At 70.9% G+C, this 55992-nt stretch carries 50 protein-coding genes and 5 pseudogenes (2 of these 55 running past the window's edge); 29 read left to right on the forward strand and 26 right to left on the reverse strand.

All coding sequences use genetic code 11. The features are described 5' to 3' along the window. Positions 1 to 57, forward strand: partial view of a hypothetical protein gene (locus OIB37_RS22735; RefSeq protein WP_330459442.1) — the 3' portion only. It extends 123 nt beyond the left edge of the window; 57 of the gene's 180 nt are visible here — the last part of the coding sequence; its start codon lies beyond the left edge, outside the window; it ends in the stop codon at positions 55 to 57. A 127-nt stretch (positions 58 to 184) separates the two neighbouring features. Further along, positions 185 to 1162: pseudogene (locus OIB37_RS22740) on the forward strand (IS1380 family transposase); the annotation flags it as partial. 121 nt (positions 1163 to 1283) lie between these two features. Here the strand turns inward: OIB37_RS22740 and OIB37_RS22745 are convergent. From OIB37_RS22745 to OIB37_RS22765, 5 genes and pseudogenes are all read right to left on the reverse strand, one after another. Then, positions 1284 to 2231 (reverse strand): annotated as a pseudogene (locus OIB37_RS22745) (recombinase family protein); the annotation flags it as partial. Positions 2232 to 2279: 48 nt separating this feature from the next. Continuing rightward, positions 2280 to 2501, reverse strand: a pseudogene (locus tag OIB37_RS22750) (pentachlorophenol monooxygenase); the annotation flags it as partial. Between the two features lie 24 nt (positions 2502 to 2525). After that, the gene (locus OIB37_RS22755) at positions 2526 to 3722 is read right to left on the reverse strand and encodes an acyltransferase family protein (protein WP_330459443.1); all 1197 of its coding nucleotides are present in this window, start codon (positions 3720 to 3722) and stop codon (positions 2526 to 2528) included. Positions 3723 to 4014: 292 nt separating this feature from the next. Then, positions 4015 to 5328 carry an alpha-2,8-polysialyltransferase family protein gene (locus OIB37_RS22760; RefSeq protein ID WP_330459444.1) on the reverse strand — a complete coding sequence of 438 codons (1314 nt, stop codon included), beginning with the start codon at positions 5326 to 5328 and terminating at the stop codon, positions 4015 to 4017. Next, positions 5325 to 6302 carry a glycosyltransferase family 2 protein gene (locus tag OIB37_RS22765; RefSeq protein ID WP_330459445.1) on the reverse strand — a complete coding sequence of 326 codons (978 nt, stop codon included), beginning with the start codon at positions 6300 to 6302 and terminating at the stop codon, positions 5325 to 5327. Before OIB37_RS22765 ends, OIB37_RS22760 begins: the two co-directional genes overlap by 4 nt. A 198-nt stretch (positions 6303 to 6500) precedes the next feature. On the opposite strand from OIB37_RS22765, the gene OIB37_RS22770 reads away from it, so the two are divergent. The 4 genes from OIB37_RS22770 to OIB37_RS22785 are packed head-to-tail and all read left to right on the forward strand — an operon-like array spanning position 6501 to position 11291. Continuing rightward, entirely contained in the window at positions 6501 to 7835 is a 1335-nt protein-coding gene (locus OIB37_RS22770) for a DUF6716 putative glycosyltransferase (protein WP_330459446.1), read from the forward strand. A 59-nt stretch (positions 7836 to 7894) separates the two neighbouring features. Beyond that, positions 7895 to 9139, forward strand: coding sequence for an N-acylneuraminate cytidylyltransferase (locus OIB37_RS22775; protein ID WP_330459447.1), 1245 nt, complete (start codon positions 7895 to 7897; stop codon positions 9137 to 9139). Positions 9140 to 9153: 14 nt separating this feature from the next. Further along, on the forward strand, positions 9154 to 10092 hold the full coding sequence (locus tag OIB37_RS22780; protein WP_330459448.1) for an N-acetylneuraminate synthase family protein: 939 nt from the start codon (positions 9154 to 9156) through the stop codon (positions 10090 to 10092). A gap of 47 nt (positions 10093 to 10139) precedes the next feature. After that, entirely contained in the window at positions 10140 to 11291 is a 1152-nt protein-coding gene (locus tag OIB37_RS22785; RefSeq protein ID WP_330459449.1) for a hypothetical protein, read from the forward strand. On the opposite strand, the gene OIB37_RS22790 is transcribed toward OIB37_RS22785, so the two are convergent. Together OIB37_RS22790 and OIB37_RS22795 are read right to left on the reverse strand one after the other, a co-directional pair. Further along, positions 11288 to 11479: a DUF397 domain-containing protein gene (locus OIB37_RS22790; protein ID WP_330459450.1), complete on the reverse strand. Its 192-nt coding sequence runs from the start codon at positions 11477 to 11479 to the stop codon at positions 11288 to 11290. The genes OIB37_RS22785 and OIB37_RS22790 overlap by 4 nt on opposite strands. Positions 11480 to 11487: 8 nt before the next feature. Further along, positions 11488 to 12330, reverse strand: coding sequence for a helix-turn-helix domain-containing protein (locus OIB37_RS22795; protein ID WP_330459451.1), 843 nt, complete (start codon positions 12328 to 12330; stop codon positions 11488 to 11490). A 201-nt stretch (positions 12331 to 12531) separates the two neighbouring features. On the opposite strand from OIB37_RS22795, the gene OIB37_RS22800 reads away from it, so the two are divergent. The 4 genes and pseudogenes from OIB37_RS22800 to OIB37_RS22815 all read left to right on the forward strand — a co-directional run bounded on the left by OIB37_RS22800 (position 12532) and on the right by OIB37_RS22815 (position 15745). Then, entirely contained in the window at positions 12532 to 12945 is a 414-nt protein-coding gene (locus OIB37_RS22800) for an ATP-binding protein (protein WP_330459452.1), read from the forward strand. After that, positions 12945 to 13730, forward strand: a pseudogene (locus OIB37_RS22805) (hypothetical protein); the annotation flags it as partial. The gene OIB37_RS22800 and the pseudogene OIB37_RS22805, both read left to right, overlap by 1 nt. 663 nt (positions 13731 to 14393) lie before the next feature. Continuing rightward, complete coding sequence (locus OIB37_RS22810) at positions 14394 to 15182, forward strand: alpha/beta hydrolase (protein WP_330461935.1); 789 nt, start codon at positions 14394 to 14396, stop codon at positions 15180 to 15182. A gap of 26 nt (positions 15183 to 15208) precedes the next feature. Beyond that, positions 15209 to 15745, forward strand: coding sequence for a hypothetical protein (locus tag OIB37_RS22815; protein ID WP_330459453.1), 537 nt, complete (start codon positions 15209 to 15211; stop codon positions 15743 to 15745). 66 nt (positions 15746 to 15811) lie between these two features. Here OIB37_RS22815 and OIB37_RS22820 read toward each other — a convergent pair whose 3' ends face one another. Then, positions 15812 to 16468 carry a class I SAM-dependent methyltransferase gene (locus OIB37_RS22820; protein WP_330459454.1) on the reverse strand — a complete coding sequence of 219 codons (657 nt, stop codon included), beginning with the start codon at positions 16466 to 16468 and terminating at the stop codon, positions 15812 to 15814. A 281-nt stretch (positions 16469 to 16749) separates the two neighbouring features. Between OIB37_RS22820 and OIB37_RS22825 the strand changes: the two genes are divergently transcribed. The 9 genes from OIB37_RS22825 (at position 16750) to OIB37_RS22865 (ending at position 27550) form a co-directional block, all read left to right on the forward strand. After that, entirely contained in the window at positions 16750 to 17976 is a 1227-nt protein-coding gene (locus tag OIB37_RS22825) for an amidohydrolase (RefSeq protein WP_330459455.1), read from the forward strand. 459 nt (positions 17977 to 18435) lie between these two features. Then, positions 18436 to 19506: a BMP family lipoprotein gene (locus OIB37_RS22830; protein WP_330461936.1), complete on the forward strand. Its 1071-nt coding sequence runs from the start codon at positions 18436 to 18438 to the stop codon at positions 19504 to 19506. 320 nt (positions 19507 to 19826) lie between these two features. Further along, positions 19827 to 20870 (forward strand): BMP family lipoprotein, encoded by a 1044-nt coding sequence (locus tag OIB37_RS22835; RefSeq protein WP_330459456.1) that lies wholly within the window; start codon positions 19827 to 19829, stop codon positions 20868 to 20870. Positions 20871 to 21154: 284 nt separating this feature from the next. Continuing rightward, complete coding sequence (locus tag OIB37_RS22840; RefSeq protein ID WP_330459457.1) at positions 21155 to 22726, forward strand: ABC transporter ATP-binding protein; 1572 nt, start codon at positions 21155 to 21157, stop codon at positions 22724 to 22726. Further along, positions 22723 to 23850: an ABC transporter permease gene (locus OIB37_RS22845; protein ID WP_330459458.1), complete on the forward strand. Its 1128-nt coding sequence runs from the start codon at positions 22723 to 22725 to the stop codon at positions 23848 to 23850. The genes OIB37_RS22840 and OIB37_RS22845 overlap by 4 nt, the downstream gene beginning before the upstream one ends. Then, positions 23847 to 25109: an ABC transporter permease gene (locus OIB37_RS22850; RefSeq protein ID WP_330459459.1), complete on the forward strand. Its 1263-nt coding sequence runs from the start codon at positions 23847 to 23849 to the stop codon at positions 25107 to 25109. The genes OIB37_RS22845 and OIB37_RS22850 overlap by 4 nt, the downstream gene beginning before the upstream one ends. Then, the gene (locus tag OIB37_RS22855; protein ID WP_330459460.1) at positions 25106 to 25519 is read left to right on the forward strand and encodes a cytidine deaminase; all 414 of its coding nucleotides are present in this window, start codon (positions 25106 to 25108) and stop codon (positions 25517 to 25519) included. The genes OIB37_RS22850 and OIB37_RS22855 overlap by 4 nt, the downstream gene beginning before the upstream one ends. 68 nt (positions 25520 to 25587) lie before the next feature. After that, complete coding sequence (locus OIB37_RS22860) at positions 25588 to 26871, forward strand: thymidine phosphorylase (protein ID WP_330459461.1); 1284 nt, start codon at positions 25588 to 25590, stop codon at positions 26869 to 26871. A gap of 94 nt (positions 26872 to 26965) precedes the next feature. Then, complete coding sequence (locus OIB37_RS22865; protein WP_330459462.1) at positions 26966 to 27550, forward strand: Uma2 family endonuclease; 585 nt, start codon at positions 26966 to 26968, stop codon at positions 27548 to 27550. 7 nt (positions 27551 to 27557) lie between these two features. Here OIB37_RS22865 and OIB37_RS22870 read toward each other — a convergent pair whose 3' ends face one another. After that, positions 27558 to 28478, reverse strand: a complete 921-nt coding sequence (locus OIB37_RS22870) for an AEC family transporter (protein ID WP_330459463.1) — start codon at positions 28476 to 28478, stop codon at positions 27558 to 27560. A 68-nt stretch (positions 28479 to 28546) separates the two neighbouring features. On the opposite strand from OIB37_RS22870, the gene OIB37_RS22875 reads away from it, so the two are divergent. After that, on the forward strand, positions 28547 to 28933 hold the full coding sequence (locus OIB37_RS22875) for an STAS domain-containing protein (protein WP_330459464.1): 387 nt from the start codon (positions 28547 to 28549) through the stop codon (positions 28931 to 28933). On the opposite strand, the gene OIB37_RS22880 is transcribed toward OIB37_RS22875, so the two are convergent. The 3 genes from OIB37_RS22880 to OIB37_RS22890 form a co-directional block, all read right to left on the reverse strand. Next, positions 28844 to 29830 carry a sigma-70 family RNA polymerase sigma factor gene (locus tag OIB37_RS22880; protein ID WP_330459465.1) on the reverse strand — a complete coding sequence of 329 codons (987 nt, stop codon included), beginning with the start codon at positions 29828 to 29830 and terminating at the stop codon, positions 28844 to 28846. The genes OIB37_RS22875 and OIB37_RS22880 overlap by 90 nt on opposite strands. A 108-nt stretch (positions 29831 to 29938) precedes the next feature. Then, positions 29939 to 31087: a DNA polymerase III subunit beta gene (gene dnaN, locus OIB37_RS22885; RefSeq protein WP_330459466.1), complete on the reverse strand. Its 1149-nt coding sequence runs from the start codon at positions 31085 to 31087 to the stop codon at positions 29939 to 29941. A 116-nt stretch (positions 31088 to 31203) separates the two neighbouring features. Then, positions 31204 to 32415, reverse strand: a complete 1212-nt coding sequence (locus tag OIB37_RS22890; protein ID WP_330461937.1) for an MFS transporter — start codon at positions 32413 to 32415, stop codon at positions 31204 to 31206. A gap of 327 nt (positions 32416 to 32742) precedes the next feature. Between OIB37_RS22890 and OIB37_RS22895 the strand changes: the two genes are divergently transcribed. Further along, complete coding sequence (locus tag OIB37_RS22895) at positions 32743 to 33693, forward strand: LysR family transcriptional regulator (protein WP_330459467.1); 951 nt, start codon at positions 32743 to 32745, stop codon at positions 33691 to 33693. Between the two features lie 37 nt (positions 33694 to 33730). Here the strand turns inward: OIB37_RS22895 and OIB37_RS22900 are convergent, their stop codons facing one another. Next, positions 33731 to 34495, reverse strand: coding sequence for an alpha/beta hydrolase (locus OIB37_RS22900; RefSeq protein WP_330459468.1), 765 nt, complete (start codon positions 34493 to 34495; stop codon positions 33731 to 33733). 132 nt (positions 34496 to 34627) lie between these two features. Between OIB37_RS22900 and OIB37_RS22905 the strand changes: the two genes are divergently transcribed. Beyond that, the gene (locus tag OIB37_RS22905) at positions 34628 to 35815 is read left to right on the forward strand and encodes an adenosine deaminase (protein ID WP_330459469.1); all 1188 of its coding nucleotides are present in this window, start codon (positions 34628 to 34630) and stop codon (positions 35813 to 35815) included. A gap of 149 nt (positions 35816 to 35964) precedes the next feature. Next, positions 35965 to 36291 (forward strand): ATP-binding protein, encoded by a 327-nt coding sequence (locus tag OIB37_RS22910; RefSeq protein ID WP_330459470.1) that lies wholly within the window; start codon positions 35965 to 35967, stop codon positions 36289 to 36291. A 154-nt stretch (positions 36292 to 36445) separates the two neighbouring features. Here the strand turns inward: OIB37_RS22910 and OIB37_RS22915 are convergent, their stop codons facing one another. The 5 genes from OIB37_RS22915 to afsQ1 form a co-directional block, all read right to left on the reverse strand. Further along, positions 36446 to 36649 (reverse strand): PspC domain-containing protein, encoded by a 204-nt coding sequence (locus OIB37_RS22915; RefSeq protein ID WP_330459471.1) that lies wholly within the window; start codon positions 36647 to 36649, stop codon positions 36446 to 36448. A gap of 95 nt (positions 36650 to 36744) precedes the next feature. Further along, positions 36745 to 37308: a VanZ family protein gene (locus OIB37_RS22920; protein WP_330459472.1), complete on the reverse strand. Its 564-nt coding sequence runs from the start codon at positions 37306 to 37308 to the stop codon at positions 36745 to 36747. Between the two features lie 92 nt (positions 37309 to 37400). Beyond that, positions 37401 to 38012, reverse strand: a complete 612-nt coding sequence (locus OIB37_RS22925; protein WP_330459473.1) for a hypothetical protein — start codon at positions 38010 to 38012, stop codon at positions 37401 to 37403. Next, positions 38009 to 39607, reverse strand: a complete 1599-nt coding sequence (locus OIB37_RS22930) for a HAMP domain-containing sensor histidine kinase (RefSeq protein ID WP_330459474.1) — start codon at positions 39605 to 39607, stop codon at positions 38009 to 38011. Before OIB37_RS22930 ends, OIB37_RS22925 begins: the two co-directional genes overlap by 4 nt. Then, the gene (gene afsQ1 / locus OIB37_RS22935; RefSeq protein WP_031024517.1) at positions 39604 to 40281 is read right to left on the reverse strand and encodes a two-component system response regulator AfsQ1; all 678 of its coding nucleotides are present in this window, start codon (positions 40279 to 40281) and stop codon (positions 39604 to 39606) included. Before afsQ1 ends, OIB37_RS22930 begins: the two co-directional genes overlap by 4 nt. Positions 40282 to 40531: 250 nt before the next feature. On the opposite strand from afsQ1, the gene OIB37_RS22940 reads away from it, so the two are divergent. Beyond that, positions 40532 to 41284, forward strand: a complete 753-nt coding sequence (locus OIB37_RS22940; protein ID WP_330459475.1) for a SigE family RNA polymerase sigma factor — start codon at positions 40532 to 40534, stop codon at positions 41282 to 41284. 306 nt (positions 41285 to 41590) lie between these two features. Here OIB37_RS22940 and OIB37_RS22945 read toward each other — a convergent pair whose 3' ends face one another. Then, complete coding sequence (locus tag OIB37_RS22945; RefSeq protein WP_330461938.1) at positions 41591 to 42193, reverse strand: uridine kinase family protein; 603 nt, start codon at positions 42191 to 42193, stop codon at positions 41591 to 41593. Between the two features lie 160 nt (positions 42194 to 42353). Here OIB37_RS22945 and OIB37_RS22950 point away from each other — a divergent pair, with 160 nt between their 5' ends. Next, a complete protein-coding gene (locus tag OIB37_RS22950) occupies positions 42354 to 42773 on the forward strand; it encodes a hypothetical protein (RefSeq protein WP_330459476.1) in 420 nt (139 codons plus the stop codon). 183 nt (positions 42774 to 42956) lie between these two features. On the opposite strand, the gene OIB37_RS22955 is transcribed toward OIB37_RS22950, so the two are convergent. The 3 genes from OIB37_RS22955 to deoC are packed head-to-tail and all read right to left on the reverse strand — an operon-like array spanning position 42957 to position 46271. Continuing rightward, positions 42957 to 43862: an aldehyde dehydrogenase family protein gene (locus OIB37_RS22955; protein ID WP_330459477.1), complete on the reverse strand. Its 906-nt coding sequence runs from the start codon at positions 43860 to 43862 to the stop codon at positions 42957 to 42959. Then, positions 43855 to 45300, reverse strand: a complete 1446-nt coding sequence (locus tag OIB37_RS22960; protein WP_330461939.1) for an aldehyde dehydrogenase family protein — start codon at positions 45298 to 45300, stop codon at positions 43855 to 43857. Before OIB37_RS22960 ends, OIB37_RS22955 begins: the two co-directional genes overlap by 8 nt. Before the next feature lie 11 nt (positions 45301 to 45311). Then, entirely contained in the window at positions 45312 to 46271 is a 960-nt protein-coding gene (gene deoC / locus OIB37_RS22965; protein WP_330461940.1) for a deoxyribose-phosphate aldolase, read from the reverse strand. A 193-nt stretch (positions 46272 to 46464) separates the two neighbouring features. On the opposite strand from deoC, the gene OIB37_RS22970 reads away from it, so the two are divergent. After that, positions 46465 to 47160 (forward strand): PH domain-containing protein, encoded by a 696-nt coding sequence (locus OIB37_RS22970; protein WP_330459478.1) that lies wholly within the window; start codon positions 46465 to 46467, stop codon positions 47158 to 47160. Between the two features lie 94 nt (positions 47161 to 47254). Here OIB37_RS22970 and OIB37_RS22975 read toward each other — a convergent pair whose 3' ends face one another. The 3 genes from OIB37_RS22975 to OIB37_RS22985 form a co-directional block, all read right to left on the reverse strand. Next, positions 47255 to 48901 carry a phospho-sugar mutase gene (locus OIB37_RS22975; RefSeq protein ID WP_330459479.1) on the reverse strand — a complete coding sequence of 549 codons (1647 nt, stop codon included), beginning with the start codon at positions 48899 to 48901 and terminating at the stop codon, positions 47255 to 47257. Between the two features lie 266 nt (positions 48902 to 49167). Further along, positions 49168 to 49992 (reverse strand): purine-nucleoside phosphorylase, encoded by an 825-nt coding sequence (locus OIB37_RS22980; RefSeq protein ID WP_330459480.1) that lies wholly within the window; start codon positions 49990 to 49992, stop codon positions 49168 to 49170. 107 nt (positions 49993 to 50099) lie between these two features. Beyond that, positions 50100 to 50537, reverse strand: a complete 438-nt coding sequence (locus OIB37_RS22985; protein ID WP_330459481.1) for a gamma-glutamylcyclotransferase — start codon at positions 50535 to 50537, stop codon at positions 50100 to 50102. Between the two features lie 106 nt (positions 50538 to 50643). Between OIB37_RS22985 and OIB37_RS22990 the strand changes: the two genes are divergently transcribed. Together OIB37_RS22990 and OIB37_RS22995 are read left to right on the forward strand one after the other, a co-directional pair. Beyond that, positions 50644 to 52092: an NAD(P)H-quinone dehydrogenase gene (locus OIB37_RS22990; RefSeq protein ID WP_330459482.1), complete on the forward strand. Its 1449-nt coding sequence runs from the start codon at positions 50644 to 50646 to the stop codon at positions 52090 to 52092. A 176-nt stretch (positions 52093 to 52268) separates the two neighbouring features. Further along, positions 52269 to 53216, forward strand: coding sequence for a DeoR/GlpR family DNA-binding transcription regulator (locus tag OIB37_RS22995; RefSeq protein ID WP_330459483.1), 948 nt, complete (start codon positions 52269 to 52271; stop codon positions 53214 to 53216). 244 nt (positions 53217 to 53460) lie between these two features. Here the strand turns inward: OIB37_RS22995 and OIB37_RS23000 are convergent, their stop codons facing one another. Next, positions 53461 to 55236 (reverse strand): acetyl/propionyl/methylcrotonyl-CoA carboxylase subunit alpha, encoded by a 1776-nt coding sequence (locus OIB37_RS23000; RefSeq protein ID WP_330459484.1) that lies wholly within the window; start codon positions 55234 to 55236, stop codon positions 53461 to 53463. Between the two features lie 407 nt (positions 55237 to 55643). Between OIB37_RS23000 and OIB37_RS23005 the strand changes: the two are divergent. Then, positions 55644 to 55992 (forward strand): annotated as a pseudogene (locus tag OIB37_RS23005) (hypothetical protein) (its annotated part continues 122 nt past the right edge of the window); the annotation flags it as partial.

Genomic DNA, 55992 nt, shown 5'->3' on the forward strand with positions numbered 1-55992 from the left:
GAGACCTATCACGACTTCCTGGAGGGCGCGCCCCTGCCGGGCCGGGAAAACGGCTAACCTCGCGCCCCTGCGAGCGGGCTTGTCCGGGTCTTGATCAGATAAACGGATAATGCCTCTGACCTGCAACGATGGGACTCGGTGAGGGTCCTGTCAGCTGCAAGGAAAGAAGCACTCTCCCCAGGCCGATGCCCCCGACGCGAACGGCCAAGTCATCGTGGACATCGACGGCGTGCTGGTCCTGGCGCACTCCGAGAAGCAGGACGCCACCGCGACCTGGAAGCGAACCTTCGGGCACCATCCGCTGGTCGCGTTCGTCGACCACGGGTCGGCCGGGTCCGGGGAGCCGGTGGCCGCCCTGTTGTGGCCGGGCAACGCAGGCAGCAACACCGCGGCCGACCACATCACCACCACCCGGCTGGCCCTGGCCCAGTTGCCCAAGCAGTACCGGCGCGGCCGCCGCACCCTGATCCGCACCGACTCCGCCGGCGGCACCCACGAGTTCCTGGACTGGCTCACTGCGCGCGGCCGGTGGCTGTCCTACTCGGTCGGTATGACGATCACCGACGCCGTCCACCACGCTGTGCTGCGGGTCCCGGACTCGGCCTGGACGGCAGCGGTCGAACCTGACTGTCAGCTCCGCGACGGCGCCTGGGTGGCCGAACTGGCCGGGGACCTCCTCAAGGGCTGGCCGTCCGGGATGCGGTTGATTGTGCGCAAGGAACGTCCCCATCCCGGAGCGCAGTTGAGGTTCACCGACGCCGACGGCATGCGTCTGACCTGTTTCGCCACCAACACCACCGGCACCCCGATCGCGGCCTTGGAACTGCGGCACCGCCAGCGCGCCCGCGCCGAGGACCGCATCCGCGCGGCCCGCGACACCGGCCTGCGCAACCTGCCCCTGCACCACACTGCCCAGAACCAGGTCTGGCTGGAGATCGTCCAGCTCGCCCTGGACCTGCTGGCATGGATGCCGATGCTCGCCCTGACCGGCACGGCCCGCCGCTGGGAACCCAAACGCCTACGGCTGCGACTGTTCACCGCCGCAGCCCGCCTGGTCACCACCAGCCGCCGACGCATCCTCCGCCTGGCCCGCCACTGGCCCTGGACCGACACGATCACCAGCGCCTTCGCCCGGCTCCAAGCCCTGCCGAACCCCAACTGAACAGCAACAACGACCCATCCCGACCAGCAGCCGAATGTCCTCGGAGCCGTGGAACCCGACGCCCACCCGACGCGACAGCCGGGCCATCGGAATTTCGGTTTCACGGACCGCGCCGGTATAGCTAACTCCAGTTGTTGTCCATCCTGATCAGTCGCTTCTTAACATCGCGCGGAATGATCAACTGCCCCAACAGCTCCCCATCGTCCTGCTTTCCAAGTTCGAAAGTTATTCCGGCGCTCAGTAGATCCTTTTCCATGGCCTCTACGCCACCAGCCTTCCAATGCTGACTGTAGGTCATGCCGGTGCTTTCGTAGACCCACCTATCCTTTGTGGAATCCGGGTCGATCTTCATCAAGTCGTTCATGAGGACGTCTAGCGTGGCCTCTGCCTTCTCTCGAATGAACCCGGCTTTATCGAACCTTCCCCCGGACTCCAGCCCAGACATGTAGTAGGCGATGGACTCTTCCAGTCGCTTCCGCTCACGCCTGTTTTCGTCGCCTCGGGCGTACTCACGGCGGATCACCTCGAAATCCCCCAAGGCCTCAAAGACGGCCTGTGCAAGAGCCGAGTACACATGCTCAGGGTCCGGTGTCACGAATCCTGGCTTCCGGCAATCGGGGCACCGCAAGCATCGGTACTCTTTCACTTCGCCGGTAGAAAGTGTCTTGTAGTTGTTCGTTTCGTTAACGTTTCTACCGCATTGGTGTTTCATGACGCCAAGGAACCTAGTGGGGCGACGGTTCTTCTCATGATGACGCTTGTTCTTCGCGCGGGTGGCAAGTGCTGCTTGTACGCTCTCGAATTCTGTATCAGTCAGGATCGGTTCATCCGTGACCCTGATTTCCTGGCCCTGCTTGTCTAGCACCGGCGTAGATTTGTAGGTAGTCGACTTCGTCCCTCCTTCGGTGCGAAGCCCCTTAACGGCAGGGTTCCTGAGAATCCTGAGAACCTGCTGTTTGTTCCATTTCCGGTTGCTGTAGGTCGGAACCTTGGCCCTGTCTAGAACCTTGGCAATTCGGTTTGCCGGAACCCCCCGCATTGCAGCCTGGTGCATGTAGCGCACCGCTCGCGCTTGCTTGGGGTCTCAGCGGCAGCCGACCCGGGCCAGATAGCCGTCCAGTCCGTCCGCCGTGCCGTGCGGCGCCCGGTCGCCCGCGCGCACCTCGGCCGGGGCGGTGCGCCGCTCCTCGCTGAGGGACGACTTCGGGTACGCCGGGTCGAGCTGGACCGTCGCCCTGCCCCGCCGTATCTCCCCGCGGTGGACGCCCGTCGACAGACCCAGCATGGCCGCGGCGTTGGCGCGCCGCTCCTCCTCGTAGGTGTCGAGGCGCGTTACCGGGTGCGCTGAGGCGGTGTGCGGCCCCTACCGCGGTGAGGTCCCCGGTGTGCGGGGCCTCTTCAGCGCCTTCCGCAGGCGTGGTCCGAAAGGTTTCTCCACGAAGCGGTGCAGCAGCCACGCCAGCACCAGCATGCCCAGGACCGTCACGCCGAGCGTCGGCCACGCGGGCAGGCCGAGCCCCCGGTGCAGCAGCCGGATGGCGAACCAGCCCAGGTGCTCGTGGACCAGGTAGAACGGGTACGTCAGCGCGCCCGCCGTGACCAGCCACGAGCCGTGCGCGCGGCTGGTCCAGCCCAGCGCCACGGCCGCCACGGCGGCGAACGCGAGGGTGACGATCAGCATGACGACGTACGGGTCGCGGACGAGTTCCCCGTGCGCGTGCCACAGTCCGCGCGTGGCGTTGCTCTGCCCGAGCAGCCAGGAGAAGGCCACGATGCCCCACAGCAGCAGGTCGCCGCCGAAGCGGTGGACGAGATAGAGGGCGAGACCGCCGATGAAGAACGGGGCGTAGTCGGGCATGACCAGCTGGTCTGTCAGCGCGTTGCCGGACGTGCGGCAGAGGACCACCGCCAGCGTCCACACACCGCAGAACATCACCACGCGGCGGTAGGTGACCCCGCGGGCGACGACGAGCAGGGCGAACAGCGCGTAGAAGCGGACCTCCGCCCAGAGCGTCCAGCACACACCCAGCACGCGCGGTACGCCCATGGGCTGCTGCAGCATCGTCAGGTTGACCAGGAACTCGTCCGGCCGGACCGCGTGGACGACGACCGGCAGCGCGAGGGACGCGCCGGTGACCAGGACCAGGGCGGCCCAGTAGGCGGGGTAGAGGCGGGCGACGCGGGAGCGGAAGAAGTCGCCGAGCGTGCGGCCCCAGCTGCTCATGCAGATGACGAAACCGCTGATGACGAAGAAGAACTGCACGCCCAGGTTGCCGTAGACCGTCACCTGGGACAGGGCCGGGAAGAGGTGGGACGGGGCCTGGTGCCAGGACGCGGAGACCGGGCCGCCGCGTCCGGTGTAGTGGTAGAGGCAGACCATCAGCGCGGCCAGCAGACGCAGCCCGTCGAGCGCGTGCAGCCGGCTCCGGCGTCCGTCGGCGGTGGAGGGACCGGGGCCGGAGGGGCCGGTGGTGGAGCGGCCGGGGGCGGGGCGGGCGGTGGCTCTTTCCGGCGCGGAGGCGGCGGGAGCGGAGGCGGGGGCATGGGAGGAAGCAGACATGGTGTTCGACTGTTTACCCGACCCGCGCCAATAGCGAGAAACTTTCTGTGAAAATTCCCGACGCACAGGATTCATGTCACCGACGCCCGCCGAAAATCACGGGAATCGAGTGGGCAGTGCGCGGATGATTTCCCTGCCTGCCCTTTCCCGTTCACCTTCGCGTCCTTTTCTCTTTCCGTTGTTCCTCTCGAACGGGCCGGACGGACGGACGGACGGATCGGACCGGATCAGAACCGGACCGGATCGCGCGCCGATCGCCTTTCCCGGAGTGGCCGCTCTCCACCCGCTGCCGCTATCCGCGCGCCGTCCGCTTCATGGTGCGCACCCGCCGCGCCACCCGCCGCACCGTGGCGTTGCGCGGAATGAAGGCGAGCCGGGCCGGCAGGCCGCCGGGCAGGCCGAGCGCGGTGAGCCGGCGGCGCTTGAAGAAGTGGTCGATGCCGGCCGGGCGGTGGGTGAGGTACTCGGTCGCAGCCTGGCGCAGCCCGGGGTAGATCTGCGGCTGCATCATGAAGCCGACGGTCTCCACCAGGCCCTTCACGTCGCCGGCCGTCGCCGTCCGGCCGCTCTCCAGGTCGGGCAGCAGCGCGTCGGCCAGTGTCACCGGGATGCGGTTGCTGTTCTGGTACGGGGTCAGCCGCTCCAGCAGCAGCTCCGTGCCGACCCGCGCGGCGGGCAGCCCGTAGAAGGTCCTGGCGGTGAACAGCGCGGTGGAGAAGCAGCCGACGACGAGCGCGGGACGGACCCGCTCGTAGAGCACCTCGGCCGGCACGGGCACGTCGAGGACGGTCAGCTCGACGCCGAGGCGCTCAGCCTCCTCCTCCAGGGCCCGGCCGTAGCGGGCCGGCGCGGTGGGGTGCGGCTTGAAGACCACCCGGCGGTGCCCCTGGGCGAGGGCTCCCCGCAGCATCCGTATGTGCAGCTCCTCTTCCTCCTCGGGCGTGAGGATGGACAGCGCCGACAGGTACTGGCCGAGCAGCAGCGCCGCGTCGGCGGGCAGTTCGGGCAGCGTGGGCGCCGTGGCGTCGAGCGTGCCGAGCACCTTCATGAAGGCGTCCGTCGGCACGGTCTGCGGCGCGACCCCGAACTCGGTGAGCAGCAGGGGCTTCAGGCCCGGCACCAGGTCCAGGTGGAGCAGGCGGCGCACGCGGGTGCCGACCAGTGGGTCGATCTTGAAGCGGGTGGGGCCGTAGCTCATCAGCCCGTCCGCGTACACGTTGATGGGCGCGACGGAGAAGATCTGGCTGACGGCGAGGGCCGGGTTGACCTGGATGGACTCCACGGCCAGCTCGACGTCGTCGTCGCCGAGGTCCCACAGCAGCCGCAGATGCCGCTCGAACAGCGGGGTGTCGTCGGGCCGCGGGGACCAGCCGCCGGGGTGGAAGGGCGCGATGGCCTCGTTCCACGACAGCACCTCGTCGAAGCGCTCACGCAGCGGTGCGAAGCCCGGCATCTCGTCGAGGGCGGTGGTGACCTCGGGGTTGCCCGCGTTGTTGGAGACCAGCAGGATGCGCCGGCCGGCGGGGCGGAAGCAGTCGGCGTCGATGGCCGCGGCGAGCGTGGCGGCTCCGTAGAGCGTGGAGGCGCAGAAGATCTGGGTGGTCATGCGGCAGCGTTCTCCGTCACCGGGCGGCGGCGCAGCCGGCGCAGTCGCGAGGCGCGCTCCCAGTCCATCGAGTCGAGTACGTCGTCGAGAAGGTCCTGCGGCAGCCGCTTGAGGGCCGCCGCGCTCATGGTGCGCAGTCTGCGGGCGACCGCCGGCTCGAACTTCTCGATCGTGTTGAGGTGGTGGGCGATGATCGCGCAGTACGTGCGTACGGCCTTGGGGAGATAGAGGTCGCCGTCCCGGTCCTGGAGGGTCTCCGCGATCACCTGGTCGAACGCCGGAATGAAGTCGAGCTGGCGTACGTCGCCGATCTGCGTCAGGGAAGAGGTGACGCCGCGCCGGTAGAAGATCCCGAGCAGCCGCCCGGCCACGGCGAAGGACTCCGCCTCGCGGTGCAGGCGCCAGATCCAGGGCCGGTCCTCGGCGGTGTGCAGCTGCTCGGGGAAGTGCAGCAGGCCACGGTCGACGAGCCTGCGGTGGTAGATGCCCGCCCAGGAGTACGGGTAGTCGACGGGCGTCGAGCGGTTGTCCGGCAGGATCACGTCACGCGGCGACACGACGGTGTCCCGCAGCCCGTAGGGCACCCGGTGGATGACTCGCTCGGTGCCCGTGCACCGCACGTGGTCGGTCCGCAGGAAGTCGCAGTCCAGCGTCTCGAAGGCGGCCACCAGCTGCTCGAAGTACCCGGGGGCGACCCAGTCGTCGCCGTCCAGGAACGTCAGGTACTCACCACGGGCGGCGTCGATCCCCGTGTTGCGCGCGGCGGACACCCCGCTCTCCGTGCGCCGCACGAGTACCGCGCCCGGCAGGTCGGAGGCCGCGCGCTCCAGGATCTCGCGCGTTCCGTCGGTCGAATTGTCGTCGACGAGTATGAATTCGAAGTCCTCCCGCGTGTTGGCGCGCAGGCTCTTCAGGGTTTCTGGGGCATATCGCTGCACATTGAAAAATGGCAGGATCACGGAGAGCTTGACCACCCGGTCGACGGTAGGCGCCGGCCCGGCATTCGTCTTGACGGCCGGTGGGATTGCGGGTGAACGACGCGTGGCGGAATGGTGAACCAGGCGGGTTTCCCGGCCGATCGTGACCCGATTCGCCAATCGGCGGTGTGCTGTTAACCGTTTGTTGCATTCGGGTTGGGCGGTTCCTCGGAATGGCTTCCTAGCGTCCTCGGCGTGCCAGCAAGTGCAACGAAGTCCCTGCGAGTCGCCGTCCTCGCGGATTCCGACACCCGGTGGAAGTGGGGCGCGCTCACCGCGCAGCGCCTCGCCCCGGCCGGTGCCGCGATCCGGCTCGACGGCTACCTTCTGCGGGGACGAGCGACCCCCACCGCCCGCCAGCTGACGGAAGTCGGCGTCCCCGCCGACTCCCTCCGCGAGGTGACCGGCGTCGAGTTCCTGCGCGCCATGACCGGCGAGCCGTACGACGTCCTCGTCCTCGCGCTCGTCGGCGGCGGTGTGCAGGCGATGCTGCACGGGCTGCGCCACGCCTGGGGCACCGGGAGGCGTCCCGTGGTCGTCACCGGCTATGTCGGCGTCGTCTACGAGAAGCTCGCCGACGGACTGCTGCTGCGGCACGGCGCGGACCTCGTCCTCGCCAACTCCGCCCACGACGCGGACCGGTTCCGGGCCGTGTACGAGGGTGTGGGCGCCGACGCCTCCGCGGTGACCGAGGTCGCGCTGCCGTTCCTCGGCGGGGAGCCCTACGCCGGCGAACACGAGCCGTCCGCGAAGCAAGGGCACAGGCCCTACACCGTGGTGTTCGCGGCCCAGCCGTCGGTGCCGGACAGCCGCAAGGACCGCGCCTACCTGCTCGACCGGCTGATCGGGCACGCCCGCAGGCACCCCGAGCGCGAGGTGCTGCTCAAGCTGCGCTCCAAGCCGGGCGAACACACCACGCACATCGAGGAGTTGCCGTACCAGAAGCTGGTGCAGGGCAGGGAACTCCCCGCCAACTTCCGGCTCGTGTACGGCCACATGGGCGAGGTTCTCGACCGTACCGACCTGCTGGTCACGGTCAGCTCCACCGCCGCGCTGGAGGCCCTGCACCGGCGTGTCCCCACGGTCGTACTCACCGACCTCGGGGTGCGCGAGGTGCTCGGCAACCACCACTTCACCGGCTCCGGATGCCTCGCCTCCTGGGACCAGCTCGACGCAGGCCACCGCCCGGCGCCGGACCCGGAGTGGGTGGCCCGGCAGGGCGTCGCCGCCGAGGGCTCCTACGCGAACGCGTTCGACGCGGCCCGCGAGCGCATCACCGGGCTGCTGGACCGCCCCGGGGCCCTGCCGCCCCTGAGCCCCTACTACACCCCCGAGACCGCGCCCGGCTATCTGCCCGGCATCCTCGCCCGCCACCACCTCGGCCCCGACGGCGCACCGCTGCCCGGCGCGCCCGCCGCCGACAAGGAGCCCGGAGCCGTCCGGCAGATCGTGCGCCGCGCCGCGCGCGGCGCCTACCGGCACGGCGTGCAGCGGGTCGCCCCGGTGATCCGGCGGATGGGAGAGCTGTGAGCGACCGCAGCCCACGTCGAGGAAGTCGAGCGCGTCACGTACGCCAAGGAGAGGACCCCATGCCCAACCCGGATGCGGCACAAGGCGTTTCGGTACGCCGGGTGCTCGCGGTGATCCCCGCGCGCGGCGGCTCCAAGGGTGTCTCCGCGAAGAACCTCGCCCCCGTCGGCGGCGTCCCGCTGGTGGCCCGCGCGGTGCGCGAGTGCCGTGCCGCCCGGCTGGTGACCGACGTGGTCGTCTCCACCGACGACCAGGCCATCGCCGCCGCGGCCCGCCAGGCCGGCGCCGAGGTGGTGCTGCGCCCCGCCGCCATCGCCGGCGACACCGCCACCTCCGAGGCCGCCGTCCTGCACGCCATGGACGCCCACGAGGCCCTGCACGGCGCGCCCGTCGACGCGGTGCTCCTGGTGCAGTGCACCAGCCCGTTCGTCGTCCGCGAGGACATCGACGCGGTGGCCGCCGCGGTCGTCGCGAACGGCGCGGACACCGCGGTGACCGTCGCCCCCTTCCACGGCTTCGTCTGGCGCGACGGCACGGACGGGATCAACACCGGTGAATCCACCGGCGGTCACGGCGTCAACCACGACAAGTCCTTCCGCCCCCGCCGCCAGGACCGCCCCCAGGACCTGCTGGAGACCGGCGCCGCCTACGCGATGGACGCGGCCGGTTTCCGCGAGCACCGCCACCGCTTCTTCGGCCACACCGAGCTGGTTCGCACCGACCCGGCCCGCGTGCTGGAGATCGACGACCCGCACGACCTGGCCCGCGCCCGCGCCCTCGCCCCGCTGTTCGACGCGGCCCGGCCCGGCGCCCTCCCCACCCACGACGACATCGACGCCGTGGTCCTCGACTTCGACGGCACCCAGACCGACGACCGGGTGCTGATCGACTCCGACGGACGGGAGTTCGTCTCCGTGCACCGCGGAGACGGGCTCGGCATCGCAGCCCTGCGCAGGAGCGGGCTGAAGATGCTGATCCTGTCCACGGAACAGAACCCTGTGGTCGCCGCCCGCGCCCGGAAGCTCAAGCTCCCGGTACTGCACGGCATCGACCGCAAGGACCTCGCCCTCAAGCAGTGGTGCGAGGAACAGGGCATCGCGCCCGAGCGCGTGCTCTACGTCGGCAACGACGTCAACGACCTCCCGTGCTTCGCCCTCGTCGGCTGGCCCGTGGCGGTCGGAAACGCCCACGACGTCGTACGCGGCGCCGCACGCGCGGTCACCACCCTCCCCGGTGGCGACGGCGCGATCCGAGAGGTCGCCGGGTGGATCCTCGGCCCCTCTCTCGACTCCCTCACCAAGTAAGGAACTTCTCTGCCATGAACACCAACTCCCGCCTGCGTACGTTCGGTTCCCGCCAGGTCGGCCCGGGCAAGCCCGTCTACATCTGCGGCGAGATCGGCATCAACCACAACGGTGAGCTGGAGAACGCGTTCAAGCTGATCGACGTGGCCGCCGAGGCCGGCTGCGACGCCGTCAAGTTCCAGAAGCGCACTCCCGAGATCTGCACGCCGCGCGACCAGTGGGACATCGAGCGCGACACCCCCTGGGGCCGGATGACCTACATCGACTACCGCCACCGCGTGGAGTTCGGTGAGGACGAGTACCGGCAGATCGACGAGTACTGCAAGGAGAAGGGCATCGACTGGTTCGCCTCCCCGTGGGACACCGAGGCCGTCGCCTTCCTGGAGAAGTTCGACGTACCCGCCCACAAGGTGGCCTCCGCCTCCCTCACCGACGACGAGCTGCTGCGCGCCCTGCGCGACACCGGCCGCAGCGTCATCCTCTCCACCGGCATGTCGACCCCGAAGCAGATCCGCCACGCGGTCGAGGTCCTCGGCAGCGACAACATCCTCATGTGCCACGCCACCTCCACCTACCCGGCCAAGGCCGAGGAGCTGAACCTCCGCGCGATCAACACGCTGGAGAAGGAGTTCCCGAACGTCCCGATCGGCTACTCCGGCCACGAGACCGGCCTGCAGACCACGCTGGCCGCCGTCGCCCTCGGTGCCGCCTTCGTCGAGCGCCACATCACCCTCGACCGCGCCATGTGGGGCTCGGACCAGGCCGCTTCCGTCGAGCCGCAGGGCCTCGTGCGCCTCGTCCGCGACATCCGCACCATCGAGGCCTCCCTCGGTGACGGCGTCAAGAAGGTCTACGACTCCGAGCTGGGCCCGATGAAGAAGCTGCGCCGCGTCGCCGGCGTCGTCGCCGAGGCGGAGATCGCGGCGGCGGCGGGCGAGCCGGTCGCCGTCTGACCCCGCCCGGCCTTGTCAGCCCCTGACGACGGGACGGTCGTACGCCGATGAGCCCCCGCGCCGGTCACACCGGCAACCCTGCCCCCACGCTCGCCTTCGTGGAGAGCCCGGTGCAGCTGCTGAACGTACTGGAGTGGGCGCACCTGCACGGCCTGCGCGGCGCCCCCGCCGAGCCGGGCCGGCCGCTGCCGGCCGCCCAGGCGCCGCGGTCGCCGGCCGGTGAGCCGCGGCCGGCCGGCGCGGAGCTCACCGTCGTCGTCCTGTCCCCGACCGACCCCATGACCCGGGGCCAGCTGCGCCGCATGGCCGACCTGGCCCGGGACGAGGGGTACCGGGTGCGCTGGGAGGAGGCGCGGGGCGGTACGACCGCGCCCTTCCACACCATCGGCGGGCTCGCCGGACCGCTGCGGCGGGCGGACCGGATCGTCATGGGCGACCCGTTCTCCCGCTACGTGCAGCTCCTCCTCACCATCACCCGCGCCCGCGACCTCGTGGTCGTGGACGACGGCACGGCGACCATGGAGTTCGTCGCCCAGCTGGCGCGGGGCGAGCGGCTGGTCCGCTGGCACCGCAAGGGCGGCCGCCCCGGGCCCCGCGACCTGCTCTTCGCCCCCGTCTCCTCCTCGGCCCGCCGCCGCCTCACCCCGAGCGCGGACCGGCGGGTGGAGGTCTTCTCCTCCATGCCGGTCACGGAGACCCCCGAGGGCGTCACCGTCACCGCCAACGACTTCGCCTGGACCCGGGCCCGCTTCGGCCCGCCGCGCATCACCAAGGGCGCCGACATGGTCGGCACCTCGCTGGTCGAGACCGGTGTGGTGGACGCCGACCGCTATGTGGAGGCCGTCCGCTCGCTGGCCGGGGCCCACGGCGCCACCCGCTACTTCGCCCACCGCCGCGAGCACACCGACAAGCTGCACCGCCTGGCCGGCGAGACCGGCCTGGAGATCGTCCGCCCCGACCTCCCGCTGGAGCTGATCGCCCGCCGCGGCCCCATCGGCCGCACGGTCCTCAGCTTCCCCTCGACGGTCGTCCACACCCTCCCGCTGGCGCTGGCCGGCACGGGCGTCCGCGTGGCGGTCTGCGACATCGACCCCGCCTGGCTGACGGAGAACGCCTCGCCCCGGGCCCAGGGCTTCCTGTCGGGCGTCACGGGAACGGCCCGCGACGTCCACCGGCTGACGGCGGTGAGCCCTGCCTAGCCGGCGGCTTCCTTCAGGGTCTCGATGAAGGGGGCGAAGGCCTCGGCCGGGAAGGTGAGGGTGCCTGCGGCGGGGTCTTTGGAGTCGCGGACGGCTATGCGGGTGGGGTGGGAGGCGATCTCTACGCAGGCGTCTCCGTCGCCGGGCCCGGAGTAGGACGACTTCCGCCAGGTACCGGGGGTGTCCATGGAGTGCTTCACAGTTCCTTCGCCAGGGTGTGGATGAAGGTGCGCGAGTGCGCGGGGTCGAGTGATACGGCCTTCACATTATGGAAGAGCGTTCGAAAAGCGCTCAGTTGAGCCTCCGAGTCGATGAACGCCGCTCCATGGGGACTGTCGCGCACGACCGTGTCCAGCTTCGGCACGGGACCTCCCGCATACGCCATGGCACTCGCGGCCCCGGCGAATCCCTCCAGGTGGAACGGGATGACGCGCACGGTGACGTGCTCGGCTTCGGAACGTTCCAGAATGTGGGTGAGTTGCGCCCGTGAGGCGGCGCGATCGCCGACCATGATGCGCAGCGCGGCCTCGTGGATGACGACCTCGTACGGGATGTCCGTGACGGCTGTCTGGCGCTGCATCCGATGGCGTACGCGCAACTCGATGTCCTCTGGCGGGAGTACGGGTACCCGGTAGGCGAAGACCGCGCGTGCGTAGTCCTCGGTCTGCAGAGAACCGGGGACGAAGAGGAACTGCACCTCCCGCAGGAAGGCGGCGTGGTGCTCCAGTTCGGCGAGGTCGAGGAACGGCTTCGGCAGCTGCCATTGGTACTCCGCCCACCAGCCGTGTGTCCGCTGAGTGGCCATGGCCGCCAGGGCTGAGATCAACTCCTCGTCGGTGCACATGTAGTGAGTGGCGAGGCGGCGCAGCCGCGCCTCGCTCACTCCGGTGAGTCCGGATTCGATCTGGTTGATCTGGACGGAACTCACTCCGAGCAGCTCTGCCGCCTCACGGCCCTTCAGGCCGGCGGCCTCGCGAAGTCTGCGCAGCTCGACGCCCAGACGCAGTTGGCGTGCCGTCGGTTCGCGCCTCAAACCCATCAACTGCTCCTCGGTCCAACACGCCTGCGAGCGCGACTCGTTCAGGGGAAGATTACGCGATCCACTTGCTCCGCCTTTAAATACAGGCCTACCGTAAGTGACGTAGCGACCGCACTGCGGAAGCGCACCGCGCCGTCCTGCCATGACGGCCGCGGCATTGCCACCGCCTGCGAATCCCCCCAACCCCACGGGAGCTGACGCATGCCCGAAACCTGCGAAACCTGGGACTACACCCTCTACATCCCCAACGACCTCAGAGCGGTCACGGTCTGCCGCCGCACTCTGCGCCTGATCCTGACGATGCACGGTCTGATCGGCCTGACGGACACCGCCGAACTCCTCGCGACGGAGCTGGTCTCCAACGCCGTACGGCACACGAAGGGGCCGGCCGCGCTGAGGGTGCGGCGGACGGCGGAGGGGGTGATCTGGATCGGCGCGTGGGACACGGACCCGGGCCCGCCGGAGCCGCCGCGTCCGCTGGAGCAGGTCACGGACCTGGAGGACGGCCGAGGCCTCGCACTGGTCCGGGCCTGCGCGGACGTGTGGGGCTGGCAGCCCTCGGCCCGCTTCGGCAACCGGGGCAAGTTCGTGTGGTGCGAACTGGAGGCCGCGTGATGGTCGGCTCCTCGCACGAGGCCCTGCACCGGATCTTCCAGAAGGACCCGGCCCTGCTGACCCGAGCCTTACAGCGGGTGCTGCGGGTGCCGTTCCCGGAGCCGCGGGAGATCGCGGCCATGAACGTGGACCTCACCGAGATCGAACCGGTCGAGCGGCGCGTGGACACGCTGCTGCGAGCGGAAACGGACGAGGGGACCTACCTCCTCGTGGTCGAGTCACAGGGCAAGGTGGACGACCGCAAGCGGGGCAGCTGGCCGTACTACCTCTCCTACCTGTACGAGAAGTACCGCTGCGAACCGGTCCTCATCGTCATCACCCAGAACAGCGCCACGGCCCGCTGGGCCTCGCGCCCCATCCGTCTCGGCTTCCGCGAGTGGCACTCGATGACGGTGCGGCCCCTGGTCCTGGGCCCGGAGAACGTCCCGGTGATCGCGGACGAGACGGAGGCCGAGCGCGACGTCCCCCTGGCGGTGCTCTCGGCGATGACACACGGCCGTGGCCCGCGGGCCACGGCCATACTGAAGCCACTGGCTTCCGCCCTGCGGACCATCGACCCCGACAGCGCCGCCGTCCTCGTCCAATTCGTCGACTCCTGCCTGACCGACCCCCAGGCACAGCAGATGTGGAGGGAACTGATGACAGCGATCCAGTACTTCTGGCGCCACCCCCTCGCCGAACAGGTACGCGAAGAAGGCCGGGAACAGGGCCTGGAGCAGGGCCTGGAGCGAGGCCGCGAAGAGGGCCGTATCGAGGGTCAGCGCGAGATGGTCCTCCGCGTCCTCGGCGGTGGCGCGGAAGTCGACGGCAAAATCCCGGAGGGCGGAACCATGCCGCCTGGGGCGAGCCCGACGGACCCGACGTCGGCGGCGCTTGAGCGATCCGCGGCCAACATCCATCCGAATCCGAACTTCGGCAAGGCGCAAGATCTGGCCAACCGTATCGGTGACGCGTTGCACGAAGCCACGGAGGTGGACGCCAAATGGGCGCCGAAACTGCGCGCGCTGAAGGCCGACGATGACTTGGTGGTCTCCAACCGGGACTGGGTCGATGCCCGGTCCGACATGGATGGCGTCCGCGATGCCGGAAAGAAGTATCTCGATTCCCTGCCGCACCCTCCCAAGGGTGGCAGCCCCAAGGGGAACGCGACCTGGTGGCAGGGGCTGACCCGGGAACAGCAGGCTGCATGGCTCTCGCTCCAGCCTGACTCCGTTGGCAAACTCGACGGTTTGCCCTCCACCGTTCGAGATGAGGCCAATCGCGTCGTGTTCGACGAGACACGGGCCCGACAGCGGTTGGAGTTGGACTCGATACCGAAGCCGCCGGCCAACGAATGGACATGGATCACCGCAGGCGAGTATCCGGTCAGGGTGCACACGGATGAATGGATGGAGTGGAACAAGAAGTATGGTGATCGGCGCGAATACCTCACCAAATCGCTCCAGGGTATGAGTGCGATCCAGAAGCGCTTCGACTCGACGGGCATCAAGGGCCTGCCAGAAGCGTACCTGCTGGGATTTAATACCGAAGGGGACGGTCGTGCGATCGTCGCCAACGGAAATCCGGACACTGCGGATCATCAGGCAGTCTATGTTCCGGGTACGGAGTCGGACCTGAGCAGTATGGGCGGCAGTATCGACCGAATGACCAAGGTTTGGCGCGCGGCCCACGACCAAGCCGACGGGAAGTCCGTTTCCACGATCAGTTGGCTCGGATATGACGCACCCGACGACGTCTACAAGGATGCACCTTTTGAGCATTACGCATACGATGGTGCGCCGCAGTTCAACAGGTTCCTGGACGGACTCGAAGCGTCACATTCCGGAGATTCGGAACCGCACCGTACGGTGATCGGACATTCGTACGGGACAACTCTTGTTGGTGCCGCGGCTCAGACGGGGACTCTCAACGCCGACGATGTGGTCTTCGCGGGAAGTCCTGGCGTCAAGGTGTCCGGCGCCGACGAGATGGATGTTCCCAAGGGGCATGTCTGGAACGAGGAGGCTGATGGGGACGTGGTCCCTGACATCGGCCGCTGGGGCCATGGGGGTGACGGCTTCGTCATCCCCAGCGACCCCGAATTCGGAGCCAACGAGATGACCACGGACACCGAAGGACACAGTGGTTACTGGGATGACGGTTCCACGAGCCTGAAGAATCAGGCCATGGTGGTGGTGGGCAAGGGCGATGACGTGGCGTTGAAACCGCCGCCCGACGCCTGGGCACATGCGAGGTAGGTCCGACATGAATAGGGCGCGATGACATGAAAACCAAATCGGGCGCCTCCGCCCTCGCGATTTTGCTCACCCTCGCTACGCTCACTGGATGCGGCATGACTGACTCTGAGAAGTCTTCCGAAAAGAAACCGCTCGCCGGCACGAGTACCTCGCGTGATGTTTCCGATGCGGTCGAGAAGGTGTCCAGTGGCATCTACGACCTGATCGGGGTTCAGGGGAAAGCGTCCGACAGTCGCCCGGGAGTTGATCAATGTTCGGGCAGGAGTCGGGAAAAGTACTTTCGGATCTTTCATCCGTGGAGCTTCTATCCCGCCTCGGCGGGAGATCTCGACGAAGCGATGAAGCGACTCAAGGAGGAGTTGCCGAAGAACGGATGGAAGATCGTTGAGTACGGTCCGGACACCAGCAGGAACAAGAACATCAACCTGACTGCCGACAACGACGAGAAGAAGGTGGGCGTGAACATCGTTCAAATGTCGAAGAACGACCCGCCGAAGCTGAGCCTGATGGTCGTGTCGGGGTGTTACGAAGTCCCGGACGGCCAAGAGGTCGAGCACTTCTAGGCCGGGCCGTGGCCGACGGGCCGCGCCCACCAGCACGGGGCCCGATCGCAGCGAATTCGTTCGCTGTCACTCCGGCTTCCTGGCCAGTACGAACGCCCGTGGCCGGGACTCCTCGCCCTCCGGTTCGCGGTACACCCTGGCCACCGGCCGCAGGCCCGCCTTCGTGAGGAGGGCGGTCATCTGGTCCGGGGTGCGCATGTAGTAGTCGAGGTCGATCTCGTGGCCGAAGCGTTCGGCGAGGTGGAGGTGGGCCGTGTCGGGGCCGGACTGGAAGGCGAGGAGGACGGGGGCGCCGGGGACCAGGGTGCGGTGGAACTCGGCGAAGGCCTCGGGCAGCCGGTCGTCGGGGACGTGGATCGTGGAGTAGAGGGCGAGGATGCCGCCCAGGGTGGCGTCCGCCAGGTCCAGGGACGTCATCGAGCCCACGTGGAAGCGCAGCCCGGGGTGCGCCTCGCGGGCCAGGGTCACCATGGCGGGGGAGAGGTCGACCCCGAAGGCCGGGACGCCGAGCTCGCGCAGGCGGGCGGTGACGTAGCCGGGCCCGCTGCCGAGGTCGGCCACGGGGGCGGTGCTGTTCGCCGTGACCAGCTCGGCGAAGGCGTTGATCAGCGTGCGGTCCAGGGGATGGACGAGGCCGCTCGGGTGGCTTGCCGTGTACTCCTTGGCGATCGCGTCGTAGGAGGAGCGGGTGGTCTGCAGGAATGCCGCGTTCGTGTCGCTCACGCCGCCGCACCCTACCGGCGGGGAGCGGCCCGCAGGGGCCCTGCGCGGACGGCCGACGGGACCCGGTCCGTGGGCGGCCGGCGGCATCCGGTCCGTGGACACGCCGAGCGGGAGGCGGGGAGGCGTGGTATCCGTGGAGGGAGAAAGAAGGGTTTTACCCATCAGAGTCCACCGCCATGCGTCCGACGGTCAGATTTTCTTCCCCTAACGGGCTGAACTTTTGTTGATCGAGGGTCAGTTGACCGGTCGGGCGTCCTACCCTTCAGAGGGTGAACCAAGTGATGTCCCGAGAGACCGAGGCCGACCTCCCCGGGGACGTGCTCCCCGGCGTGCTCAGCGAGTCCCTGCACGCCGAACTCGTCGCGTTCCGCCGCGATCTGCACATGCACCCCGAGCTGGGCAACCAGGAGTTCCGTACGACCGCCGCGATCAAGGAGCGGCTGGAGCGGGCCGGGCTGCGCCCCCGTGTCCTGGCCACCGGAACCGGGCTCGTCTGCGACATCGGGCTCGCCGAGGGCGAGCGGCCGTCCGTACCGCTGCTGGCCCTGCGGGCCGACATCGACGGCCTGCCCATCCCGGACACCAAGAGCGACTGCCCCTACCGGTCGACCGTGCCCGACCGCGCCCACGCCTGCGGCCACGACGTGCACACCAGCGTGGTGCTCGGTGCCGGTCTGGTCCTCGCGGCCCTGCACGAGAAGGGGCTGCTGCCCCGGCCGGTGCGGCTGCTCTTCCAGCCCGCCGAGGAGGTGCTGCCCGGCGGTGCCCTGGTCGCCATCGGGGACGGCGTGCTCGACGGGGTCGGCCGTATCCTCGCCGTGCACTGCGACCCCAGGGTCGACGCCGGCCGGATCGGGCTGCGGCACGGCCCCATCACCAGCGCCTGCGACCTCCTGGAGGTCGCCCTCGCCGGGCCCGGCGGCCACACCGCCCGCCCCCACCTCACCACCGACCTGGTCACCGCCGCGGCCCGCGTGGCCACCGACGTGCCCGCGCTGATCGCCCGGCGCGTGGACACCCGGGGCGGGCTCGCCCTGACCTGGGGCCGGATCGAGTCGGGCCACGCCCCGAACGTCGTCCCGCAGCACGCCGAACTGTCCGGCACCGTCCGCTGCCTGGACCTGGACGCCTGGCGCGAGGCGCCCGACGTCGTGCACGCGGCCGTCGACGAGGTCGCCACGCTGCACCGGGCCAAGTCGGAGATCACCTACGTGCGGGGCGTGCCGCCCGTCGTCAACGACCGAGAGTCCACCGATCTGCTGCGCAGGGCGATGACCGCCCGCCGGGGCGCGGACTCCGTCGAGGGCACCGAGCAGAGCCTGGGCGGCGAGGACTTCTCCTGGTACCTGGAACACGTGTCCGGGGCCATGGCCCGCCTCGGGGTGCGCAGGCCCGGTGAGCGCACGGTGCGCGACCTGCACCAGGGCGACTTCGACGCCGACGAGCACGCCATCACGGTCGGCGTGGAACTGTTCACGGCGGCGGCACTGCTGGACGACCTCGGCTAGACCCCCCGGGCCTCCCCCTCCGGTCCTCCCCCTCCGGGCCTCCCCCTCCGGCCCCCGGGCCGGGCCTGCTCCGACCGGCGCATCCGCGAGTCCGGCGGCGACAGGCGGAAGCGGTCGCCGGGGGCCGCCGTCGATTTCCAGCCGCCCCGGCCCTCCGGCCGGCGCGCCGCCGAGCGGTGTCGAGAGGCGCCGAGAGGCATGCGGGCAGCGGGAGTCGGCGACCGACGCCCCGTAACCTGCCACGTTCCGTGTGCCTTTGCCGCACTTGTCACCCCCGTCCGCCGCGGCCAGCGCGTGAACGGGGTCCGGCGGCGGCACGGTTCGATAACGGCCAGCCGAAACCCCGTTCCCCTGCCCTTCTACGCGCGTTACTGTGCGCCGGAATCGCTGCGGTAACGGCGAGTTGGGGATGCGGACCGGTGACGGTGCCGTGGGGATGGAGGGTTTGCTGTGCGTCTGATCTCTTCGAGGACGAGTTTGTCCCGGGTCGCGGTGGCCGCGACCGTCGTCGCGCTCGCCGCGACCGGTTGCGGAGGCTCCAGCAAGGACGCCGCGAAGGACTCCGGCAAGTCCGCCAAGTCCGGGACGTACTCCGGCAAGGGCATCGGCCTCGCGTACGACATCGGCGGCAAGGGCGACCAGTCCTTCAACGACGCCGCGTACGCCGGTCTCCAGAAGGCCGAGACGGAGTTCAAGATCGGCGCCCGCGACATCGAGCCGCAGGACGGCGAGTCCAGCGCCGACAAGGTGCAGCGCCTGGAGCAGCTCGCGCAGGCGGGCTACAACCCGGTCATCGGCGTCGGCTTCGTCTACGCGGACGCGGTCAAGGACGTCGCCGCGAAGTTCCCGAAGACCACCTTCGGCATCATCGACGACGAGCAGAACAAGGCGCCGAACGTCGCCGACATGGTCTTCCACGAGGAGCAGGCCTCCTACCTGGCGGGCGTCGCCGCGGCCAAGGCCACCAAGAAGCACCACATCGGCTTCATCGGCGGCGTGAACATCCCGCTGATCCACAAGTTCGAGGCGGGCTTCGTCCAGGGCGCGCAGTCGATCGACCCGAAGATCAAGATCGAGAAGCAGTACCTGACCCAGACGCCCCAGGAGGGCGGCTTCGCCAGCCCGGACAAGGGCAAGGACGCGGCCAGCGGCCAGATCGACGCGGGCGCCGACGTCCTGTACCACGCGGCCGGCCTGTCCGGTCAGGGCGTGATCTCCGAGGCCGCGTCCAAGAAGGTGTGGGTCATCGGTGTCGACTCCGACCAGTACGCGCAGTCCTCGCTCTCCGCGTACAAGGACTACATCCTGGGCTCGGCGCTGAAGAACGTCGGCGGCGCGGTCTACGACCTGGTGAAGTCGGTGTACGAGGGCAAGCCCAAGACCGGTGTGGTGCGCGGCGGCCTGGACAACGACGGCGTCGGCTTCGCGGACAGCAACCCGAAGTACAAGGCGATGAAGGACGTCGTCGACGCGGTCGACAAGGCCAAGCAGGACATCGTCTCCGGCAAGGTGACCGTCAACATCAAGTGATCTTCTGAGTTCGGCCACACAGAGCCGCGGGGGTGAAGTGCGACTTCACCCCCGCGGCTCTGTGCGGCCGCGAGGAGGGCCGGGAGCGCCTCCCGGCTCCCCAGCCGCCCCCCGGGGTGTGCGGGCGCCAGGAGCGCAAATTACTGTTGCCATCCGCGGGGCCTCCCTCCTGGTGACAAGTCCGCGGCCACCTGGTGACAAGTCCGCGGCCACAGGTCGATAACGGACCGGACAGATGGGGTTTTCCGGAACGTCTACGCGCGTTACGCTGCCGCGGAACCAGCGCCTGGTTGGGCGCGTGCACAAAGGAGTCCAGTTCCATGCGTCGGGTGTACCGAATAGCGGTTGCGGGCGTTGCGACCGCTACCCTTGCCGTTGCCGTGACCGCCTGTGGCGGTTCGTCCACCAGCGCCTCCGGCGGTAGCGCGTCCCAGGGCATCGGCCTGGCCTACGACGTCGGCGGCAAGGGCGACCAGTCCTTCAACGACGCCGCGTACGCGGGTCTCCAGAAGGCCGACAGCACGTTCAAGTACAAGAGCCGTGACGTCGAGCCGCAGGACGGCGAGTCGGACGCCGACAAGGTGCAGCGTCTGGAGCAGCTCGCCAAGTCCGGCTACAACCCGGTGATCGGTGTCGGCTTCGTCTACGCGAGTGCCGTCAAGGAGGTCGCGGCGAAGTACCCGAAGATCACCTTCGGCATCATCGACGACGAGCAGGACAAGGCCGCGAACGTGGCCGACATGGTCTTCCACGAGGAGCAGGCCTCCTACCTGGCGGGCGTCGCCGCGGCCAAGGCCACGAAGAAGAACCACATCGGCTTCATCGGCGGCGTGGACAACCCCCTCATCCACAAGTTCGAGGCCGGTTACGTCCAGGGCGCGCAGTCGATCAACCCGAAGATCAAGATCGAGAAGCAGTTCCTGACGCAGACCGCGCAGGAGGGTGGCTTCTCCAGCCCGGACAAGGGCAAGGACGCCGCCGAGGGCCAGATCGACTCGGGCGCCGACGTGGTCTACGCCGCCGCCGGCCTGTCGGGCCAGGGCGTCATCCAGGCCGCCGCCGCGCACAAGGTGTGGGCCATCGGCGTCGACTCCGACCAGTACAAGCAGGCCGCGCTGGCCCAGTACAAGGACTCGATCCTGACCTCGGCCACCAAGGACGTCGCCGGCGCGGTCTTCAACCTCGCCAAGTCGGTGCACGACAAGAAGCCGGCCACCGGTGTCGTCCGCGCCAGCCTCGCCACCGGCGGTGTCGGCCTCGCCGACTCCAACCCGGCCTTCAAGAACAACGCCGGCATCCAGGCCGCGCTGAAGAAGGCCGAGGCGGCCATCAAGGACGGCTCGGTCGTCGTCAAGACCTCCTGACCGAGGTCGGGATTCCGGCCAAGGTCAAGGTGTCATAACCAGACGTCGAAACCATGGCCAACGGCAGCGCTGCAATGGCAGCGTGAGAGGCCACGGAACGGGGTGCGGGGAAGATCGACCCCCGCGCCCCGTTCGCGCGACACAACGCTCGGCGCAGATCGATCTTGATCCGGCCGGGCATTATTTGAAGCAGGGGCGCTACGCGCATAGATAGGCCCCTTTTCCAAGGAGAGTGCGCCATCGACGCGTCCAGTAGCCCTCCGCTCACCGCACACCCGACCGCGGTGGAGCTCGCGGGTATCACCAAGCGGTTCCCCGGTGTCGTCGCCAACCACGACATCCACCTCACCGTCCGCACCGGCACCGTGCACGCCCTCGTCGGCGAGAACGGCGCCGGCAAGTCCACGCTGATGAAGATCCTCTACGGCATGCAGAAGCCGGACGAGGGCACGATCACCGTCGCCGGCGAGCAGGTCACCTTCTCGACGCCCGGCGACGCCATCGCGCGCGGCATCGGCATGGTCCACCAGCACTTCATGCTCGCCGACAACCTCACGGTCCTGGAGAACGTGGTGCTGGGCAGCGAGAAGCTGCACGGCATCGGTGGCGCGGCCCGCAAGAAGATCCGCGAGATATCCGACCGGTACGGGCTGAACGTACGCCCCGACGACCTGGTCGAGAACCTCGGTGTGGCCGAGCGCCAGCGCGTCGAGATCCTCAAGGTCCTCTTCCGCGGCGCCCGCACCCTCATCCTCGACGAGCCGACCGCCGTGCTCGTGCCGCAGGAGGTCGACGCGCTCTTCGACAACCTGCGCGAGCTGAAGGCCGAGGGCCTGTCGGTCATCTTCATCTCCCACAAGCTGGGCGAGGTCCTCTCGGTCGCCGACGACATCACCGTCATCCGCCGCGGTACGACGGTCGGTACGGCCGTACCCGCCGAGACCACCCCGCGCCAGCTCGCCGAGATGATGGTCGGCAGCGAGCTGCCCACCCCGGAGACCGCCGAGTCCACCGTGACGGACCGGGCCGTGATCGAGGTCAGGGACCTGACCGTGTACGCCGGAGGCGCCACGGCCCAGACGGGCGGCGAGGCCAAGCGCGTCCTGGACGACGTCACCTTCACCATCCACGCCGGCGAGGTCATGGGCATCGCGGGCGTCGAGGGCAACGGCCAGACCGAGCTGATCGATGCGCTGATCGGCCTCAAGCACGCCGACTCCGGCGCCATCCACTTCCTGGGCGAGGACATCACCCCCTGGCCCACCCGCAAGCGCCGCGAGCAGGGCGTCGGCTACATCCCCGAGGACCGCCACCGCCAGGGCCTGCTCCTGGAGGCCCCCCTCTGGGAGAACCGCATCCTCGGCCACGTCACCGAGCAGCCCAACGCCAAGGGCTTCTGGCTGAACCCGAAGGGCGCCCAGGAGGACACCCGCCGGATCGTCGCCGAGTACGACGTCCGCACCCCCGGCATCGACGTCACCGCCGCCTCCCTGTCCGGCGGCAACCAGCAGAAGCTGATCTTCGGCCGGGAGATGAGCCACCACCCGAAGTTCCTGATCGCCGCCCACCCCACCCGCGGTGTGGACGTCGGCGCGCAGGCGCAGATCTGGGACCGCATCCGCGAGGCCCGCCGCGAGGGCCTGGCCGTGCTGCTGATCTCGGCCGACCTGGACGAGCTGATCGGCCTGTCGGACACCCTGCGCGTGATCTACGACGGCAGGCTGGTCGCCGACGCCGATCCCGCCACCATCACCCCGGAGGAGCTCGGGTCGGCCATGACCGGTGCCGCGTCCGGTCACCTGGAGCACGTAGAAGAGAGCGCGGCGCTGGCCGCCCAGGAGGACGAGGCCCGATGAAGAAGTTCGACAAGGAGCGCGTGCTCCTCGCGGTGGCCGGCCCGGTCATCGCGCTCGTCGCGGCGATCGCACTGACCTCGGTCGTGCTGCTCGCCTCGGGCAAGAACCCGTTCGAGCCCTACCAGCTGATGCTGCAGCAGGCCGCGTTCTCGGACGTCCAGGTGCTGATCGTCAACCAGGCGTCGATGTACTACCTGGCTGCGATCGCCGTCGCCATCGGCTTCCGGATGAACCTGTTCAACATCGGCGTCGACGGCCAGTACCGCCTCGGCGCGACGATGGTCGCCGTGGTCGGCGCGCACCTGGCGCTCCCCGCCGTGCTGCAGATCCCCGTACTGCTGCTCGTCGGCGCGCTCACCGGTGCCCTCTGGTCCGGTGTCGCGGGCGTCCTGAAGGTCACCCGCGGCGTCAGCGAGGTCGTCGCGACGATCATGCTGAACGCGATCGCCGCCAGCCTCATCGGCTACCTGACCGCCTCCAACGTCTGGGGCGTGCAGGTCGGCAACAACAGCACCACCGGCATCATGAAGAAGTCCGGCTGGGTCCCCGGCATCGACCTGGGCCCGGAGATCGGCGAGATCTACGGCCTCGTCTTCCTCGCCGTCCTCATGGGCGTCGGCTACTGGATCGTCCTCAACCGCACCCGCTTCGGCTTCGACCTGCGCGCCACCGGCGAGTCGGAGTCCGCCGCCGCGGCCTCCGGCGTCGACGCCAAGCGCATGGTGCTCACCGCCATGCTGATCTCCGGAGCCATCGCGGGCGTCTCCGGCCTGCCGCTCCTGCTGGGCGACGCGCACACCTACAGCCTGAGCTTCCCGGCGGGCCTCGGCTACACCGCCATCGGCATCGCCCTGCTCGGCCGCAACAACCCCGGCGGCATCGCCGTCGCCGCGCTGCTGTGGGCCTTCCTCGACAAGGCGTCTCCGGCCCTCGACTACGCGACCCCGGTGGCGTACGACAAGGAGATCGCCACGATCATGCAGGGCCTGATCGTCTTCGCGGTCGTCATCTCGTACGCGGCCGTACGCCAGTGGGGCCTGCGCCGCCAGCAGAAGCGGGTCGGTGCGGAACTCGCCGCCGAGGCCGCCAACAACGCCACGAAGAAGGAGGTGGCGGCCGCATGACCACCGCGACCGTCGCGAAGCCGCAGACGCAGGCGCCCGCCAAGGGCGGCCGCCGTCTCACCCTCCCGGTACTCCTGCTGATCGTCGCGGGCGTGCTGATCCTCACCTCGGCCGTCCGCCTGATCAGCGGTGCCGACGGCATCACCTCGACCGGCCAGATGTCCACCGCCCTGCGCCTCGCCGTGCCGATCGGCCTCGCGGGCCTCGGCGGCCTGTGGGCCGAGCGGGCCGGCGTCGTCAACATCGGCCTCGAAGGCATGATGATCCTGGGCACCTGGTTCGGCGCCTGGGCGGGCTACCAGTGGGGCCCGTGGGCCGGTATCGCCTTCGGTATCCTCGGCGGCGTCCTCGGCGCCGTGCTGCACGCCATCGCCACCGTGACCTTCAACGTCAACCACATCGTCTCCGGTGTGGCCCTCAACATCCTGGCGCTGGGCACCACCCGCTACCTGTCGAAGTTCACCTTCGCCGACGCCCCGGGGGGCTCCACCAAGCAGTCCCCGCCGATCGACTCGCTGGGCACCTTCGACATCCCGGGCCTGTCGCACTGGCTGGACACGCTCAACGAGAAGCACTGGTTCCTGGTCTCGGACATCGCCGGCCTGCTCGGCGGCCTGGTCACCGACCTGTCCCCGCTGACCGTGATCGCCGTGGCCCTCGTCCCCGCCAGCTGGTGGGTGCTGTGGCGCACGGCCTTCGGCCTGCGGCTGCGCTCCTGCGGCGAGAACCCGGTGGCCGCCGAGTCCCTCGGCGTCAACGTGTACAAGTACAAGTACCTCGCCGTGATCATCTCGGGCGGCTTCGCCGGTCTGGGCGGCGCGTTCCTGTCGATCGTCGCCTCCAACGTGTACCTCGACGGCCAGACGGCCGGCCGCGGCTACATCGGTCTCGCCGCGATGATCTTCGGCAACTGGATGCCGGGCGGCCTCGCCCTCGGCGCGGGCCTGTTCGGCTACACCGACAGCCTCAACCTGCGCGGCGGCGGCACCAACGTCCACGCGCTGATCCTGCTCCTCGCGGTCCTGCTGGTGTTCGGCGTGGTCTACCTCGCGTGGAAGAAGCGCGTGGTCTCCGCGGCGGTCACCGCCGCGGTCGCGGCCCTGATGTTCGTCTGGTACCTGACCACCGACGAGGTCCCGCAGCAGCTCGTGAGCGCCACGCCGTACATCGTGACGCTGCTCGTCCTGTCGTTCTCCGCGCAGCGGCTGCGGATGCCGAAGGCGGACGGCCTGCCCTACCGGAAGGGACAGGGCAAGTGACCGCCTCCGACGCGGGCTGCGCGGCCTTCGACTGGGACGGCCTGCGGGAGATCGCGCGGGACGCCATGTCCCACGCGTACGCCCCCTACTCCGGCTACCCGGTGGGCGCCGCGGCCCTCGTCGACGACGGCCGGACGGTCTCCGGCTGCAACGTCGAGAACGCCTCCTACGGTCTCGGCCTGTGCGCCGAGTGCGGTCTGGTCTCCCAGCTGCAGACCACCGGGGGCGGCCGGCTGACGCACTTCACCTGCGTCGACGGCCGGGGTGAGATCCTGGTCCCGTGCGGCCGCTGCCGCCAGCTGCTGTACGAGTTCGGCGGGCCCGCCCTGCTGCTGGAAACTCCCGAGGGCGTCCTGGCGCTCTCCGAGATGCTGCCCCAGGCCTTCGGGCCCGAGCATCTCACCAAGTAACTCACCGTACGGCCCCCCTGACCCGATCAGGGGGGCCGTACGGCTTCGCACAACCCGGAAGGAAAGCCATGGCCATGGACGCCATCTCCGTCATCCGTACCAAGCGGGACCGCGGTGAGCTGACCGACGAGCAGATCGACTGGGTCATCGACGCGTACACCCGCGGCGAGGTCGCCGACTACCAGATGGCCGCCCTCAACATGGCGATCCTGCTCAACGGCATGGACCGCCGCGAGATCGCCCGCTGGACGGCGGCCATGATCGCCTCCGGCGAGCGCATGGACTTCTCGTCGCTGTCCCGCCCGACCGCCGACAAGCACTCCACCGGCGGTGTCGGCGACAAGATCACCCTCCCGCTCGCCCCGCTCGTCGCGGCCTGCGGCGCGGCCGTGCCGCAGCTCTCCGGCCGGGGCCTCGGCCACACCGGCGGCACCCTGGACAAGCTGGAGTCGATCCCCGGCTGGCGCGCGCTGCTCTCCAACGAGGAGATGCTGTCCGTGCTGGACGGCGTCGGCGCCGTGATCTGCGCGGCCGGCGACGGCCTGGCCCCCGCCGACAAGAAGCTGTACGCCCTGCGCGACGTGACCGGCACGGTCGAGGCGATCCCGCTGATCGCGTCCTCGATCATGTCGAAGAAGATCGCCGAGGGCACCGGCTCCCTGGTCCTGGACGTGAAGGTCGGCTCCGGCGCCTTCATGAAGACGATCGAGGACGCCCGCGAGCTGGCCTCCACGATGGTCGGACTCGGCACCGACCACGGCGTGAAGACCGTCGCGCTCCTCACCGACATGTCCACCCCGCTCGGCCTCACGGCGGGCAACGCCCTGGAGGTCCGCGAGTCGGTCGAGGTCCTGGCCGGCGGCGGCCCGGCGGACGTCGTGGAGCTGACCATCGCCCTGGCGCGCGAGATGCTCGACGCGGCCGGCATCAAGGACGCCGACCCGGCCAAGGCCCTCGCCGACGGCTCGGCGATGGACGTCTGGCGCCGCATGATCGCCGCCCAGGGCGGTGACCCGGACGCCGCGCTGCCCACCTCCAGGGAGCAGCACGTCGTCAGGGCCACGTCCACCGGCGTCCTGACCCGTCTCGACGCCTACGACATCGGCATCGGCGCCTGGCGCCTGGGCGCCGGCCGCGCCCGCAAGGAGGACCCGGTGCAGGCGGCGGCGGGCATCGAGATGCACGCCAAGCCGGGCGACACCGTGACCGAGGGCCAGCCCCTGCTCACCCTCCACACGGACACGCCCGAGCGCTTCGGCTACGCCCTGGAGGCGGTCGAGGGCTCGTACGACATCGCCGCCCCGGGCACGGACTTCACCGCGTCGCCGGTGGTGCTGGAGCGCATCGCCTGATCAGGGGACTTCTTCGTTCGAGTGAACGGGACCGGTGGACCCCCCCGGTCCCGTTCGTCATGCTGGGATCGGTGACGCACCGATCGGAGACCCCATGAGCGGACTCACCGTGAGCCAGGACCCCGACCGGACCTGGGACGACCTCGTCCGGTTCTGGGAGGAGACGGACTGGCCCGAGGGCAGCAAGGTGGAGATCATCGAGGGGATCATCACCGTGTCGCCTTCACCCGCGTACCGCCACAACGTCATCGCGGCACGCATCCAGCGTCGCCTCTACTCTGTGATTCCCGAAGACTGGGAGGTATTCCAGACCCTGTCCGTCGCCGTACCCTCCCGTCTGGGCATGTTCATCCCCGACCTGGTCGTGACGCCGGTACTGGAACGCCCCGAGGCCGACTCGCACATCCCGGCCGCCCTCGCCGAACTCGTGGTCGAGGTGACCTCCAGATCCAACGCCCGGCACGATCGCGTCAGCAAGCCCGCCGCGTACGCCAGCGCAGGAATTCCGCTCTACCTGCTCGTGGACCGCTGGGCCCCGGGTGGCCCCACTGTGACGCTCTACGGTGAGCCGAAGGGCGACGTCTACCGGGTGCTGAGCGCCGCGAAGTTCGGCGACGTCATCAACCTTCCCGAGCCGTTCGGTGTCTCGGTCGACACCGGCGAGTTCCCCGTCGACTGACCCCGGGTCAGCCCAGGACCGCCGCCACCCCCACCAGCACCGGCACGGACACGACCGTCGACAGCAGGATCGACTCGCGGGCCAGGGTCTCGGCGACGCCGTAGCGGCTGGCGTAGGTGAAGAGGTTCTGGGCGGCGGGAAGGGCGGAGGTGACCACCACGTCCAGCAGCGGGGCGCCGTGCAGGCCGAAGACGCAGCGGGCCAGCAGCCATGCCACCAGCGGCTGGCCCACCGACTTCAACGCCACCGACAGCAGGACCGGTTCACGGTCGCGCCCCCGGCCGGGGGCCGCGCTGCCGCGCAGGGACATCCCGAACGTGAGCAGGGCCGCCGGGACGGACATGCCGCCGATCAGGGTGAGGGGGTTCAGCAGCGGCCCGGGGATCCGCCAGCCGGCCGCCGACACCACCACCCCGCACAGCGAGGCCACCGCGATCGGGTTGCGCAGCGGTGTCAGCAGGCGCTGCCACGGGGTTCCCTTCTCGCCCGTGCCCGACAGGTCCAGGACCGTCAGGGCGACCGGGGTGACCAGGACGACCTGGAACAGCAGCACCGGGGCCACCAGGGACGCGTCGCCCAGTACGTACGCCGCGATCGGGATCCCGAGGTTTCCCGAGTTGACGTAACCGGAGCACAGGGCGCCGATCGTCGTACGGCCCGTGCCCCACCGCCGCACCACGCTGACCAGGACGAAGAGTCCCGCGACCGCCGCCGTGCTCAGCGCCGTCACCAGCAGCCGGGCCGAGAACAGCACCGACAGGTCCGCCTTCGCCAGCATCGTGAAGAGCAGCGCCGGGCCCGCCACCGAGAACGCCAGCCTCGTCAGCACCTCGGCGCCCTGCTCGCCGAGCGACCCGCGCCGCCCGAGCAGATACCCCACCCCGATGACGACGGCGATCACCGCGAACCCGCTCAGTACCCCCTGCACAGGGCCCAACCCTCGCCGGGAGTGGGGGAGCCGGTCAATGTGATCTCCGTCGGGAGCGGCGCGCCGCGATGAGTTCCGCGCGTCCCGGCCGTCTACCGCACGTGGACGCCGACACACCCGCCGTGCTCATGCTGGCCGGCCCCGTCACCCGGGACGAGGTGACGGGGCTGTGCGACGACGTGCGGGCGCTGCTGGAGGTCAGCGGGGCCGGGATCGTCGTGTGCGACGTGGGCGGCCTCGGACCGCCGGGGCTTGGGGCCGTCGAACTGCTGGCCCGGCTGAAGCTGGCCGCCCGCCGGGCCGGCGGCGGGATACGGCTGCGGGGGCCGGACCCCGCACTGCTTGCCCTTCTCGATCTCGTCGGACTACCCGTCGAGGTGGAGGGGCAGCCCGAACAGCGGGAACAGGCGCTGGGTGTCGAGGAAGAAGTGGAACCCGGTCAGGCGCCCGTCTGAGATCTCCAGGGCCTGGATCGACCACGGCGACAGGCCGCCCTTCTCCGGGTCCGGCTTGTAGTGGGCGAAGCCCGGCAGGCCGTTCACCTCCACCGGCAGCAGGCGCGAGCCCGCGCACTCGTGGCCGATCGACATCATGAAGCCCGTGATGTCGGCGGCGCCGGTCAGCCACATCTCGAACGGCGGCATCGTCATGATGGCGTCCTCGTGCAGCAACGCCGTCAGCGCCGTCATGTCGTACCCCTCGAACGCCGCCACATAGCGTTCCAGCAGCTTGCGTTGCTCCTCGTCCAGCGGGTCGGACACCGCCGCCCGCGCGCCCTTGTCGTCCCGCTCGGCGAGCGTGGCCCGGGCCCGCTGGAGCGCGCTGTTGACCGAGGCGACCGAGGTGTCCAGCAGCTCCGCGACCTCGCTCGCCTTCCAGGCCAGCACCTCGCGCAGGATCAGCACCACCCGCTGCTTGGGCGGCAGCTGCTGCAGCGCGGCCATGAACGCCAGCCGCACCGACTCCTTGGCCACCGCAGCCTCCGCCGGGTCGCCGAGCGCCGGCAGCACACGGGCGTCCGGCATCGGCTCCAGCCATGTGTCCTCCGGACGCGGCGACAGCGCGTACTGGGCCAGCGGCGTGGCCTGCGACAGGTCCACCGGCCGCGCCCGCTTGCTGCCCGCCGACAGCATGTCCAGGCACACGTTCGTCGCGATCCGGTACAGCCAGGAGCGCAGGCTGGAGCGGCCCTCGAACTTCTCGTAGCTCCGCCAGGCCCGCACCAGGGTGTCCTGCACCGCGTCCTCGGCCTCGAACGAGGAGCCGAGCATGCGGTAGCAGTACCCGGTCAGTTCGGTCCGGTACTTCTCCAGTACGACGTCCAGGTCCGCCGTCGCCGTGCCGTTGCCCATCGTCCACCCACCCCTGTGGCCGTTCCGTAAGCGCTCCGTCGCGCCCCAGCACCCCGGAAGCTACCGCAGCCCACCGGCCGTGGCCCCCGGAGTGCGAAAAAGCCGAACTCAGACCAGTTGTTTCACCGACATGAGCAGATGCCGGTGCGCATCGGCACCCGCACCCCCGCCGAGCAGCACCCGCTGCCCCGCTCCCAGCAGCTCCATCCGCAGCCCGGCCCCCTCGAAGGAGTTCAGCGCGTCGAGCAGATACGCCGGGTTGAAGGCCACCGTGACGTCCCCGGCGCCGCGCAGCACCGCCGGCAGCCGCTGCGCCGCCACGTCGTCCCCGTCCCCGGCCCGCACCAGCAGCGAGCCGTCACCCGCCGAGAACTCCAGCCGTACCGGGCTGTTCGCCTCCGCCACGACCGCCACCCTGCGCACGGCCTCCGTCAGTGCCTCGCACTCCACCTCGGCGACCGCCGCCCCGGTCAGCTCGAAGAGCGACCCGTATCCCGGCAGCCGTCCTTCCAGCCGCCGCAGCACCGTCCGCGTCCGCCCGCCCGTGAAGCCGACCGTGCCCGCCCCGCCCCGGGGTGTCCCCCCGGCGGGTTCGAGCCCGATGCTTACGGTCCCGCAGCGGGCCAGCGACCGCGCCACCTCCAGCAGCCGCCGCGCGGGCAGCAGCACCTCCACCGGCGCGTCCGTCGCCGCGTCCACCGACGCTTCGGGCTTCCACTCCAGGTGCCGCACCGCGTAGCGGTAGCGGTCGGACGCCGAGAGGATCATCTCCGTGCCGGCCAGGCGCAGCTGGATCCCGGTGAGGGCCGGCAGCGTGTCGTCCCGGCCGGCCGCCACGGCCACCTGTCCGACGGCCGCGGCGAACGCCGCCGCGTCCACCACGCCGTACCCCGGGGGTGCCTCGGGCAGCGCCGGATACTCCTCGTACGGCAGTGTCGACAGCCCGAACCGGGTGCCTCCCGCCTCCACCGTGAACCGCGAGCCCTCCAGCACACAGTTCACCGGACCCTCGGGCAGCACCCGGCAGATGTCCAGCAGCCGGCGCCCCAGGACCAGGACCCGGCCGGGCACCGCCACCTCCGCGTCGGTCTCGACCCGGGCCGCCGTCTCGAAGTCGAACCCCGCCACCGCGAGCCGCCCGTCCCCGGCCGTCAGCACCAGCCCGCCCAGCACGGGCAGCGGCGAGCGCCCCGGCAGCGCCCGCGCCGCCCACGCCACCGCCTCCGCGAGATCCCCGCGCGCGATCCGGAACTCCATGACGACAAACCCCCTGCTCGACCGTCCAGTTGACCGGCGGACACTATCCGCGGCCACTGACAACGGGCCTTGAGCAGGGGGTTTGCGGTGAGCGGGAGGGTGGGGGAGAGGGTGGGTCAGTGGGCGGGGGCCGGGGCCGGGGCGCGGCGGGTGGCGATCCGGGCCGCGCGGGAGCCGAGCACCGTGAGGGTGACGACGCCGAGGATCGCGAGGACGCCGACGCCGACCGTGCCGGTCCAGCCGTTCGCGTGGAAGGCCATCGCGCCCACCGTGCTGCCGACGCTGGAGCCGATGTAGTAGGCGGACTGGTAGAGGGCCGAGGCCTGGGCCCGGCCGTGGACCGCCGTCTTGCTGACCGCCGAGGAGGCGACCGCGTGGCCCGCGAAGAAACCGGCCGTGATCAGCACCAGGCCCAGCAGGACCAGCGGGAGGGAGTCGGCCAGGGAGACCAGCAGGCCCGTGGCCGTCATACCGCCGGCCAGGTACAGCGCGCCCCGGCGGCCGAGCCGGCCCACCAGACGGCCGGCCGTGGAGGCGGACACCGTACCGACCAGGTACACCAGGAAGATCGAGCCGACGATGCCCTGCGGGAGCGAGAAGGGCCCTTCCGTGAGGCGGTAGCCGATGACCGTGTACACGCCGCCGAACACCGTCATGAAGAGGGCGCCGATCGCGTACAGGCGGCGCAGCAGCGGGTCGGCGAGGTGGCCGCGGACCGTGCGGGCCAGGACGCGGGGGCGCAGCGAGCCCGGCGCGAAGTGCTTCGGCGCCGGCAGCAGCAGCCGGAACGCCACCGCGCAGGCCACCGCGATCACGCCGATGACACCGACCGAGACCCGCCAGCCCCACTCCTGTGCGACCCAGCCGGTGATCACCCGGCCGCTCATCCCGCCGACGCTGTTGCCCGCCACGAACAGGCCGATCGCCGTGACCAGCGCCTTCGGCCGGACCTCCTCGGCCAGATAGGCCGTCGCCGAGGCCGGCAGGCCGGCCAGCGCCGCGCCCTGCACCGCCCGCAGCACCACCAGCGTGCCGATCGACGGCGCGAACGGCACCAGCAGGCCGACGCCCACCGCGACCGCCAGCGAGGCCGTCATCACCGTACGGCGGCCGAAGCGCTCGGACAGGGCGCTCATCGGCAGCACGAACAGCGCCAGACCGCCGGTCGCGGCCGCCACCGTCCAGCTCGCCTCGCTCGCCGGCACTCCGAACTCCCCGGAGATCAACGGCAGCAGGGCCTGGGTGGAGTACAGGAGCGCGAAGGTCGCGACACCGGCGAGGAAGAGGGCGAAGCTCATCCGGCGGTAGCCGGGGCCGCCCGGGGTCATCCGGGAGTCGGCGGAGGAAGGTGCCGAGGAAGCCGAGGAAGCCGAGGGAGCCGAGGGAGCCGAGGAAACGGGGGAAGCCGAGGAAACGGGGGAAGCCGAGGAAGCGGGGGAGACCTCGGTGAGCGAGGAGACGCGGGAGACGGCGGGGGCGGGGCCGCGGGAGGCGCGGGTGGCGCGGGTGGCGCGGGAGCCGTGCGAGTCGTGCGTGGGGACGGACAGGACGGCGCCCACCTGCGTGGACGCCCCGGTACTGGCGGGAGACATGCTTCGACGCTACGTACGCCCACGCTGATCCGTCCAATGCATGGAACGTCCATAATCGTTCCCATGGTGCATCAGCAGAGGTCACAGGCGCGGCTGTCACCGTCCGGTGACACAGAAGACATGGCGCTCTCGCTCGCGCCCCGCCTCGCCTACTTCGCGGGAGTGGCCCGCACGGAGCACGTCACCCGGGCCGCGCACGAGATGAACGTGCCCCAGTCGACCCTCTCGCGCGCGATGGCCCGCCTGGAGCAGGACCTGGGCGTCGACCTCTTCGCCCGCCACGGCCGCACGGTCTCTCTCACCCCCGCCGGGCGTACCTTCCTCGCCTCCGTGGAGCGCGCCCTCGCCGAGATCGAGCGGGCCGCCGAGGAGGTGCGCGCCGACGCCGACCCGGCCACCGGCAAGGTCGCCTTCGGCTTTCTGCACACCATGGGCCCCGAGACCGTACCGGGACTCCTGCACGCCTTCCGCGCCGATCACCCGCGCATCCGCTTCAGCCTCGTGCAGAACTACGGCGAGGCGATGCTGGAGCGGCTGCGGGCGGGCGAGCTGGACCTGTGTCTGACCTCTCCCGTCCCCGACGCCCCCGACCTGGTGGCCCGCCGTCTCGACGAGCAGAAGCTCCGTCTCGTCGTGCCCGCCGACCACCCCCTCGCCGGCCGCCGCCGCATCCGCCTGGCCGAGGCAGCCGACGAAACCTTCGTCACCCTGGAGCCCGGCTACGGCCTGCGCCGCATCACCGACGACCTGTGCAGCCAGGCGGGCTTCCGCCCGAGGGTCGCCTTCGAGGGCGAGGAGACGGAGACCCTGCGGGGCCTGGTGGCGGCGGGCCTGGGCGTGGCCCTGCTGCCCCCGCCGACCGTCGCGCGCCCGGGGGTGGTGGAACTGACGGTCACGGCCCCGCGGGCGGTCCGCGAGATCGGCGTGGCATGGCTGGCCGACCGCCCGGACACCCCGCCGGTGGCGGCCTTCAAGAAGTTCCTGCTGTCGAGGAGGGGAAACCTGCTCCCCTGAGGGGCGCCGCGCGGCCGCCCGCTCCCCGCGGACCGGGTCAGACCCGGCGCAGGGACTTCCCGAATCCCGAGGCCAGCGGCATCCGCAGCCCTATGGGCGGCGGCGCGGCCAGCGCGTCCCCCACGGGCCGGGACACCACGCTGCCGAACAGCGCGCCCATCACGAAGTCCACGGCCAGGCTCAGGACTTCGTCCCGGTGCTGGTGCAACCCGTGCCCGTCGGAGTGGACTTCGAAGCGGCACACCTCACGGTTCACCTTCTTCGCGCGGGCGGCCAGCCGGAAGGACAGCTCGGGGTCGGCGCGTTCGTCGTTCGTGCCGTGCACGATCAGCACGCGGCGCCCGACCAGCTGCTTGACCGGTTCGGCGGCAGCGGCGACGTCCTCCTCGGGCAGCCAGGGGGCCAGTGCGACAACGGAGTTGACCGCCTCGTGGCCGCCGGCGCGCAGCGCGGCCCGCCCGCCCATGTCCAGCCCGACGAGGCACACGGGAACATCGCCGTACCGCCGTACGACCTCGTCGGCGGCCCAGGTCGCGTCCCCCGCCAGATGGGCCTCGGCGCCGTTCCAGCCCCGGTAGCGGTAGTGGACGGTGTGGACGGCCAGCCCCTCCGCCCGGCCCGCGCGAGCGAACCTGCGGCCGAGGGCGCGGACGAGGGCCGGTGTCAGCAGCGGGGACGGTCTGCGGGCCGAGGTCTCCTCGCCGCCGGGGAGCAGCAGCACCGCTCCGCTCACCGCCCCCGCACCGGGGCCGACCGCCTTGCCCAGCCCGGCCGTTCGGACCGGTGTCGCTTGCTGTCGCATGACAGAACAGTGTCAGAAGGGGCGGTGATCGAAACCCGTCCAGGCGGTCACCGTTGGGTATCGACGGCCAACGCGCCCCCGTGTCGTGGCGAACGGCGGGATCTCTACGCGCGTAGGCGCTACAGTGCCGAAATGACGAGCCAGACCGCACCGACCGGGACCGTCCCGACGAATGCCGCGGCGACCGTTCCCACGCCGGACCAGATCCGCCGGGCGCCCAAAGTTCTGCTGCACGATCATCTCGACGGCGGGCTGCGCCCCGGTACCGTCGCCGAACTGGCCCGGGAGAGCGGGTACTCGGGGCTTCCCGAGACCGACCCCGACAAGCTGGGCCTGTGGTTCCAGGAGGCCGCCGACTCCGGTTCGCTGGAACGCTATCTGGAGACCTTCGCGCACACCGTCGCCGTGATGCAGACCCGCGAGGCGCTGGTGAGGGTCGCCCGCGAGTGTGCCGAGGACCTCGCCGAGGACGGGGTCGTCTACGCCGAGGTGCGGTACGCGCCCGAACAGCATCTCGAGGGCGGGCTGAGCCTGGAAGAGGTCGTCGAGGCGGTCAACGAGGGGTTCCGGCAGGGGGAGCGGCTCGCCCGGGAGGGCGGCCGGCGCATCCGGGTCGGCGCGCTCCTGACCGCCATGCGGCACGCGGCCCGCTCCCTGGAGATCGCCGAACTCGCCAACCGCCACCGGGACTCGGGTGTCGTCGGCTTCGACATCGCCGGCGCCGAGGCCGGCCACCCGCCCACCCGGCACCTGGACGCCTTCGAGTACCTCAAGCGGGAGAACAACCACTTCACCATCCACGCCGGCGAGGCGTTCGGGCTGCCGTCCATCTGGCAGGCGCTCCAGTGGTGCGGCGCCGACCGGCTCGGGCACGGGGTGCGGATCATCGACGACATCGAGGTCGACGAGGACGGTTCGGTCCGGCTCGGGCGGCTGGCGTCGTACGTCCGGGACAAGCGCATCCCGCTGGAGCTGTGCCCGAGCTCCAATCTGCAGACCGGGGCGGTGACGTCGTACGCCGGGCATCCGATCGGGCTGCTGCGGCGGCTGCATTTCCGGGTGACGGTCAACACGGACAACAGGCTGATGTCGCACACGAGCATGAGCCAGGAATTCGAGCATCTCGTCGACGCGTTCGCTTATACGCTCGACGACCTGCAGTGGTTCTCCGTCAATGCGATGAAATCAGCGTTCATTCCTTTCGATGAACGACTCGCGATGATCAATGACGTCATCAAGCCCGGATATGCCGAGCTGAAATCCGAATGGCTGTTCCGGCAGACCGCCTCCACCAGCGGTTCTTCCGAAACGGCGGGGTAGGGGCGGCGCGTTCGGGGTGCGGAATGCGGACAGGCTTTCACGGGTCGTCCGCATTTCGGTGTTTGCGGCGGGCGGCTCGGCATGTTTACGGTCGTGGACCGCTCAGATCCTCCGCGATCGCTGTCTCCGTTTCCAAGGACGCATTTATCATGAAGCAGTCTGCTGCCAAGACCCTCGGTGTCGCCGCCCTCGGTGCCGCTTTCGCCGCCGTCGGCGCGGGCGCGGCCCACGCGGCCCCGGCCGTCCCGGATGCCACGACCGCCCTGGACTCCGTCGCCCAGACCCTGCCGGGCGCCGGCGAGGCCCTCACCCAGGGGCAGGGCGCCCTCGGTGCCGGGGTGGCCGCCGCTCAGCCGGCCGTCCAGAAGGTTCTGGCCCAGGGCCCGACCGCGCCGGTCGCCGGGCTGCTCGGCGGTCTGCCGCTGAAGGGCCTGCCCACGCACGGCGTGCCGGTGAACGGGATCCCGCTCGGCTGACGTCGCCGCACGGATCGACGCCGCGGGGGCGCACCCGGACGCCCCGGGAGCGCCCCGGCGGCGTCTCGCGCGCCGACCGCCGGCCACGCCGGTCGTCTCGCGCGCCGGCCGTCGGGCGCGCCAGTTGCCTTGCCGGGCACGCCGGCCGTCGGGCTCACCGGGCGGCGGCGCGCACCTTGTCCTCGGACGGCAGCACGATCCACAGCGCGAGGTAGAGCAGGAACTGGGGTCCGGGGAGCAGGCAGGAGAGCAGGAATATCACCCGCATCGTCGTGGCGGAGACGCCGCAGCGGCGGGCCAGCGCGGCGCACACTCCGCCGATCATGCGGCCGTGGGTGGGGCGGGCAAGGGCGGTCATGGTCGCTCCTCCGTGGTCGCCGGCTCCTTCGTGAAGTGAGCCGGGCTGTTGTCTCTCTCCCACGGTACGGAGACGAAGGGGGACGAAGCGTCGCTCTACGGGGCGATCCCGACCCTGGGAATCGTCGGGGTACGCCCCTGAGACAGCTCCTCCTGAACGCCGGCCGTCTGCCCGGCCGCGCCATGACACCGCGCCCCGCGCCGCCGCAGCCACGCCCGCCCCGCCGGTACGACGGCCAGGTGGGCCAGCGCCACGCCCACGGTGTTCAGCAGCAGCGAGTCCACGTCCACGACCCGGCCGGGTACCCCGGTCTGCAGCAGGGCGATGCCCAGCGAGATCAGGGCGCCCGCCGCCACCGTACGCGTCAGGGACGCGAGCGGGGACACGGCGAGCCTGCCGTCGGCCATCGGCAGCAGCACGCCCAGCGGCGCGAGCAGCGCCAGCCCCTCACCGAGGGGGCGCACCGCCGCCGGCCAGCCCAGCGCCAGATCGGCGCGGACACCGGCCAGCGGACGCAGGTTGGCGGGCATCACCCAGGGGACGTCCAGAGGCCGCAGCATCAGCCATGCGACGAGCCCGAGATGGGCGACGAGGAGGACACCCCCGGTCACACGGATGCGGATCGCGGCGCTGCCGCCGATGGAGCCTTGATGCTGCACGCCCCCCAAGACGCGCCCCCGTGCGCGATCGGTTCCGCGACACCCACCCCGCGGCCCGTGAGGCGTCCGCCACACCACCGGACCGCGCCCGTTCAGCCCGCCGTGACCTCGCTGGAGGGCGGCTCCGAGTTGCCGGGGCGGTCGCGGACGTCGACGGTGCACTCGTAGCGGCGCAGGGGGGCGGTGCCCGGGCCGCCGAGGACGACCGAGCCGTCGCCGTCGGCGGCGGCCGAGTCGGAGAGGGTGCAGACGGTCTGGGCGAGCGCGTAGGAGCTGAGGCGGCCGGGGGCGGTGCCGAGGCGCAGCGCCTCCTCCGGGTCCTTGGGGCCGGGGCCGGCCACGGTCAGGCCGCCCGGCACGTACGTCAGATAGCCCGCCGCCCGTTCCGCGGCCGGCGGGGACGCGGCGAGCTGGTCCAGCAGCCCCTGCGCGACCATGACCCGGCGCTTCGCGTCCGGGGTGCCCTCCGGGACGCGCACGGTCCGGTCGACGGTGACCAGGGACGAGCCGCACAGCAGGAAGACCTGCACGGGCACCCCGTGCGAGGACTGCGTGGCGGCGTCGGGCCCGGCCAGCGAGCACGGCACCCGCGACGGCGCGCCGCCGAAGTCCGTCGGTACCTCGGTGGCCTGGATGCCGCAGCCGGCGAGCAGCGCGCCCAGGAGGGGCAGCGCCAGCAGGCGCCGTACGGTCCGTGCGGTCATGACCTCTCCGCCCCCCTGCCGGTGTCCCCGGCCGGGCCGGGCGTGCCGTCCTTGGCCTCGTCCTCCTCCGTCGGCCGTGAGGCGTCGCGTGGCAGCCGGAACGTGAACACCGCCCCGCCGTCGGGGGAGTTGGCCGCGGTGATCGTGCCGCCGTGGATGTGGGCGTTCTCCATCGCGATGGACAGGCCCAGGCCGCTGCCCTCGGAGCGCGGCCGGGAGGCGCTGGCCTTGTAGAAGCGGTCGAAGACGTGCGGCAGGACGTCCTCGGGGATGCCCGGCCCGTGGTCGCGCACCGCGATGACGAGATCGTCGTCGCCGTCGTCGATGCGGACCGACACCCGGACCGGGGAGCCGCCGTGCTTGAGCGCGTTGCCGATCAGGTTGGCGAGGATGACGTCCAGGCGACGCGGGTCGAGCAGGACGTGGATGCCGCGTTCGGCGTCCAGGTCGACGGCGTCCAGCCAGGCACGGGCGTCGATGCAGGCGGTGATCTGGTCGGCGATGTCGACGTCGTCCAGGACCAGGCGGGCGGTGCCCGCGTCGAAGCGGGTGACCTCCATCAGGTTCTCGACCAGGTCGTTCAGCCGCCGCGTCTCGCTGACCACCAGCCGGACGGCCGGCTCGATCATCGGGTCGATGCTCCCCGACTCGAACTCCAGCTCCTCCTCCAGCACCTCCGTCACGGCGGTGATGGCGGTCAGCGGAGTGCGCAGCTCGTGCGACATGTCGGCGACGAACCGGCGCGAGGACTCGTCACGGGCGGCCATGTCGGCGACCCGCTTCTCCAGCGCAGCCGCCGCGTTGTTGAACGTCCGTGACAGATCGGCGAGTTCATCGGTCCCCGACACTCTCAGCCGGGTGTCCAGCCTGCCCTCGCCGAGCCGCCGGGCGGCCACCCCGAGCCGGTGCACCGGCTTCAGCACGGTCGTGGCGGCGGCCTGTGCGAGCAGCGCGGAGCCGATCAGCGCGAGGCCGGTGGCGATCCCCAGCGACCAGGCCAGCGAGTTGAGGTCCTTCGCCTCCGGCTCCAGGGACTTCGCCATGTAGCCGGTCGGGCCGCCCCCGATCACCTTGGTGCCGGCCACCAGGTACGGCGTCCCGTGGTCGGTGACCCGCTGCCAGTACAGGTGGTACGGCGCCTTGTTGTCGCCGGCCACCTTCTGCCGCTTGTCCACCGCGGTGCGCAGCGACCTGGGCACGTCCTGCAGCGAGAAGCCGTTCAGGCCGCCCGAATTGCCGTACACCGTCTTGCCGTTCGTGTCCTGCGCGACCAGCAGCACGCTGAAGCGCTGGCTGCTGCCCGCCATCTGCCCGGCCGTGCGCTGCAGTTCGTCCTGCGTGGGGTGTGCCGGCAGCGCGCCCGCGCGGTTCTGCATCTCCTGCTGGAAGTCGCGCAGCACCGCGTCCTGGGCGCGGGTGAGCACCGCCTCCCGGTTCAGCCAGTAGGCGATGCCCGAAGCCGAGACGGCCGCGGTCAGCGCGACCAGCCCGAAGACGACGACGAGCCGCAGCCTGAGGCTGGTGAACCTGAGCCGCGAAAGACTTCCCCTGTGCCCCGCGGCCCAGCCGCGCAGCCCCCCCTGTGTATCGGTCACTGAGGGGCGTCCAGGCGGTAGCCGACACCACGGACGGTACGGATCAGGGTCGGGGACGAGGGCACGTCCTCCACCTTGGCCCGCAGCCGCTGCACACACGCGTCCACCAGGCGGGAGTCGCCCAGGTAGTCGTGCTCCCACACCAGCCGCAGCAGTTGCTGCCGCGACAGCGCCTGACCGGGCCGCCGGCTCAGCTCCAGCAGCAGCCGCAGCTCGGTCGGCGTCAGCTGGAGGTCCTCGCCGTTCTTCGTGACGGTCATCGCGGACCGGTCGATGACCAGGCTGCCGAAGGTCGCCGAGTCGCTGGACTCACGCTCCCCGCGGCGCAGCACGGCCCGGATCCGGGCGTCCAGCACCCGGCCCTGCACCGGCTTGACGACATAGTCGTCGGCGCCGGACTCCAGGCCCACGACCACGTCGATGTCGTCGCTGCGCGCGGTCAGCAGGATGATCGGCAACTGGTCGGTGCGCCGGATGCGCCGGCACACCTCGAACCCGTCGATGCCGGGCAGCATCACGTCCAGCACGATCAGGTCCGGCCGCTGTTCACGCAGCAGCTTCAGACCGTCCTCGCCGCTGGCAGCGGTGGCCACCCGGTGTCCCTGGCGCGTCAGGGACAGCTCCAGGGCCGTTCGGATGGCGTCGTCGTCCTCGATCAGCAACAGGGAAGGCACGGCCACATTCTTGCCCATGCGACCGCTCCCGTACGACCGTGGCGCAGATACCCGCACACCGTCCGCACCTGTGCGCGTGGTGACGGGACGAGGACGCGGCCTTGGGGTGTGACGGTTCCCGGCCCCTGTGACAGGTCTGTGACAGTCGGCTGACACGTCCATGAAGGTCGATCGGCAAGCTTTTCAGCACGGACGGGGGAGCGACACCGAACTGTCCGGGTCACCGGAAGTCCACGACGGGGAGCGCGAGATGAACACGCTGCACAGCAAGAGCGGCTTGAGCACCAGCGCAGTGGCCACGCGTCTGCACGACGTGTGCCGGGGGCCGGAGAAGTCCGGCGGGGCGAGCATGCGGGGGTGCGCTCGCGTCGCCGGGCGTCAGCACACCGGGTTCATGACGGTGGTTGACGCGCACACGGGGGAAACACACGGGGGAACCGCGTACAGGGAGGACTCGGGGGAGAAGCAGCGCACCTCGCTGACCGAGGCGGAGTTCACCGCCTACGTCCAGGAGCGCCGCGCCTCCCTGTACGCGACCGCCTACCACCTGACCGGTGACCGCTTCGAGGCCGAGGACCTGCTGCAGAGCGCGCTGTTCTCGACGTACCGGGCGTGGGAGCGGATCAGTGACAAGGCGGCGGTCGGCGGCTACCTGCGCCGCACCATGACCAACCTGCACATCAGCGCCTGGCGGCGCCGCAAGCTCAACGAGTACCCGACCGAGGAACTGCCGGAGACGCCCGGCGAGACGGACGCGATGCGTGGCACCGAGCTGCGCGCGGTCCTGTGGCAGGCGCTCGCCCGGCTGCCCGAGACCCAGCGCACCATGCTGGTCCTGCGCTACTACGAGGGCCGCACGGACCCGGAGATCGCGGACATACTCGGCATCAGCGTCGGCACGGTCAAGTCCAGCATCTGGCGCTCGCTGCGCCGGCTGCGCGACGACGAGGTTCTCAGCTTCGGCCGGGACGAGCAGCACGCCTTCGGCGAGCTGGTCGCCTGAGACCGGGGCGGTAGAGGTCCGGGGGGACCACGGGGGAAGCACGGGGGAGCCACGCGGGACCACTGGGGGGTGGGCCCGCGGGGGAAACGGGGGAGTACTGGGGGGAACGGGGGAAGCACGGGGGAACGGGGGAGCTCGGGGGAGCACCGGGAAGCGGGACTGGGGGGCCGGGGGGTCCATCCAGTCCCGCTTCGCGCGTTCGCGTGCCTGCGTGCCTGCGTGCCTGCGTGCCTGCGTGCCTGCGTGCCTGCGTGCCTGCGTGTTTGGGTGTCCGCGAGTCCTACGGCTCCCGCACCCGCACGGCGCTCACGCCGCCGTCTGCTGCCGCGTCCCGGGCCAGGTCTCGGCCGACGCGAGCCGGCTCAGCGCCTCTTCCCGGCCGCAGGGGTGTGCGCCCAGGGAGACCTGGCGGTCCACGATCGCGCGCTCGGCGCGCATGAGCCGCCAGCCGCGCCGCAGCAGGAACGGCACCGACTTGCGGCCCTCCTTCAGATCGCGCAGGAAGCGCCTGCGGAAGGTGGTGACCGGGCCGCGGGACAGACACAGCGCGTCCGCGAGGAGACCCCGCTCGCGGCAGCGCTCCACGATCTCCGCGGCGAAGATGCCCTCCGCGATGAACAGCGACGAGTCGCCGATGTGTAGCGCCTCCTCGCCGGTGCGGGCGCTCAGCGCGATGTCGTACACCGGCACGGGGGTCGAGCGCGTGGCGCACAGCCGGGCGATGGCCTCGACGGCGACGTCCGCGTCCCACGACAGCGGGTGGTCCCAGTCGGTGTGGGAACTCCCGTCCATCAGTGGCAGCGTCGGGTCGTCGCCCTCCTTGTAGAAGTCGTCCAGGCGCAGTACGGGAAGCCCGGAACGGGCGGCGACGAGTGACTTGCCCGAGCCCGAGGGGCCGCACAGCAGCACGACACGGGCGAGGAACGGCGGATGAAGGCTCACGGAACACCAGTTTGACGCATGCCGAGCCTCCTGCCGACCCCGCGGGTCGGCTTTGGAGCGCGCGTCACACCTCAACTACCCTACGTGTCGACCTCATTACCCTGCGCACCAGAAGGCGGCACCAGCGATGGCCCGACACACTTCCTCCCCGCACCCCGCCGCGCAGCGCGCCCTGATCGCCGTCGCGACCGCAGGAGCGGCGCTGGTGGGAGGCGCGGCGACGGCGCACGCGGCCACCCCCGTCGTGGACATGCCGTGGCGGCCCACCTCGCTCGGCGACATCGACCCGCAGGCCGGCCTGACCGTCCTCACCGGCACGGTCGGCTACGTCACCGGCCCGGTCGCCGGCCTCAAGCCCAACCCCCTCGCGGGGACGGGAGTGGACCCGCTGGACAACGGGCTGGGCACCCAGGTGGCCGACTTCAAGCCGGTCGCCACCACGGCCCTGACCGCCCCGGTCGCGCAGGCGCGGTCGCTCGGGAGCATCCCGGTCCTCGGGCAGGCCATGGGCCTGCTCGGCGCGGGACGGACCGCCCCGCTGGGCTGACCGGACCGGCTCCCGGTACGCGGAGAGCCGCGCCGCCCCCGGACGGAGGGGAGGCGCGGCTCTCGGTCCGCGGCGGCCGTCGGGCCGCCGGTGCGGGCGTGCCCGCCGTCAATACGGCCGGGCCGCCCGTACGCCCAGATCGTCAGTGCGACCGGGCCGTCGGGCCGTCAGGCCGTCATGCGGTCAGTACGACGACCCCGACGCGCCCAGCGAACCCGTCGGGTGCCAGACCGTCTTGGTCTCCAGGAACGCCGTCATCCGGTCGATCCCGGGAGTCGCGGAGTAATCCACAGCCTGTGGACGCAGGACGCGCTTCAGGTTGTCCGCAGCCGCGATCTCCAGCTCCTTCGCCAGCACCTCGTCGGCGCCCGCGAGGTCGATCGCGTTGACGTCCTGGTGCGCGGCCAGCGGCGCGGCGATCTCCGCCGTACGGCCGGACAGGATGTTGACGACACCGCCCGGGACGTCGGAGGTGGCCAGCACCTCGCCCAGGGACAGGGCGGGCAGCGGGGCCTTCTCGGAAGCGATCACGACCGCGGTGTTGCCGGTGGCGATCACCGGGGCGAGCACCGAGACCAGGCCCAGGAACGACGACTCCTGCGGGGCGACGACGGTGACCACACCGGTCGGCTCCGGGGAGGAGAGGTTGAAGAACGGGCCCGCGACCGGGTTGCCGCCGCCGACCACCTGGGCGATCTTGTCGGTCCAGCCCGCGTACCAGACCCAGCGGTCGATGGTCGCGTCCACGACCGCGGTCGCCTTCGCCTTCGTCAGGCCCTCGGCCTCGGCGACCTCGCGGACGAACTGCTCCTTGCGGCCCTCCAGCATCTCCGCGACGCGGTAGAGGATCTGACCGCGGTTGTACGCGGTCGCGCCCGCCCAGCCGCCGAACGCCTTGCGCGCTGCCACGACGGCGTCACGGGCGTCCTTGCGGGACGAGAGGGGCGCGTTCGCCAGCCAGTTGTTCTTGGAGTCGGTCACCTCGTACACCCGGCCGCTCTCGGAACGCGGGAACTTCCCGCCGACGTACAGCTTGTAGGTCTTGAAGACCGACAGCCGGGGCTCGGTCTTTTCGGTCTTCTCAGACATCGAGGTACGCCTCCAGGCCGTGGCGACCGCCCTCGCGGCCGAAGCCCGACTCCTTGTAACCGCCGAACGGCGAGGTCGGGTCGAACTTGTTGAACGTGTTGGACCAGACGACACCGGCGCGCAGCTTGTTGGCGACGGCCAGGATCCGGGAGCCCTTCTCGGTCCAGATGCCCGCCGAGAGGCCGTACTGCGTGTTGTTCGCCTTGGCGACCGCCTCGTCGGGCGTGCGGAAGGAGAGCACCGACAGCACCGGGCCGAAGATCTCGTCACGGGCGATGGTGTGCGCCTGGGTGACGCCGGTGAACAGCGTCGGGGCGAACCAGTAGCCGGAGGAGGGGAGTTCGCAGGCCGGCGACCAGCGCTCGGCGCCCTCGGCCTCGCCCTTGTCCGCGAGCGCGGTGATCCGGGCCAGCTGCTCGGCGGAGTTGATCGCGCCGATGTCGGTGTTCTTGTCCAGCGGGTCGCCCAGGCGCAGCGTCGACAGGCGGCGCTTGAGGGAGTCCAGCAGCTCGTCCTGGATCGACTCCTGGACCAGCAGGCGGGAACCGGCGCAGCAGACCTGGCCCTGGTTGAAGAAGATGCCGGTGACGATGCCCTCGACGGCCTGGTCGATCGGGGCGTCGTCGAAGACGATGTTCGCGCCCTTGCCGCCCAGTTCGAGGGTGAGCTTCTTGCGCGTGCCGGCGACCGTGCGGGCGATCTCCTTGCCCACGGCGGTGGAGCCGGTGAACGCCACCTTGTTCACGTCCGGGTGCGCGACCAGCGCGGCACCCGCGTCGCCGTAGCCCGGAAGGATGTTGACGACACCCTTGGGCAGGCCCGCCTGGCGGCAGATGTCGGCGAAGAAGAGGGCGGAGAGGGGGGTCGTCTCGGCGGGCTTGAGGACGACCGTGTTGCCGGTCGCCAGCGCCGGGGCGATCTTCCACGCCAGCATCAGCAGCGGGAAGTTCCACGGGATGACCTGGCCGGCCACGCCCAGCGGACGCGGGGCGGCGCCGTAGCCGGCGTGGTCGAGCTTGTCGGCCCAGCCCGCGTAGTAGAAGAAGTGCGCGGCGACGAGCGGGAGGTCCGCGTCGCGGGTCTCCTTGATCGGCTTGCCGTTGTCCAGCGTCTCCAGGACGGCCAGCTCACGGCTGCGCTCCTGGATGATGCGGGCGATGCGGAACAGGTACTTGGCGCGCTCGGAGCCGGGCAGCGCCGACCACTTCTCGAACGCCTTGCGGGCGGCCTTGACCGCGCGGTCGACGTCGGCCTCGCCGGCCTGGGCGATCTCCGACAGCACTTCCTCGGTGCTCGGGGAGACCGTCTTGAAGACCTTGCCGTCGGCCGCCTCGGTGAACTCACCGTCGATGAACAGGCCGTAGGAAGGCGCGATGTCGACGACGGAGCGGGACTCGGGCGCCGGCGCGTACTCGAAAAGGGATGACGTGTTGTCCATGTTCATGGGTCTCAGTCCACCGTCACGTAGTCAGGGCCGGAGTAACGGCCGGTGGCCAGCTTCTGCCGCTGCATCAGCAGGTCGTTGAGGAGCGAGGAGGCGCCGAAGCGGAACCAGTGGTTGTCCAGCCAGTCCTCGCCCGCGGTCTCGTTGACCAGGACCAGGAACTTGATCGCGTCCTTGGTGGTGCGGATGCCGCCGGCCGGCTTCACGCCGATCTGGACGCCGGTCTGGGCGCGGAAGTCGCGCACCGCCTCCAGCATCAGCAGGGTGTTGGCGGGCGTGGCGTTGACCGCGACCTTGCCGGTGGACGTCTTGATGAAGTCGGCCCCGGCCAGCATGCCCAGCCAGCTCGCCCGGCGGATGTTGTCGTACGTCGACAGCTCGCCGGTCTCGAAGATGACCTTCAGCCGGGCGCTCGTCCCGCAGGCCTCCTTCACGGCGGTGATCTCGTCGTACACCTTCATGAAGTGGCCGGAGAGGAACGCGCCGCGGTCGATGACCATGTCGATCTCGTCGGCACCCGCGGAGACGGCGTCGCGCACGTCGGCCAGCTTGACGTCGAGGGCGGCGCGGCCGGCCGGGAAGGCGGTGGCGACCGAGGCGACCTTCACGCCGGAGCCGGCGACGGCTTCCTTGGCGGCGGCCACCATGTCGGGGTAGACGCAGACGGCGGCGGTCGTCGGGGTCGTCCGGTCCGTCGGGTCCGGGTGGACCGCCTTGGCGCCGAGCGCCCGGACCTTGCCCGGGGTGTCCGCGCCTTCCAGCGTCGTCAGGTCGACCATCGAGATGGCGAGGTCGATGGCGTACGCCTTCGCGGTGGTCTTGATGGAACGGGTACCAAGAGACGCGGCTCGCGACTCCAGGCCGACCGCGTCGACGCCGGGCAGCCCGTGGAGGAAGCGGCGCAGCGTGCTGTCGGACCCGGTGACGTCAGCGAGAGCGTGTGCTGTGGGTGCAGAGGTGGGCATGGTCACCAGACGAGCATATCTACGCGCGTAGCGGCTGTATACCCCCGGGGGTTCGTTCCGGCCCGGATCACAGTCCGGGGCACAGTCCGGATCACAGCCCGGAAACCAGCCCGGATCACAGACCAGATCACAGATGAGACCCGGTATCGGGCCGGGCCCGGGAGGTCGCGGCGGTGTCGTGCACAATCGGGGCATGACGACCCCGGACCACAAGTCACCCGCGCCGCAGCCCACGGTGCCCCTCGCCAAGGACCGGATCTACCGCTCGCCCCTGGCGCTCGTGGGCGGCGTGCTGCTGCTGGTGCTCGTGGCGTGGCTCGGCGTCGACGCGCTGCTCCGCGGCCACGGGCACACCCCCTGGCTGGCGCTCGCCGGGATGATCCTGGCCTTCCCGCTGGTCGGCGCCTTCACCCTCCGCCCGGCCGTCTTCGTGAACGAGGACCGGCTGCGGGTCCGCAACCCCTTCCGGGTCGTCACCCTGCCCTGGGGCGAGGTCGCCGCCCTGCGCTCCGGCTACTCCAACGAGGCCGTCGCCAAGTCCGGCACCAAGTACCAGCTGTGGGCCATCCCCGTCTCGCTGCGCGCCCGGAAGAAGGCGACCCGCAACCAGGCCCGCGCCGCGGCCGAGGCAGCCCGGGGCGGCCGTGGCCGCGGCGGGCGGTTCGGCGGTGGGGGCGGGAGCCTCGGCGCGTTCGGCGGCGGTGCCACGACGGCCGTCCCCGCCCGCGCGGAGACCGACAAGATCATGGACGACCTGCGGGAGACCCTGGAGCGCCGCGGCGAGGAGACGCCGGCCCAGGGCGAGGTCGTGGTCCGCTGGGCTTACGAGGTCATGGCGCCGGCGCTCGCGGGTGCGGTGCTGCTGGCGGTGCTGCTGGCGACCGGCTGAGCCCGGATGGCGGCCGGCCGCGCCCGGACCGCCGCTACGACGACGAAACGGGGTGCCCCCGGCAGGGGGCACCCCGTTTCGCGTCCGTGCGGGTTCAGATGCCGGCCGCCGCCGACAGGTCACGCTTGACGCCCGCGAGCAGCTCGGCCGCGCGGGCGCGCGCGGCCGGCAGGCCGGCGTGCGTCGCGACCGGTACGACGACCTCCAGGTAGCACTTCAGCTTGGGCTCGGTGCCGCTGGGGCGCACGATGACGCGGGCGCCGTCGAGGGTGTAGCGCAGCCCGTCCGTGGGCGGGAGCCGGTCCGTGCCCAGGGTGAGGTCCTCGGCCCGGGTGATGGCGAGGCCCGCCAGCTCGGTCGGCGGCCGCTCGCGCAGGCGGCGCATCGCGTCGGAGATGACGGAGAGGTCCTCGACGCGCACCGAGAGCTGGTCGGTGGCGTGCAGCCCGTGTTCCACGGCCAGGTCGTCGAGGAGGTCGAGCAGCGTGCGGCCCTCCTCCTTGAGGACCGAGGCCAGTTCGGTGATCAGGAGCGCGGCGGTGATGCCGTCCTTGTCACGCACGCCGTCCGGGTCGACGCAGTAGCCGAGGGCCTCCTCGTAGCCGAAGCGCAGGCCCTCGACGCGGGCGATCCACTTGAAGCCGGTCAGCGTCTCCTCGTACGGCTGGCCCGCCTTCGCGGCGATCCGGCCGAGCAGGGAGGAGGAGACGATCGACTCCGCGAAGGTGCCGGTGGCCCCGCGCCGGACCAGGTGGGCGGCGAGCAGCGCGCCGACCTCGTCGCCGCGCAGCATGCGCCAGTCCCCGCCGTCCTTGACGGCCACCGCGCAGCGGTCCGCGTCGGGGTCGTTGGCGATGACGAGGTCCGGGTCGCTCGCGCGGGCCCGGGCGAACGCCAGGTCCATCGCGCCCGGCTCCTCCGGGTTGGGGAAGGCGACCGTCGGGAAGTCCGGGTCCGGCTCGGCCTGTTCGGCGACCAGGACCGGCTCGGGGAAGCCGGCGCGGGCGAACGCGGCGAGCAGGACGTCCTTGCCGACGCCGTGCATCGCCGTGTAGACCGTGCGGGCCGTGCGCGGGGAGCCCGCGTCCAGTACGGCGTCCGTACGGGCCAGGTAGGCGTCCAGGACCGCGTCGTCGAGGATCTCCCAGCCCGCGTCCGGGCGCGGTACGTCGTGCAGCGAGGCGATCGCGTCGATCTCGGCGGCGATCTCCGCGTCGGCGGGCGGCACGATCTGGGAGCCGTCGCCGAGGTAGACCTTGTAGCCGTTGTCCCGGGGCGGGTTGTGGCTGGCCGTGACCTCCACGCCCGCGACCGCGCCCAGGTGCCGTATGGCGAAGGCCAGGACGGGGGTGGGCAGGGGGCGCGGCAGCACGACGGCACGCAGGCCGGCGCCGGTCATCACGGCGGCGGTGTCCCGGGCGAAGTCGGCGGACTTGTGGCGGGCGTCGTAGCCGATGGCGACGATACCGGCGTCGTCGCCCCCGTGGGGGGTGCCGTTCTTCTTCAGGTACGCGGCGAGGCCCGCGGCGGCGCGGATGACGACGGAGCGGTTCATGCGCATCGGTCCGGCGCCGAGTTCGCCCCGCAGACCGGCGGTGCCGAACTGGAGGGTGCCGCCGAAGCGGGCGGAGAGCTCCGCGACGTCGCCGGCCTCGATCAGCTTGGCCAGTTCGTCACGGGTCTCCTGGTCCGGGTCCTCCGCGAGCCACGCGTCGGCCTCGGCGATGAGATCGTCGTACACCTTGGGATCAACCTCTCCTGTGTCTGCCTGGTCCCGCTGGGGGCTCCGCCCCCAGGTCCCCGTTTTCCCGCCCGTCCGGCCGGGAACCGGACGGCCGGCCCGGCGCCCACGTGCCGACACCGCCCGCCCGCGGCCGTGTGCGGGGCCGCCAAGGCGTCTGAGCCTCACGCCGGGCGGTCCCGCGTCCGCGTCGTACCGGGCGGGTCGTGTCGTACCGGGCGGGTCGTGTCGCGTCGCGGCGCGGCACGTTCTCGTCCGGGAGTCGCTTACAGCCGGCCCAGTACCTGGGTCAGCAGCTGGCCCATGCGGGCTGCCGAGTCGCGGCCCGCCTGCAGGACCTCCTCGTGGTTGAGGGGCTCGCCCGTCATGCCCGCGGCGAGGTTGGTGACCAGGGAGATGCCCAGCACCTCGGCGCCCGCCTCACGCGCGGCGATGGCCTCGAGGACCGTGGACATGCCGACGAGGTCCGCGCCGATGACGCGGGCCATGCGGATCTCGGCCGGGGTCTCGTAGTGCGGGCCGGGGAACTGCGCGTAGACGCCCTCCTCCAGGGAGGGGTCGATCTCCTTGCACAGGGCGCGCAGCCGCGGGGAGTACAGGTCCGTCAGGTCGACGAAGTTGGCGCCGACGATCGGGGAGGTGGCCGTCAGGTTCAGGTGATCGCTGATCAGCACCGGCTGGCCGGGGCGCATGCCCTCGCGCAGACCGCCGCAGCCGTTGGTGAGCACGATGGTCTTGCAGCCGGCGGCGACGGCCGTACGGACGCCGTGCGCGACGGCGGCCACCCCGCGGCCCTCGTAGTAGTGCGTGCGGCCGAGGAAGACCAGCGCGCGCTTGTCACCGAAGGAGTACGAGCGGATCTTTCCGCCGTGCCCCTCGACCGCCGGCGGCGGGAAGCCGGGCAGCTCGGTGACCTGGAACTCGGCGTCGGGCGCGCCCAGGGCGTCGACGGCCGGAGCCCAGCCGGAGCCCATCACGAGGGCGACGTCGTGGGTCTCGGCGCCCGTGAGCTCGCGCAGGCGCGCGGCGGCGGCGTCGGCGGCCGCATAGGGGTCGCCCTGGATGTCGTCCGGAAGGAGAGATGCGTTCACGTCGACGAGGGTAGCCGGTCTTCGCCTACGCGCGTAGATGACAGAGCCCATGGGTTTGCGATCGTTGTCATGCGGTTTCTGGCAGGCGGTGGGCAAAGGGCCGCCGGTCAGCAGGGGCGTTTGCGGAGTTCCATCACATAGTCGTGGGGCGCCCCCGCGGACTCGGCCGCGTCCGCGATCTCTCCGAGGTAGCGGGCCGAGGGCAGGCCGCCCTCGTAGCCGTTGAGGACGTACGCCCAGGCCGGCTCCTCGCCGTCCAGCGTGTGCGCGCGCACCCGCACGCGCCGGTAGATGCCGAGGCCGACGCCCTCCCACCGGTCCAGCGACTCCTCGTCCGCCGGCGTGAGGTCGTACAGACCGACGAAGACCTGCGCCCCGGGCCCCTCGACGAGTGTCGCCAGCGCGCCCTCCCAGCCCAGCTGCTCGCCCCCGAAGGTCAGCCGCCAGCCGTTCAGCCAGCCGATGGCGCGCAGCGGGGAATGCGGGGCGCGGCGGGACATCAGCCGCGCGTCGAGGTTGCCGGCGTACGCGGCATAGAGCGACATGGGGGAGAGGGTACGGCAGTGGGAACTCCCGTATCCCACGCCTCAGAGGTCTCTTCCTCCCCATGGCCGTGCCCCCGGGGAGTGACCCGTTCGAGGGTGCGGGACAATGGGGGACGTGACTCGGATCGTGATCATCGGTGGCGGACCCGGCGGATACGAGGCGGCCCTCACGGCCGCCCAGCTCGGCGCGGAGGTGACCGTCGTGGACTGCGACGGTCTGGGCGGGGCGTCGGTGCTGACCGACTGCGTGCCGTCGAAGACCCTCATCGCCACGGCCGAGGTGATGACCACCTTCGACTCCTCCTACGAGGAACTGGGCATCATCGTCGCCGACGACACCCCGCACGTCGAACAGGCGGCCCGGGTGGTCGGCGTGGACCTCGGCAAGGTCAACCGCCGTGTGAAGCGCCTCGCGCTCGCCCAGTCGCACGACATCACCGCCTCCGTGACGCGGGCCGGCGCCCGGGTCATGCGCGGCCGCGGCCGGCTGGAGGGCATGCAGGCCCTCGACGGCTCCCGCAAGGTCGTCGTCACGGCCGCCGACGGCACCGAGGAGACCCTCGTCGCCGACGCCGTCCTCATCGCCACCGGCGGTCACCCGCGCGAGGTGCCCGACGCCCAGCCCGACGGTGAGCGCATCCTGAACTGGACGCAGGTCTACGACCTCACCGAGCTGCCGGAAGAGCTGATCGTGGTCGGCTCCGGCGTCACCGGCGCCGAGTTCGCCGGCGCCTACCAGGCGCTCGGCTCCAAGGTCACCCTGGTCTCCTCCCGCGACCGCGTGCTGCCGGGCGAGGACCCCGACGCCGCCGCCGTCCTGGAGGACGTCTTCCGGCGCCGCGGCATGAACGTCATGGCCCGCTCCCGCGCCCAGTCCGCCAAGCGGGTCGGCGACCGCGTCGAGGTCACCCTCGCCGACGGCCGCGTGATCAGTGGCAGCCACTGCCTCATGGCCGTCGGTGCCATCCCGAACAGCGCGGGGCTGGGGCTGGAGGAGGCCGGCGTCAGGCTGAAGGAGTCCGGGCACATCTGGACCGACCGGGTGTCGCGCACCAGCGCCCCCGGCGTCTACGCGGCCGGCGACGTCACCGGTGTCTTCGCCCTCGCCTCCGTGGCCGCGATGCAGGGGCGCATCGCGATGTACCACTTCCTCGGCGACACGGTGAGCCCGCTCAACCTCAAGACCGTCTCCTCGAACGTCTTCACCGACCCCGAGATCGCCACCGTCGGCTACACGCAGGCGGACGTCGACGCGGGCAAGATCGAGGCGCGGGCCGTGAAGCTGCCGCTGCTGCGCAACCCGCGCGCGAAGATGCAGGGCATCCGGGACGGCTTCGTGAAGATCTTCTGCCGTCCGGGCACCGGGATCGTCGTCGGCGGCGTGGTCGTCGCGCCGCGGGCGTCGGAACTCATCCACCCCATCTCGATCGCCGTCGACAACAACCTGACGGTCGAACAGATCGCGAACGCGTTCACGGTCTACCCGTCCCTCTCGGGGTCGATCGCCGAGGTGGCGCGCCAGCTGCACGGGCGCAAGGCGAGCGCGGAGGCCTGACGGCGGGCCTGCGCGGACACGGACTCCCCGTCGGTCACGGGGAGTTGTCGCGCATGCGTGCGGCATAGGCGGGTGGGTTAACTCCTATACCACCCCGCACCCGCCCTTGCGAACAACTTCTGTTATTCGGCGCAAACTGCTGAAAGCAGACGGTCGTTGGGGTTACTGTCAGTTTCGTGTTCGCTGCAGAACGTCGCCAATTGATCCTCGAAATGGTGCGAGCGAACGGGGCCGTGTCGCTCCGTGAACTCGCCCGCGTCGTCCAGACCTCCGAAGTGACCGTGCGGCGCGATGTGCGCGCACTGGAGGCAGAAGGACTCCTCGACCGCCGGCACGGCGGTGCGGTACTGCCGGGCGGATTCACGCGGGAGTCCGGCTTTCCGCAGAAGTCCCATCTCGCGACCGCGGAGAAGACGGCCATCGCCGACCTCGCCGCGGGCCTCGTCGAAGAGGGCGAGGCCATCGTGGTCGGGGCGGGTACGACCACGCAGGAGCTGGCCCGCCGGCTCGCGCGGGTACCCGGTCTGACCGTCGTCACCAACTCCCTCCTGGTCGCCCAGGCGCTCGCCCACGCCAACCGCGTGGAGGTCGTGATGACCGGCGGTACGCTGCGCGGCTCCAACTACGCGCTGGTCGGCTCCGGTGCCGAGCAGTCCCTGCAGGGGCTGAGGGTCTCGAAGGCCTTCCTCTCCGGCAGTGGCCTGACCGCCGAGCGCGGCCTGTCCACGTCCAACATGCTGTCGGCGTCCGTCGACCGCGCCCTCGTCCAGGCCGCCGCGGAGGTCGTGGTCCTCGCCGACCACACCAAGCTCGGCACCGACACGATGTTCCAGACGGTGCCGACCGACGTCATCACCCGCCTGGTCACCGACGAGCCGCCCGCGCACGACGACCGTGCCGCCACCGAGCTGCAGGCGCTCGCCGACCAGGGCGTGCAGATCGCTGTCGCGGGGGCCTCGGGAAACCACTCGGCGGGTGAGCAGGGGCCCGCGGCGCGTCAGCGGGGGGTGCCCGGGCCCCGGCGGAGTCAGCTGCCCGGGGCCGGGCTGCGGTCGGCCTCCGTACTGGGGGAGCAGCCCGCGGGCACCGAACGGGGGCGCGTCGCGGATCTGCGGCGCCGTTAGCTCTCCGGGTCCGGTGGGTTCGTGGACCGTGCGTGGGCGGTGCCCCGGATGTCGTGCGGCCGCGGGTGCGCCGTGGCTGGTCGCGCAGTTCCCCGCGCCCCTTGAGGTGGGTGCCGTTCGGCCGGGTTCGGGGCCAGTGGGGTGGTCCCGTGCTTCTCGGTCCGGCCGATGTCAGGCGCGCCAAAAAGCGCGACGCCCAGCAGACCGGATAACCGGTCCACCGGGCGTCACCTGAGTGCGGGCGTCAGTCCTTGATCTCGCAGATCGCGGCGCCGGACGTGATGGAGGCGCCGACCTCGGCACCCAGGCCCTTGATGGTGCCCGCCTTGTGGGCGTTGAGGGGCTGCTCCATCTTCATGGCCTCCAGGACGACGACCAGGTCGCCCTCCTTGACCTCCTGGCCCTCCTCGACCGCCACCTTCACGATGGTGCCCTGCATGGGCGAGGCGAGGGTGTCGCCGGAGGCGACGGGGCCGGACTTCTTGGCGGCGCGGCGCTTCGGCTTGGCGCCGGCGGCGAGGCCGGTGCGGGCCAGGGACATGCCCAGCGACGACGGGAGGGAGACCTCCAGGCGCTTGCCGCCGACCTCGACGACGACGGTCTCACGGCCGCCGGTGTCCTCGTCCGCCTCGACGTCGGCGGGGGCGGTGAAGGGCTTGATGTCGTTGACGAACTCGGTCTCGATCCAGCGGGTGTGGACCGTGAACGGGTCGGCGGAGCCGGTCAGCTCGGGGGCGAACGCCGGGTCCCGGACGACCACGCGGTGGAACGGGACGGCGGTGGCCATGCCCTCGACCTGGAACTCGTCCAGGGCGCGCGCGGCCCGCTCCAGGGCCTCCTTGCGGGTGCGGCCGGTGACGATCAGCTTGGCGAGCAGGGAGTCCCAGGCCGGGCCGATGACCGAGCCGGACTCCACGCCCGCGTCCAGCCGGACACCGGGGCCCGACGGCGCGTCGAAGCGGGTGACCGTACCGGGAGCCGGGAGGAAGCCGCGGCCCGGGTCCTCGCCGTTGATGCGGAACTCGAAGGAGTGGCCGCGCAGCTCCGGGTCGCCGTAGCCCAGCTCCTCGCCGTCGGCGATACGGAACATCTCGCGGACCAGGTCGATGCCGGCGACCTCCTCGGTCACCGGGTGCTCGACCTGGAGGCGGGTGTTGACCTCCAGGAAGGAGATCGTGCCGTCCTGGCCGACCAGGAACTCACAGGTGCCGGCGCCCTCGTAGGCGGCCTCCTTGAGGATGGCCTTGGAGGCGCGGTACAGCTCGGCGACCTGCTCGTCCGACAGGAACGGCGCGGGCGCCTCCTCGACGAGCTTCTGGTGGCGGCGCTGGAGCGAGCAGTCACGGGTGGAGACGACGACCACGTTGCCGTGCTTGTCGGCCAGGCACTGCGTCTCCACGTGGCGCGGCCGGTCGAGGTAGCGCTCGACGAAGCACTCGCCGCGGCCGAAGGCGGCGACGGCCTCGCGGACGGCGGAGTCGTACAGCTCCGGGACCTCTTCGAGGGTGCGGGCGACCTTCAGGCCGCGCCCGCCACCGCCGAAGGCGGCCTTGATCGCGATCGGCAGGCCGTGCTCCTCGGCGAAGGCCACGACCTCGTCGGCGCCGGACACCGGGTCGGACGTGCCGGCGACCAGCGGCGCGCCGGCGCGCTGGGCGATGTGCCGGGCGGCGACCTTGTCACCGAGGTCACGGATGGCCTGCGGCGGCGGGCCGATCCAGATCAGACCGGCGTCCAGGACCGCCTGAGCGAACTCGGCGTTCTCCGAGAGGAAGCCGTAACCGGGGTGGATGGCGTCCGCACCGGACTCGCGGGCGGCGTTCAGCACCTTCTCGATGTCCAGGTAACTGGTCGCCGGAGTGTCACCGCCCAGGGCGAACGCCTCATCCGCGGCGCGGACGTGCAGAGCGTCCCGGTCCGGGTCGGCGTATACGGCCACGCTCGCGATCCCGGCATCCCGGCAGGCCCGGGCAACGCGGACAGCGATTTCGCCACGGTTGGCGATGAGCACCTTGCGCACGATTGAGGCTCCCTCCTTGAAACAAGCCGAGTTTAGGGACTGCCGACGAGCCACTACGACCCGTCCCCAATGGTGAGCTTGCCCACACGGAGCGTGATGCCAGGCCCGCTCGACCCACGAAAGCCCTTGTCGCGCCTTGGTACGCGGGACTCCACCGGAAAACCCTAGCCCCGTCATGTGGCCAAGGTCTCTGTGAGAGCGTGCTGCGGGCCACTCGGTTTCTTTGTGGAGTCCCTACGAATGGCCCAATGATTCTTTGCCGCCGGACGAACCCTTGTCCCTCGCTTTGCCCTCCCCAAAGCTCTTCACGAGCAGGGGGGACCCCCATGTAGCGTGCGCGATGACACGAACGTACTTCGGGTAACAGCAGCTCTGCTCGGGCTGAGGTCGAAAGTGGGTGGGGACCGGTGTTGCGCAGACCGGTGGCGTGGGTCGTGGCGTTCGTCCTCTTGGCCGAGGCGTTCACGATCGGAGCACTGAACTGGTTCCTCGGAGTGGTCGTGGACCACCAGAAGATGTCCCTGGCCGGTCTCGACCCCGACGTGATGTCGATGTCCTCGAAGATCGGCGGCGTGGTCTTCGGCCTCTACTTCGCCCTGTGCGCCCTGGTGGCCCTGCTGGTCGCGATACGCGACCGCGCGCCCGCCGGCCTCGGGCGTGTCCTGCTCATCAGCGCCGCGGTGGTGCACGCCCTGCTGGGCGCCTTCTGCTGGGGCCCGGTGGGCCGGCCCGCGTTCCTGTTCATGGTCGTGGTGT

This window comes from Streptomyces sp. NBC_00820 (assembly GCF_036347055.1).
Classification (GTDB): domain Bacteria; phylum Actinomycetota; class Actinomycetes; order Streptomycetales; family Streptomycetaceae; genus Streptomyces.

Excerpts from the sequence above, each read along its gene's own strand:
- OIB37_RS22755 (WP_330459443.1), bottom strand. The coding sequence starts at position 3,722 with ATGTCTGCTTCCTCCCATGCCCCCGCCTCCGCTCCCGCCGCCTCCGCG.
- OIB37_RS22760 (WP_330459444.1), bottom strand. The coding sequence starts at position 5,328 with ATGACCACCCAGATCTTCTGCGCCTCCACGCTCTACGGAGCCGCCACG.
- OIB37_RS22775 (WP_330459447.1), top strand. The coding sequence starts at position 7,895 with ATGCCCAACCCGGATGCGGCACAAGGCGTTTCGGTACGCCGGGTGCTC.
- OIB37_RS22780 (WP_330459448.1), top strand. The coding sequence starts at position 9,154 with ATGAACACCAACTCCCGCCTGCGTACGTTCGGTTCCCGCCAGGTCGGC.
- OIB37_RS22785 (WP_330459449.1), top strand. The coding sequence starts at position 10,140 with ATGAGCCCCCGCGCCGGTCACACCGGCAACCCTGCCCCCACGCTCGCC.
- OIB37_RS22790 (WP_330459450.1), bottom strand. The coding sequence starts at position 11,479 with ATGGACACCCCCGGTACCTGGCGGAAGTCGTCCTACTCCGGGCCCGGC.
- OIB37_RS22795 (WP_330459451.1), bottom strand. The coding sequence starts at position 12,330 with ATGGGTTTGAGGCGCGAACCGACGGCACGCCAACTGCGTCTGGGCGTC.
- OIB37_RS22800 (WP_330459452.1), top strand. The coding sequence starts at position 12,532 with ATGCCCGAAACCTGCGAAACCTGGGACTACACCCTCTACATCCCCAAC.
- OIB37_RS22810 (WP_330461935.1), top strand. The coding sequence starts at position 14,394 with ATGAGTGCGATCCAGAAGCGCTTCGACTCGACGGGCATCAAGGGCCTG.
- OIB37_RS22815 (WP_330459453.1), top strand. The coding sequence starts at position 15,209 with ATGAAAACCAAATCGGGCGCCTCCGCCCTCGCGATTTTGCTCACCCTC.
- OIB37_RS22825 (WP_330459455.1), top strand. The coding sequence starts at position 16,750 with ATGTCCCGAGAGACCGAGGCCGACCTCCCCGGGGACGTGCTCCCCGGC.
- OIB37_RS22835 (WP_330459456.1), top strand. The coding sequence starts at position 19,827 with ATGCGTCGGGTGTACCGAATAGCGGTTGCGGGCGTTGCGACCGCTACC.
- OIB37_RS22845 (WP_330459458.1), top strand. The coding sequence starts at position 22,723 with ATGAAGAAGTTCGACAAGGAGCGCGTGCTCCTCGCGGTGGCCGGCCCG.
- OIB37_RS22850 (WP_330459459.1), top strand. The coding sequence starts at position 23,847 with ATGACCACCGCGACCGTCGCGAAGCCGCAGACGCAGGCGCCCGCCAAG.
- OIB37_RS22860 (WP_330459461.1), top strand. The coding sequence starts at position 25,588 with ATGGCCATGGACGCCATCTCCGTCATCCGTACCAAGCGGGACCGCGGT.
- OIB37_RS22865 (WP_330459462.1), top strand. The coding sequence starts at position 26,966 with ATGAGCGGACTCACCGTGAGCCAGGACCCCGACCGGACCTGGGACGAC.
- OIB37_RS22875 (WP_330459464.1), top strand. The coding sequence starts at position 28,547 with ATGAGTTCCGCGCGTCCCGGCCGTCTACCGCACGTGGACGCCGACACA.
- OIB37_RS22880 (WP_330459465.1), bottom strand. The coding sequence starts at position 29,830 with ATGGGCAACGGCACGGCGACGGCGGACCTGGACGTCGTACTGGAGAAG.
- dnaN (WP_330459466.1), bottom strand. The coding sequence starts at position 31,087 with ATGGAGTTCCGGATCGCGCGCGGGGATCTCGCGGAGGCGGTGGCGTGG.
- OIB37_RS22890 (WP_330461937.1), bottom strand. The coding sequence starts at position 32,415 with ATGACCCCGGGCGGCCCCGGCTACCGCCGGATGAGCTTCGCCCTCTTC.
- OIB37_RS22895 (WP_330459467.1), top strand. The coding sequence starts at position 32,743 with ATGGTGCATCAGCAGAGGTCACAGGCGCGGCTGTCACCGTCCGGTGAC.
- OIB37_RS22900 (WP_330459468.1), bottom strand. The coding sequence starts at position 34,495 with ATGCGACAGCAAGCGACACCGGTCCGAACGGCCGGGCTGGGCAAGGCG.
- OIB37_RS22905 (WP_330459469.1), top strand. The coding sequence starts at position 34,628 with ATGACGAGCCAGACCGCACCGACCGGGACCGTCCCGACGAATGCCGCG.
- OIB37_RS22910 (WP_330459470.1), top strand. The coding sequence starts at position 35,965 with ATGAAGCAGTCTGCTGCCAAGACCCTCGGTGTCGCCGCCCTCGGTGCC.
- OIB37_RS22915 (WP_330459471.1), bottom strand. The coding sequence starts at position 36,649 with ATGACCGCCCTTGCCCGCCCCACCCACGGCCGCATGATCGGCGGAGTG.
- OIB37_RS22925 (WP_330459473.1), bottom strand. The coding sequence starts at position 38,012 with ATGACCGCACGGACCGTACGGCGCCTGCTGGCGCTGCCCCTCCTGGGC.
- OIB37_RS22940 (WP_330459475.1), top strand. The coding sequence starts at position 40,532 with ATGAACACGCTGCACAGCAAGAGCGGCTTGAGCACCAGCGCAGTGGCC.
- OIB37_RS22950 (WP_330459476.1), top strand. The coding sequence starts at position 42,354 with ATGGCCCGACACACTTCCTCCCCGCACCCCGCCGCGCAGCGCGCCCTG.
- OIB37_RS22955 (WP_330459477.1), bottom strand. The coding sequence starts at position 43,862 with ATGTCTGAGAAGACCGAAAAGACCGAGCCCCGGCTGTCGGTCTTCAAG.
- OIB37_RS22960 (WP_330461939.1), bottom strand. The coding sequence starts at position 45,300 with ATGGACAACACGTCATCCCTTTTCGAGTACGCGCCGGCGCCCGAGTCC.
- deoC (WP_330461940.1), bottom strand. The coding sequence starts at position 46,271 with ATGCCCACCTCTGCACCCACAGCACACGCTCTCGCTGACGTCACCGGG.
- OIB37_RS22970 (WP_330459478.1), top strand. The coding sequence starts at position 46,465 with ATGACGACCCCGGACCACAAGTCACCCGCGCCGCAGCCCACGGTGCCC.
- OIB37_RS22985 (WP_330459481.1), bottom strand. The coding sequence starts at position 50,537 with ATGTCGCTCTATGCCGCGTACGCCGGCAACCTCGACGCGCGGCTGATG.
- OIB37_RS22990 (WP_330459482.1), top strand. The coding sequence starts at position 50,644 with ATGGGGGACGTGACTCGGATCGTGATCATCGGTGGCGGACCCGGCGGA.